43 protein-coding genes and 5 pseudogenes (1 of these 48 running past the window's edge) are annotated in these 57,671 nt (G+C 69.1%); 23 read left to right on the top strand and 25 right to left on the bottom strand.

Annotated elements, in window-relative coordinates; all coding sequences use genetic code 11:
• The 3 genes from ACZ4N5_RS21090 to ACZ4N5_RS21080 all read right to left on the bottom strand — a co-directional run.
• A protein-coding gene (locus ACZ4N5_RS21090) for a MupA/Atu3671 family FMN-dependent luciferase-like monooxygenase (protein WP_467758586.1) crosses the window boundary here: on the bottom strand, positions 1 to 1,486 show its 5' portion. The gene continues 2,963 nt to the left of window position 1, outside the view; 1,486 of the gene's 4,449 nt are visible here — the first part of the coding sequence; the start codon lies at positions 1,484 to 1,486; its stop codon lies beyond the left edge, outside the window.
• Positions 1,483 to 6,603 (bottom strand): amino acid adenylation domain-containing protein, encoded by a 5,121-nt coding sequence (locus ACZ4N5_RS21085; protein ID WP_467758585.1) that lies wholly within the window; start codon positions 6,601 to 6,603, stop codon positions 1,483 to 1,485. Before ACZ4N5_RS21085 ends, ACZ4N5_RS21090 begins: the two co-directional genes overlap by 4 nt.
• A 75-nt stretch (positions 6,604 to 6,678) precedes the next feature.
• A complete protein-coding gene (locus ACZ4N5_RS21080; RefSeq protein WP_467758584.1) occupies positions 6,679 to 7,491 on the bottom strand; it encodes a DUF5829 family protein in 813 nt (270 codons plus the stop codon).
• 380 nt (positions 7,492 to 7,871) lie between these two features.
• Here ACZ4N5_RS21080 and ACZ4N5_RS21075 point away from each other — a divergent pair, with 380 nt between their 5' ends.
• The 5 genes from ACZ4N5_RS21075 (at position 7,872) to ACZ4N5_RS21055 (ending at position 12,923) form a co-directional block, all read left to right on the top strand.
• Positions 7,872 to 8,675: an AfsR/SARP family transcriptional regulator gene (locus ACZ4N5_RS21075; protein WP_467758583.1), complete on the top strand. Its 804-nt coding sequence runs from the start codon at positions 7,872 to 7,874 to the stop codon at positions 8,673 to 8,675.
• Between the two features lie 49 nt (positions 8,676 to 8,724).
• Positions 8,725 to 9,726: a beta-ketoacyl-ACP synthase III gene (locus tag ACZ4N5_RS21070; protein ID WP_467758582.1), complete on the top strand. Its 1,002-nt coding sequence runs from the start codon at positions 8,725 to 8,727 to the stop codon at positions 9,724 to 9,726.
• A gap of 88 nt (positions 9,727 to 9,814) precedes the next feature.
• Positions 9,815 to 10,060 carry a phosphopantetheine-binding protein gene (locus ACZ4N5_RS21065; protein WP_401340578.1) on the top strand — a complete coding sequence of 82 codons (246 nt, stop codon included), beginning with the start codon at positions 9,815 to 9,817 and terminating at the stop codon, positions 10,058 to 10,060.
• On the top strand, positions 10,057 to 11,280 hold the full coding sequence (locus ACZ4N5_RS21060) for a beta-ketoacyl-[acyl-carrier-protein] synthase family protein (protein WP_467758581.1): 1,224 nt from the start codon (positions 10,057 to 10,059) through the stop codon (positions 11,278 to 11,280). Before ACZ4N5_RS21065 ends, ACZ4N5_RS21060 begins: the two co-directional genes overlap by 4 nt.
• Before the next feature lie 56 nt (positions 11,281 to 11,336).
• On the top strand, positions 11,337 to 12,923 hold the full coding sequence (locus ACZ4N5_RS21055; protein ID WP_467758580.1) for a GMC family oxidoreductase: 1,587 nt from the start codon (positions 11,337 to 11,339) through the stop codon (positions 12,921 to 12,923).
• Positions 12,924 to 12,951: 28 nt separating this feature from the next.
• Here the strand turns inward: ACZ4N5_RS21055 and ACZ4N5_RS21050 are convergent, their stop codons facing one another.
• Positions 12,952 to 13,839, bottom strand: coding sequence for an LLM class F420-dependent oxidoreductase (locus tag ACZ4N5_RS21050; RefSeq protein ID WP_467758579.1), 888 nt, complete (start codon positions 13,837 to 13,839; stop codon positions 12,952 to 12,954).
• 5 nt (positions 13,840 to 13,844) lie between these two features.
• On the bottom strand, positions 13,845 to 14,801 hold the full coding sequence (locus ACZ4N5_RS21045; RefSeq protein WP_467758578.1) for a proline iminopeptidase-family hydrolase: 957 nt from the start codon (positions 14,799 to 14,801) through the stop codon (positions 13,845 to 13,847).
• A 259-nt stretch (positions 14,802 to 15,060) separates the two neighbouring features.
• Here ACZ4N5_RS21045 and ACZ4N5_RS21040 point away from each other — a divergent pair, with 259 nt between their 5' ends.
• The 6 genes from ACZ4N5_RS21040 (at position 15,061) to ACZ4N5_RS21015 (ending at position 22,782) form a co-directional block, all read left to right on the top strand.
• Positions 15,061 to 16,092 (top strand): methyltransferase, encoded by a 1,032-nt coding sequence (locus ACZ4N5_RS21040; RefSeq protein ID WP_467758577.1) that lies wholly within the window; start codon positions 15,061 to 15,063, stop codon positions 16,090 to 16,092.
• A gap of 47 nt (positions 16,093 to 16,139) precedes the next feature.
• Positions 16,140 to 17,171 carry a methyltransferase gene (locus ACZ4N5_RS21035; protein WP_467758576.1) on the top strand — a complete coding sequence of 344 codons (1,032 nt, stop codon included), beginning with the start codon at positions 16,140 to 16,142 and terminating at the stop codon, positions 17,169 to 17,171.
• 88 nt (positions 17,172 to 17,259) lie between these two features.
• Positions 17,260 to 17,697 (top strand): acyl-CoA thioesterase, encoded by a 438-nt coding sequence (locus ACZ4N5_RS21030; RefSeq protein ID WP_467758575.1) that lies wholly within the window; start codon positions 17,260 to 17,262, stop codon positions 17,695 to 17,697.
• 253 nt (positions 17,698 to 17,950) lie between these two features.
• Positions 17,951 to 19,240, top strand: coding sequence for an MFS transporter (locus ACZ4N5_RS21025; RefSeq protein ID WP_467758574.1), 1,290 nt, complete (start codon positions 17,951 to 17,953; stop codon positions 19,238 to 19,240).
• A 225-nt stretch (positions 19,241 to 19,465) separates the two neighbouring features.
• The gene (locus ACZ4N5_RS21020) at positions 19,466 to 19,789 is read left to right on the top strand and encodes a CU044_2847 family protein (protein WP_467758573.1); all 324 of its coding nucleotides are present in this window, start codon (positions 19,466 to 19,468) and stop codon (positions 19,787 to 19,789) included.
• Entirely contained in the window at positions 19,786 to 22,782 is a 2,997-nt protein-coding gene (locus ACZ4N5_RS21015; RefSeq protein ID WP_467758572.1) for a trypsin-like peptidase domain-containing protein, read from the top strand. Before ACZ4N5_RS21020 ends, ACZ4N5_RS21015 begins: the two co-directional genes overlap by 4 nt.
• 16 nt (positions 22,783 to 22,798) lie before the next feature.
• Here the strand turns inward: ACZ4N5_RS21015 and ACZ4N5_RS21010 are convergent, their stop codons facing one another.
• Positions 22,799 to 22,990: a hypothetical protein gene (locus ACZ4N5_RS21010; protein WP_467758571.1), complete on the bottom strand. Its 192-nt coding sequence runs from the start codon at positions 22,988 to 22,990 to the stop codon at positions 22,799 to 22,801.
• A 1,980-nt stretch (positions 22,991 to 24,970) separates the two neighbouring features.
• On the opposite strand from ACZ4N5_RS21010, the gene ACZ4N5_RS21005 reads away from it, so the two are divergent.
• The 4 genes from ACZ4N5_RS21005 to ACZ4N5_RS20990 all read left to right on the top strand — a co-directional run bounded on the left by ACZ4N5_RS21005 (position 24,971) and on the right by ACZ4N5_RS20990 (position 26,554).
• A complete protein-coding gene (locus ACZ4N5_RS21005) occupies positions 24,971 to 25,435 on the top strand; it encodes a hypothetical protein (RefSeq protein ID WP_467758570.1) in 465 nt (154 codons plus the stop codon).
• Between the two features lie 85 nt (positions 25,436 to 25,520).
• Positions 25,521 to 25,793: a VOC family protein gene (locus tag ACZ4N5_RS21000; RefSeq protein WP_467758569.1), complete on the top strand. Its 273-nt coding sequence runs from the start codon at positions 25,521 to 25,523 to the stop codon at positions 25,791 to 25,793.
• A 387-nt stretch (positions 25,794 to 26,180) separates the two neighbouring features.
• Positions 26,181 to 26,438 carry a hypothetical protein gene (locus tag ACZ4N5_RS20995; RefSeq protein ID WP_467758568.1) on the top strand — a complete coding sequence of 86 codons (258 nt, stop codon included), beginning with the start codon at positions 26,181 to 26,183 and terminating at the stop codon, positions 26,436 to 26,438.
• Positions 26,432 to 26,554, top strand: a complete 123-nt coding sequence (locus ACZ4N5_RS20990; protein WP_467758567.1) for a hypothetical protein — start codon at positions 26,432 to 26,434, stop codon at positions 26,552 to 26,554. Before ACZ4N5_RS20995 ends, ACZ4N5_RS20990 begins: the two co-directional genes overlap by 7 nt.
• A 288-nt stretch (positions 26,555 to 26,842) precedes the next feature.
• On the opposite strand, the gene ACZ4N5_RS20985 is transcribed toward ACZ4N5_RS20990, so the two are convergent.
• Both ACZ4N5_RS20985 and ACZ4N5_RS20980 read right to left on the bottom strand, forming a co-directional pair.
• Positions 26,843 to 27,115, bottom strand: a complete 273-nt coding sequence (locus ACZ4N5_RS20985) for a hypothetical protein (protein ID WP_453282695.1) — start codon at positions 27,113 to 27,115, stop codon at positions 26,843 to 26,845.
• Positions 27,116 to 27,159: 44 nt separating this feature from the next.
• Entirely contained in the window at positions 27,160 to 27,651 is a 492-nt protein-coding gene (locus tag ACZ4N5_RS20980; RefSeq protein ID WP_467758566.1) for an ATP-binding protein, read from the bottom strand.
• A gap of 164 nt (positions 27,652 to 27,815) precedes the next feature.
• On the opposite strand from ACZ4N5_RS20980, the pseudogene ACZ4N5_RS20975 reads away from it, so the two are divergent.
• The 3 genes and pseudogenes from ACZ4N5_RS20975 to ACZ4N5_RS20965 form a co-directional block, all read left to right on the top strand.
• A pseudogene (locus ACZ4N5_RS20975) lies at positions 27,816 to 28,355 on the top strand (transcriptional regulator); the annotation flags it as partial.
• Positions 28,356 to 28,428: 73 nt separating this feature from the next.
• Positions 28,429 to 29,600 (top strand): annotated as a pseudogene (locus ACZ4N5_RS20970) (serine hydrolase domain-containing protein).
• A 319-nt stretch (positions 29,601 to 29,919) separates the two neighbouring features.
• Entirely contained in the window at positions 29,920 to 30,237 is a 318-nt protein-coding gene (locus tag ACZ4N5_RS20965; RefSeq protein WP_467758752.1) for an integrase core domain-containing protein, read from the top strand.
• A 227-nt stretch (positions 30,238 to 30,464) separates the two neighbouring features.
• Here ACZ4N5_RS20965 and ACZ4N5_RS20960 read toward each other — a convergent pair whose 3' ends face one another.
• The 10 genes from ACZ4N5_RS20960 to ACZ4N5_RS20915 all read right to left on the bottom strand — a co-directional run bounded on the left by ACZ4N5_RS20960 (position 30,465) and on the right by ACZ4N5_RS20915 (position 46,065).
• A complete protein-coding gene (locus ACZ4N5_RS20960) occupies positions 30,465 to 31,067 on the bottom strand; it encodes a sarcosine oxidase subunit gamma (protein WP_467758565.1) in 603 nt (200 codons plus the stop codon).
• Entirely contained in the window at positions 31,060 to 34,308 is a 3,249-nt protein-coding gene (locus tag ACZ4N5_RS20955) for a sarcosine oxidase subunit delta family protein (protein WP_467758564.1), read from the bottom strand. Before ACZ4N5_RS20955 ends, ACZ4N5_RS20960 begins: the two co-directional genes overlap by 8 nt.
• A 12-nt stretch (positions 34,309 to 34,320) precedes the next feature.
• Positions 34,321 to 35,553, bottom strand: coding sequence for a sarcosine oxidase subunit beta family protein (locus ACZ4N5_RS20950; RefSeq protein ID WP_099918837.1), 1,233 nt, complete (start codon positions 35,551 to 35,553; stop codon positions 34,321 to 34,323).
• Positions 35,550 to 36,914: a serine hydroxymethyltransferase gene (gene glyA, locus ACZ4N5_RS20945; RefSeq protein WP_467758563.1), complete on the bottom strand. Its 1,365-nt coding sequence runs from the start codon at positions 36,912 to 36,914 to the stop codon at positions 35,550 to 35,552. Before glyA ends, ACZ4N5_RS20950 begins: the two co-directional genes overlap by 4 nt.
• Positions 36,911 to 37,771: a bifunctional methylenetetrahydrofolate dehydrogenase/methenyltetrahydrofolate cyclohydrolase gene (locus ACZ4N5_RS20940; RefSeq protein ID WP_467758562.1), complete on the bottom strand. Its 861-nt coding sequence runs from the start codon at positions 37,769 to 37,771 to the stop codon at positions 36,911 to 36,913. The genes glyA and ACZ4N5_RS20940 overlap by 4 nt, the downstream gene beginning before the upstream one ends.
• Positions 37,772 to 37,808: 37 nt before the next feature.
• Positions 37,809 to 40,247, bottom strand: coding sequence for a GcvT family protein (locus ACZ4N5_RS20935; protein WP_467758561.1), 2,439 nt, complete (start codon positions 40,245 to 40,247; stop codon positions 37,809 to 37,811).
• 249 nt (positions 40,248 to 40,496) lie between these two features.
• A complete protein-coding gene (locus tag ACZ4N5_RS20930; protein ID WP_467758560.1) occupies positions 40,497 to 41,465 on the bottom strand; it encodes an ABC transporter substrate-binding protein in 969 nt (322 codons plus the stop codon).
• A 12-nt stretch (positions 41,466 to 41,477) separates the two neighbouring features.
• The gene (locus ACZ4N5_RS20925) at positions 41,478 to 43,487 is read right to left on the bottom strand and encodes an ABC transporter permease (RefSeq protein WP_467758559.1); all 2,010 of its coding nucleotides are present in this window, start codon (positions 43,485 to 43,487) and stop codon (positions 41,478 to 41,480) included.
• Positions 43,487 to 44,575 carry a quaternary amine ABC transporter ATP-binding protein gene (locus ACZ4N5_RS20920; protein WP_467758558.1) on the bottom strand — a complete coding sequence of 363 codons (1,089 nt, stop codon included), beginning with the start codon at positions 44,573 to 44,575 and terminating at the stop codon, positions 43,487 to 43,489. Before ACZ4N5_RS20920 ends, ACZ4N5_RS20925 begins: the two co-directional genes overlap by 1 nt.
• Positions 44,576 to 44,595: 20 nt before the next feature.
• Complete coding sequence (locus ACZ4N5_RS20915) at positions 44,596 to 46,065, bottom strand: aldehyde dehydrogenase family protein (protein ID WP_467758557.1); 1,470 nt, start codon at positions 46,063 to 46,065, stop codon at positions 44,596 to 44,598.
• Between the two features lie 219 nt (positions 46,066 to 46,284).
• Here ACZ4N5_RS20915 and purU point away from each other — a divergent pair, with 219 nt between their 5' ends.
• Positions 46,285 to 47,157, top strand: a complete 873-nt coding sequence (purU, locus tag ACZ4N5_RS20910; RefSeq protein ID WP_467758556.1) for a formyltetrahydrofolate deformylase — start codon at positions 46,285 to 46,287, stop codon at positions 47,155 to 47,157.
• Positions 47,158 to 47,369: 212 nt separating this feature from the next.
• On the opposite strand, the gene ACZ4N5_RS20905 is transcribed toward purU, so the two are convergent.
• The gene (locus tag ACZ4N5_RS20905; protein WP_467758555.1) at positions 47,370 to 48,206 is read right to left on the bottom strand and encodes a methylenetetrahydrofolate reductase; all 837 of its coding nucleotides are present in this window, start codon (positions 48,204 to 48,206) and stop codon (positions 47,370 to 47,372) included.
• A gap of 3 nt (positions 48,207 to 48,209) precedes the next feature.
• Positions 48,210 to 49,877, bottom strand: coding sequence for a choline dehydrogenase (gene betA, locus ACZ4N5_RS20900; protein WP_467758554.1), 1,668 nt, complete (start codon positions 49,875 to 49,877; stop codon positions 48,210 to 48,212).
• A 151-nt stretch (positions 49,878 to 50,028) separates the two neighbouring features.
• Between betA and ACZ4N5_RS20895 the strand changes: the two genes are divergently transcribed.
• The gene (locus ACZ4N5_RS20895) at positions 50,029 to 50,826 is read left to right on the top strand and encodes an IclR family transcriptional regulator (RefSeq protein WP_467758553.1); all 798 of its coding nucleotides are present in this window, start codon (positions 50,029 to 50,031) and stop codon (positions 50,824 to 50,826) included.
• Positions 50,827 to 50,889: 63 nt separating this feature from the next.
• Here ACZ4N5_RS20895 and ACZ4N5_RS20890 read toward each other — a convergent pair whose 3' ends face one another.
• From ACZ4N5_RS20890 to ACZ4N5_RS20880, 3 genes are all read right to left on the bottom strand, one after another.
• Entirely contained in the window at positions 50,890 to 52,020 is a 1,131-nt protein-coding gene (locus ACZ4N5_RS20890; RefSeq protein WP_467758552.1) for an aromatic ring-hydroxylating oxygenase subunit alpha, read from the bottom strand.
• 130 nt (positions 52,021 to 52,150) lie between these two features.
• Positions 52,151 to 53,314 (bottom strand): NAD(P)/FAD-dependent oxidoreductase, encoded by a 1,164-nt coding sequence (locus ACZ4N5_RS20885; protein WP_467758551.1) that lies wholly within the window; start codon positions 53,312 to 53,314, stop codon positions 52,151 to 52,153.
• Positions 53,311 to 53,673, bottom strand: coding sequence for a bifunctional 3-phenylpropionate/cinnamic acid dioxygenase ferredoxin subunit (locus ACZ4N5_RS20880; RefSeq protein WP_075025955.1), 363 nt, complete (start codon positions 53,671 to 53,673; stop codon positions 53,311 to 53,313). Before ACZ4N5_RS20880 ends, ACZ4N5_RS20885 begins: the two co-directional genes overlap by 4 nt.
• Positions 53,674 to 53,841: 168 nt before the next feature.
• On the opposite strand from ACZ4N5_RS20880, the pseudogene ACZ4N5_RS20875 reads away from it, so the two are divergent.
• Positions 53,842 to 54,971, top strand: a pseudogene (locus tag ACZ4N5_RS20875) (L-serine ammonia-lyase).
• A 66-nt stretch (positions 54,972 to 55,037) separates the two neighbouring features.
• Here ACZ4N5_RS20875 and ACZ4N5_RS20870 read toward each other — a convergent pair.
• Positions 55,038 to 55,670 carry an MBL fold metallo-hydrolase gene (locus ACZ4N5_RS20870; RefSeq protein ID WP_467758550.1) on the bottom strand — a complete coding sequence of 211 codons (633 nt, stop codon included), beginning with the start codon at positions 55,668 to 55,670 and terminating at the stop codon, positions 55,038 to 55,040.
• A gap of 8 nt (positions 55,671 to 55,678) precedes the next feature.
• Positions 55,679 to 56,764, bottom strand: a complete 1,086-nt coding sequence (locus tag ACZ4N5_RS20865) for an S-(hydroxymethyl)mycothiol dehydrogenase (protein WP_099918851.1) — start codon at positions 56,762 to 56,764, stop codon at positions 55,679 to 55,681.
• Between the two features lie 300 nt (positions 56,765 to 57,064).
• Between ACZ4N5_RS20865 and ACZ4N5_RS20860 the strand changes: the two are divergent.
• Positions 57,065 to 57,226 (top strand): annotated as a pseudogene (locus ACZ4N5_RS20860) (cytochrome P450); the annotation flags it as partial.
• A gap of 341 nt (positions 57,227 to 57,567) precedes the next feature.
• Positions 57,568 to 57,671, top strand: a pseudogene (locus tag ACZ4N5_RS20855) (DNA-directed RNA polymerase subunit alpha); the annotation flags it as partial.

Below are 57,671 nucleotides of genomic sequence, written 5' to 3'. Positions count from 1 at the left end.
CCTGCCGGGCGATCAGTTCGTGCACCAGCACGTCCGGCACGGGCTCCGCGGGCGGGTTCCAGTCCATGAAGACGTGGCTGGTCTCGTCGGGGGACAGCACGGGCAGATGCCGCAGTCGGGTGTCCGGGTCGGCCACGGCAGCGGCCAGGACGGCGCCGAACTGGTCACCGATCGAGCGGGCCGTGTCCTCCTCGAAGAGGTCGGTGCTGTATTCGAGGCGGGCCGACAGCCGGTCGCCGGCCCGGGTCAGGCTCAGGGTGAGGTCGAACTTCGCGGTCTCGGTGTCGCCCGGCACCAGCCGTACCTCACACCCCGGCAGGACCAGGCCGTCCCCGTCACCCTCGTGGTAGCTGAACATGAGCTGGAAGAGCGGATTGTGGGCCGGGTCGCGGCTGGGCTGAAGCTCCTCGACCAGCTTCTCGAAGGGCAGCTCCTGATGCGCGACCGCGGCCCGGCTCTCGTCCCGGGACCGAGCAACCAGCTGCCTGAAGGTCGGCTCGCCGGAGACGTCGACGCGCTGGACCACGGTGTTGGTGAAGAAGCCGATGAGCGGCTGCAGGGCGGTCCTGGTCCGTCCCGCCACGGGTGATCCGACGATCACCTCGTCGCCGCCGGCCCGCGAGTGCACCACCGCGGCGAAAGCGGCCAGCAGCACCGCGAACGGTGTGGCGCCGCTGGAGCGGGCCAACTCGCCCACCTTCCGAGTGACTTCGGGACCGATGGCGAAGTCCAGATGGGCGCCCAGGTGGCTCTGTGTGGGAGGCCTCGGACGATCCGCGGGCAGCGTCGCGAGGGCCGGGGTGCCGGCGAGCCGCTCCCGCCAGTACCCCAGCATCTCTTCCAGCGGCTCCCCCGTGAGCCGGGCCATCTGCTCCTCGGCGAAGGCCGTGTACTGCACCCGCACGGGTGCGAGCTCCGGCTGCCGACCGGACGTGAACGCCCCGTACAGTTCGGACAGTTCGCGGCCGAGGACGCCGAGCGACCATCCGTCACAGGCGATGTGGTGCAGGCTCAGGCAGAACCAGTGCTCGTCGGGCGCGAGCCTCAGCAGCAGTGGCCGTACGGGCAGGTCCGAGGCCAGATCGAACGGCCGGCCGGCCTCCGTCCGGCACTCCTGCTCCGCCTCGAGAGCCGGGTCGGGCCGGGCGGACAGATCGCGGACCGGGATGGTCACCGGCTCCGCCGGCCGGACGAACTGGCGCGGCATGCCGTCCACCGACCGGTAGACCGTACGCAGCACGTGATGCCGGCGGACCACCTGACCGAGCGCGTGCTCCATGGCCGCGACGTCCAGCGGGCCGCTGATCCGGTAGATGAGGGGGACGACGTAGACCGCGCTGCCCGGGTCGAGCTGGTCGAGGAACCACAGGCGCTGCTGGGGGTAGGAGAGGGGGTGATGGCGCTCCGAGATACGTCGCTTGAGCCGCTCGGCGAGCTGGGCCCGCCGGTCGTCGGCCGAGCCGCCGGGGAGAGTGCCGTCCGTCATCGTTCGACCTCGTTCTCAGCCATGTCACGCAAGAGTGCGTTCACCTCGTCGTCGGAGAGTTCGTCGATCCGGTCGAGCAGATCCTGGTCGGCATCGGCATCGGCTCCGTCGACGGTGCCGACCGCGCGCGGAGTGCGGTCACCGGCCGCGGACGCGAGCGCGGCGTCCACCGCGACGGCGAGGCGCTCCACGGTCGGGGCGCCGAGGAAGCCGCGCAACGGCACATCCACGACGAACAGTTCATTGACCCGGCTCATCAGGCGCATCGCCAGCAGAGAGTTCCCGCCGAGCATGAAGAAGTCGTCCGCCGCCCCGACCTGGGGGACGCCGAGCATCTCCGCGATGAGCTCGACCAGTGTCCGTTCGGTCGCGGTGCGCGCAGGTACATGGCCGTCGAGCGGTAGCCGGCTGTCGTCGAGCGCAGGCAGCGCGGCCCGGTCGACCTTGCCGCTGGGGGTGAGGGGCATCGACGCCACTTCGGCGTACGCCGCGGGCAGCAGATACGGGGGCAGCGTCCGGGCCAGAAAGTCCCGCAGTTCTGCCGGGGAGGGCGCGGACCGGCCCGGCGCGGGCGCCACATGGGCGACCAGCCGCCGGCCCGACGGGGCCTCCTCGACGACCACGGCGGCCTGGCCGACCCCGGGGTGGGCGCCGAGCGCCGTCTCGACCTCTCCCGGCTCGATCCGGAAACCGCGGATCTTGACCTGGTTGTCCGCCCTGCCGAGGAATTCCACCGTTCCGTTCCGGCGGTAGCGCGTCACATCGCCCGTGCGGTACATCCGCGTTCCGTCACCGGCGAAGGGGTCGGGCAGGAACCGCTCGGCGGTCAGCCGGGGGCGGTTCGCGTAGCCGCGGGCCACACCCGGTCCGCCGATGTACAGCTCGCCGGGCACGCCGACCGGTACGGGCCGCAGGTAGGGGTCGAGCACATACGCCGTGGTGTTGGCGATGGGCCTGCCGATGGGTACCGAGGGCGTACCGTCCGGCAGTTCCTCGATCAGGTGGCACAACGCGAACGTCGTGGTCTCGGTGGGCCCGTAGCCGTTGAGCAGCCGCAGCGGACGCTCGGCCGCGGGAGCGTCCAGCAGTTGCCGTACCCGGCTCGCATTCAGCACATCGCCGCCGACCAACAGATGGGTGAGCCCTCCGAAAGCCGCCGGGTTCTGGGTCATCACCTCCGTGAACAGCGCCGAGGTGAGGAACATGCTGGTGATGCGGTGCTCGCTCAGCGCCCTCGCCAGCCCGCCGGGAGTGAGCAGCCGATCCGCGTCGATCACGACCAGCGCGCCGCCGTGCAGCAGCGCGCCCCACAACTCGAAGGTGAGCGCGTCGAAGGAGGCGTCGGCGACCTGCGCGAATCGCTCGTCCGGACCGAAGGAGACGTAGTCGGTGCCGCACACCAGCCTGAGGACCGAGCGGTGTTCGACCATCACGCCCTTGGGCCTGCCGGTGGAGCCGGAGGTGAACAGGACGTACGCCAGGCTGTCGGGTGCGGCCTGCGGGGTCGGCGCGTGCGCCGGGGCGGCGGCCAGTTCCCCGGCCACCTCGTCCAGGACCAGCGTCCGGGCCGCCCCCGGGATCACCCGCCCCTTCAGGTCCGCGCGTGTCACCACGAGCGGCGCGGCGACGTCGTCGAGCATCGCGCTGAGCCGCTCCGCCGGATAGCCGGGGTCGAGGGGTACGTATCCCCCGCCCGCCTTGAGGACCGCCAGCAGCGCCATCACCATCTCGTCGCCACGTTCCAGCAGTACGCCCACGGGCACGTCCCTGCCGACGCCCCGCGCCCGCAACAGGTGGGCCAGGCGGTTGGCCCGCTCCTCCACCTCCGCGTAGGTGTGGGACTTCGCGCCGCCGACGAGCGCCGTCGCGTCCGGCCGGGCGGTCGCCCGCTCGGCGAAGAGTTCGGGGACGGTGCGGTCGTGGGGGAACGGTGTCGTCGCTCCCCGCGATCCCTGGAGAACGCCGGTGAACTCGTCGTCGGTGAGCAGGGGGAGCCGCTCGTAGGAGAGTTCGGGGGCGTCGAGTGCCGCGTCGAGGAAGGTCGTGTAGTACTGGACCATCCGGCGCATGGTCTCGGGGTCGAAGAGGGCGGAGGCGTACTCCCAGATCAGGGTGATGGCCGCGTCGTCGTCACCGACTCCGTGACCGGCGCGCTGCTCCGCGCGGGGGATGACCACCACGTTGATGTCGGTCTTCGCGGTGTCGTTGTGCAGCTCCAGCACGGAGCCGCGGACGCCCATGAAGTCCAGGTCCGGGATCTGCGAGTCGTGGAAGCTGAACATGACCTGGAACAAGGGGTTGCGGGCGGGGTCGCGGGGCAGCGCCAGGGCGTCGACGAGCCGGTCCAGCGGCATGTCCTGCCATTCGTGGGCCCGTCCGACGGTGTGGTGGACCCGCTGGACCAGCGCGTCGAAGCCCGGCTGCCCGGACAGATCGACGCGCAGCGGCACCGTGTTGACGACCATGCCCATCATCTGCTCGATCTCGGTCAGCCGCCGGTTGGCGACCCCGCTGCCGACGACCACGTCGTGCTGACGGCTGTAGCGCGACATCACCGCCGAGAAGCCGGCGAGCATCGTGGAATAGAGGGTGGTGCCACGGGAGCGGCTGTAGGAGCGCAGCTTGCGGCACAGTTCCGCGGGCAGGTCGATGCGCACCGAGGAGCCCTCGAAGCTTTGCACAACCGGTCGTGGACGGTCCGTGGGCAGCTCCAACGCGGCCGGTATGCCGTCGAGTTCCCTGGTCCAGTGCGCGAGATACGCCTCCAGGGCGTCACCGCGCAGCCACTCCCGCTGCCACAGCGCGAAGTCGGAGTAGCCGATGGGCGGCTCGGGCAGCGGCGACGGCTCGTTCCGGGCCAGACTCGGGTAGAGCTCCTGCAGTTCACGCAGGAAGAGCGCGTACGACCAGCCGTCGTGCACCAGATGGTGTTCGACGTGCACGAGCGTGTGGTCGGCCTCGCCGTGCCGGATCAGCGCCCAGCGGACCAGCGGCGGCGTGGTGAGGTCGAAGGGCGCCCGCACGGTCTCCCGCACGATGTCGGCGGCGCGTTCCGCCCGCTCGGCGTCGTGCAGACCGGTCAGGTCGTGCAGCGGCAGCAGAACCGGCACCGTCGGCTGCGGGCACTGCACGGGCCGGCCGTCGACCTCCCGGAACGAGGTACGGAACACCTCGTGGCGCCGCACGATCTCGATGAGCGTGGCGTGCAGTGCGTCGACGTCGAGCGGACCGTGCAGCCGGATCGTGGCCTGCGCGTTGTACGCGAGGTTGCCCGGCGCGAGCTTCTCCAGGAACCAGATGCGCTCCTGGGGGAAGGACAGCGGTACCGGTGTGTCACCGTTCCCGCGTGCGCCGGCCCGGATCGGTGGCACGGTCGGCCCGGTGGCCGCCGAGTCGATCAGGAGGGCCATCTTCGCCACGGTGCGTGCCTCGAACAGGCTCCGCAGGGGAAGCTCGCGGCCGAGCTCCGAGCGCACGCGGGCGGCCAGTCGCCCCGCGAGCAGTGAGTGGCCTCCGAGGGCGAAGAAGTCGTCGTCGGCGCCGACCGAGTCGAGGGACAGCAGGTCGGCCAGCATGGCGGCGAGCGCCCGTTCGGTGGGAGTGCTGGGCTCCGTACGGTCGGAGGGTGTGCGGGATCCGCTGGGAGGCGCGGGAAGCCGGTCCCGGTCGATCTTGCCGCTCGGTGTCAGGGGCATCCGCTCCAGGGGCACGACGACGGCCGGCACCATGTGTTCCGGGAGCCGCTCGGCGAGATGGGCCCGCAGCTCCGCGGCGTCCAGGCCGGCACCCGTCGCGTAGGCGACGAGCCGCGGCCCCGCGCCGTCGTCGCGCGGAATCACCACGGCGTCGGTGACCCGCGCGTGCTCCGCCAGTCGTCGGGCGATCTCGTCCGGTTCGATGCGGAAGCCACGGATCTTGACCTGATGGTCCAGGCGGCCGAGGAACTCCAGCGAGCCGTCCTCCCGTTCGACCACGCGGTCACCGGTGCGGTACAGCCGGGCCCCGGGCTCCGTCGGGCCGGGGTCGGGGACGAACCGTTCCGCCGTCAGGCCCGGCCGACCGAGGTAACCACGCGCCACGCCGGGCCCGCCGATGAGCAGCTCGCCGGCCGTGCCCGGGGGCACCGGTCGCAGCGACGCGTCGACGACCAGAGTGCGGGCGCCGCGGATGGCCGTGCCGATGGAGGGCTTGCCGCCGCCGGGGGTCAACTCGGCGACCGTGGCCCACACGGTGGTCTCCGTGGGCCCGTACGCGTTGAACATCCGGCGTCCGGGCAGCCACTGTTCGACGAGGTGTTCCGGCAGCGCCTCGCCGGCGCACACCAGCACCGCCAGATCTTCCAGCGTGGTCTCGGGCAGCGTGGCCAGCACCGAGGGCGGCAGCGTGAGATGGGTGATGCGGCGCTCGCGCAGGAAGTCCGCGAGGCCGGGGCCGGGCGCGATGTCGTCGCGCGGCGCGAGCACCAGGGTGGCGGACGCGTACAGCGCCATCGCCATTTCGAAGACCGAGGCGTCGAAACTGGTCGGCGCGAACTGCAGCACCCGGTCGTCCGGTCCGACGCCGAAGGTGTCGACCTGCGCGCGGGCCAGATTGGCCAGTCCGCGGTGGGTGAGTGCGACGCCTTTGGGACGACCGGTGGACCCCGAGGTGTAGATCACGTAGGCGAGTTGGTCGGGTGCCGGACGCGGCCACGGCTGCCCGGCGGCGGGCGTCCTCGGCGCGGCGGGACCCGCGTCCGGGCTGATGGTCTCCAGACCGTCGTACGCCGGGTCGCGCGCGGTGTCGGCATCGGCGACGAGCAGGCAGAGCCCGGAGTCGGCGATCATGTAGCGGAGCCGGTCGGCCGGGTAGGCGGGGTCGAGCGGGAGCCAGGCCGCACCGGCGCGCAGGATACCGAGCACCGCCGACGGCAGATGGAGCGAGGGACTCGCCGCGACCCCGACCACGGTGTCCCGGCCGGCACCCCTGCGGATGAGCTCCGCGGCCAGCCGGGCCGATCTGTCGTCCAATTCACGGTACGACAGCCGCTGATCACCGAACTCGACCGCTGTCGCTTCCGGTGTCGCCGCGACATTCCGGTCGAATATCTCACTGAACAGTGGAGTCGTCTCAGGCATTTTTCTTGGGCTCCCCTATTGCACTCGACCTGCCATGACCGAATTGACCTTCCTGGCCCGTCCGCAAAGGATCACTCAGTGCGGCTGAGTGAAGCTCCACCGCGCGGTCTCCGCCGATTCGATGACCAGTCGCGAGGTCTCGCCGAATCGGAATTCCCTGGGCATCGATGGGTCGTACGCCTCGGGGTCCAGGCCGATCTCGATTTCCTTTACGTGTTCCAGACCTTCGCCGGTCTCCAGTCGCACGGTGAGGCCCGGACCGCGTAGTTCACGTACTCCGGAAGTGGTTTCGGCGTCTACGTAGCCGAAGACCGCGAGTGCGTCGGCGAGGCGTCGGCCGCGCTCCGCGGCGACCGAAAGCGTCACCCCGGAGACGTCCCTCATCAGCCTGTTCCCGCCCGCGACGGCGCCGAGCGCCGCGTCCAGATAGTTCTTCCGGGGCAGCTTGCCGTCCGGCGTGGGGCGGGCACCGAGGGAGTGGAAGTACTCGGGCGTCACCTCGTTGAGGAAGAGCAGCAGCGGGCTGCCCTCACCCAGGTCGACGCTGATCAGGTGGTACCAGGGCTGCTGCTCGTCCATGCCCTCCACCGAGCGACGCACCAGATCGTGGTGGTACTTGACCTCACCCGAGGCATCCAGCAGGGCACGGGCACGCTCGGCGGATCCCGGCTCCTCGAACGAGAACACCAGGCCGCCCGTGAGCGGCGACGCGCTGGGCATGTCGCTGCCGAACAACTCGATCAAGGTGTTTTCGCCGGCCACTCCCAGGGTGGAGTACTGCCCGGCGACGGAGCTCTCCGCCTCCTTGCGCTTGATCCTTCCGAAGTCCCGCGCCAGGAATCCACTCGACGTCACGTCGCGATGCGCCGCACCGTCGAGCAGCACCATGACGTGGTCGAGGCAAGGAACCGGTCCCCCATTCGCTGCGGATCCACTGGTCACCGTATGCTCCGATCCCGCTCGAATTGATGGTCTGACGAACAGTCGACACGCATCGCATTAACGCGGTTGTCCTCTGCGGACTCCGGCGCCAGGAGTCTTGCATCAGCCGCCCCTGGTAAGGCACCAGGGGATTCCCTGGGCACCCTTGGAGAGTCCCTGGGGTACCCCCTGTACCGGCGATATCTCCCTTGACACTCCGTCCGCCGCACGACAACGATTGGCGTCCGGGCAATTTGATCTACACGAGATCGCGGTAGCCGACAATCGGACGCCATGGCGATGCCGCCGACAGGACGCCGGACGAGTCGAATTGACTTAGGAGTGTCGTGCACATCGAAATTCTTGGCACCGTCTCCGTCACGGCGGGCGGTCATGAACGTGAAATCCGCTCGAACAAGGTACGTGCCATGTTCGCGACCCTGGCGCTGGAACCCGGTCAGCCGATCTCCCATGTCGAACTCGCCGACGAGCTGTGGTCCGGCCAGCCTCTGGGCAATGTGCACAACGCGCTCCAGGCGCACGCCGCGCGCTTGCGGAAGATCCTTGAGAGCCCTTCCCGGGACCGCGCGGCCGGCACCGTGCTGCGCACCGTGTACAACGGCTACGTACTGGACATCCCTCGCGAGTCCGTCGACGGCAACCGATTCCTCGACCTCGCGGCGCGGGGCTCGGCCTCCTTGCGCCATGACCCCTACCGGGCGATCGAACTCCTGGAGTCGGGGCTGCGGTTGTGGCGCGGACCGGCTCTGCTGGACGCCGGTGACGGTCTGCGGTGCAAGGCGGCGGCCGCGCTGTTCGACGAGCGTCGGCTGACCATGTGGGAAGACCTCGTCAGCGCCAGACTGGCCATCGGCGACGTCCGTCAGGCGACCGCCGACCTGCGCCCCCTCGTCGCCCAGCACCCCCTGCACGAACATCTCTGCGCCCAGCTGATGATCGCTCTGTACCGCTCGGAACGACAGGGCGAGGCACTGACCCTGTACCACCGCACCCGTCGTCGGCTGGACGACGAGCTGGGTGTGCAGCCGGGCCTGCTCCTGCAGCAGCGCTACGCCGAGATCCTGGCCCAGGACCCCGCTCTCACGCTGAGCGGGATCACCGGGCCCTCGTCCATGGGCCGGATCGCGTGAACGGCGCGAGCGTGCCGGGCATGCCCGGCGTGCCGAAGGGCGGCATCCGGTGACCCCGGCCGCGATACTCGCCGGCATCGGCGGCTGCCTGCCGCCCCGCGCGGTGTCCAACGAGGAGATCGCCGCCGTGTCCGGTGTCTCCGACGAGTGGATACGCTCCCGGACCGGCATCCACCGGCGGTACTTCGCCGCGCCCGGAACGGCCACCTCCGACCTGGCGGTCGGGGCCGGCGAGCAGGCTCTCGAGCACTCGGGGGACCCCCGCGTGGACACCGTCCTCGTGGCGACGTCCACGCCCGACCGGATCTGTCCGGCGACCGCTCCCACGGTGGCGACACGGCTCAGGCTGTCGGGCGTGGCCGCGTTCGACATCTCCGCCGTGTGCACGGGATTCGTCTATGGCCTCGCCACCGCCGCCGGGCTGATCGCGTCCGGCGCGTCCACCCGCGTCCTGGTCATCGGGGCGGACACGTTCTCCAGCATTCTCGACCCGACGGACCGGACGACTTCGGCGATCTTCGGTGACGGCGCGGGCGCGGTCGTCCTGCGCGCGGGAGAGCCCGGCGAACCGGGCGCCATCGGCCCGTTCGACCTCGGCAGCGACGGAGCGGGCCGCGATCTCATCACGGTACGCGCCGACGGTTCGGAGCAGCGCCTGTCCGGGCTGCCCCCCGAGGCCGCGGACCGGTACTTCACGATGGCCGGCAAGGAGGTCTTCCGGCACGCGGTACAACGCATGGCCAAGTCCTCGACCACGGCGCTCGACCGGGCCGGCTGGCGCACCACCGACGTCGACTGGCTGATCGCCCACCAGGCCAACGCGAGGATCCTCATCCGGCTCGCGGACGAGCTCGACATCCCGAGGACGCGCGCCGTCAGTCATATCGCCGAAGTCGGCAACACCGCGGCCGCGTCCATCCCACTGGCCCTCCACCACGCGTACACCACCGGCTTGCTGCGCCCGGGTGACCGGATCCTGCTCACCGCCTTCGGCGGTGGCCTCACCTGGGGCTCGTCCGTACTGACGTGGCCGGGCGACAGCCTGGCGTGACCACTCGGCGCGGCGCCGGCCCCCGGCCCGTGCGCACCACCACAGGACAGCACCACCGGACAGCACCACCGGACGAAGGGAATCCACGATGACAGCCATGTACGACAAGATCGTCGACATTCTGGTCAATCGTTTCGAGGTCGAGCGCTCGGAGATCAAGCCCGACGTGACCTTCGAGGACCTGGAGATGGACTCGCTCTTCCTCGTAGAACTGCTGCTGGTGGTGGAGAAGGAACTGGGTGTCAAGGTCAGCGACGACGCCGCGTCGCCCCGCGACACCATCGGGCGGGCAGCCGAGGTGATCGAGGAGCAGGCGGCGGCGACCACGTCATGAGCGCCCGCTCCGTCGCCGTCACAGGGCTCGGTCTGGTCACCGCCGCGGGCATCGGCGCCGAGGCGAGCTGGCAAGGCGTGTGCGAGGCCCGGTCGACGGCCAAGCACGATCCCGCCCTCCAGGGCCTTCCGGTCGACATCTCCTGCACCGTCCCGGAGTTCAGCGCGACCAAGCTCGTCGGGCGGCGCAGCAACCTCATGCACGACAGGTTCGTCCAACTGGCCCTCGTCGCCGCGCGTGAGGCCGTCGCCGACTCGGGACTCGCCCCCGGGACGTGGGACGGCGCGCGCGTCGGCGTCGTCGTGGGCTGCGGGCTCGGTGGCGTCTCGACGTGGGAGCGGCAGCACCGGATCCTGCTCTCCGAAGGGCCGGACTCGGTCTCCGCATTGCTGATCCCCCTGCTGGTGCCGAACATGGTCGCGGGTCATCTCGCGATGGAGTTCGGTGCCCGCGGGCCCAATTTCGTCACCGCGACGGCCTGCGCCTCCGGCGCGACCGCGATCGGAGTCGCGACCCAGCTGCTCCACGACGACCAGTGCGACGTGGTGATCGCGGGCGGCAGCGAAGCCGGGGTGAGCCCGCTGATCGTCACCGGCTTCGCGCGGATGGGGGCTCTGTCCCGGCGGCTGGACGAACCGGCCACCGCGTCCCGCCCGTTCGACGTGGATCGTGACGGCTTCGTCATCGGCGAGGGAAGCGGCGTACTGGTCCTGGAGAGGGAGGCGGACGCGCGGGCCCGCGGAGCGCGCGTCCGCGCGAGGGTCGCGGGGTACGGGGCCTCCGCCGACGCCCACCACATGACGGCCCCGGATCCCTCGGGCGCCGGCGCCCGACGGGCCCTTCAGACCGCGCTGGCCTCGGCCGACGTGTCGCCGGGCGACGTCGACCACGTCAACGCGCACGGCACCTCGACCCCGCTGAACGACGCGGCCGAGTCCAAGGTCCTGCACCAACTGCTGGGCATCCGCGCCACCGTGACGTCCGCGAAGGGCGCGGTCGGTCATTCCCTCGGCGCGGCGGGCGCGATCGAGGCGGCGTTGACCGTTCTCACCCTGGAGAACCAGACCGTGCCGCCGACGGCGAACCTGGAGAACCTGGACCCGGAGATCGAGCTGGATGTCGTCACGAAGAGCCCCCGTGTCCAGCGCATCGACGTGGCGGTGAGCAACTCGTTCGGCTTCGGTGGTCAGAACGCGGTGCTGGTCCTCACCTCGGCGTAGCCACCCTCGTACATCCCCTCTCCCCTACCCGACGCCACGTCAACGGAGGTCGGCCCGTGGCCGAATCACTCAGCAACGGTCCCTTCGACATCATCGTCGTGGGCGCCGGTTCCGCCGGTTGTGTGGTGGCGCGCCGCCTGGTGGACCAGGGCGCGAACGTCCTGCTTCTGGAAGCCGGCGGCCAGGCCACCGACCCCGCCATCGACGACCCGCTGCGCTTCGGTGAACTGTGGTTCGGCGAACACGACTGGGCGTACCTCACCACTCCCCAGGAGCACGCGGCCGGCCGCAGGCTGCACTGGCCACGCGGTCGGGTGCTGGGCGGATCCAGTGCGCTCAACGCGCTGATCTACGCCCGGGGCGCGGCGCTCGACTACGACCACTGGGCCTACCTCGGCAACGACGGCTGGTCCTGGCGTGACGTGTTGCCCGTCTTCCGGACCATCGAGGACTACGACACGGGGGCGGACGAACTGCACGGCTCGGGCGGCCCCCTGCCGGTGCTCACCAAGTACCAGGCCGACCCGATCCACGACGCGCTGATCCAGGCGGCGCAGGAGACCGGCATCCCCTGCCAGCCGGACTACAACTCGGGCAGCCCCGAAGGGATTTCCAAGATCCACTTCACCGTCGCCGACGGCCGCCGGTGCAGCGCGGCCGCGGCCTATCTCGACCCGGTCGCCCACCTGCCCGGCCTCACCGTGGTCACCGGGGCCCGGGTGCGCCGCGTACTCGTCGAGGGCAGCCGGTGCACCGGTGTGGAGTGGCTGCGGGAGGGGGTCGTCGAGCAGGCCGACGCCGGTGCGGAGGTGGTGATCAGCGCGGGCGCGATCGAGTCGCCCCGGCTCCTGATGCTTTCCGGCATCGGCCCCACCGCCGGGCTGCGTTCCCTGGGCATCGACACTGTCGCCCATCTCCCGGGCGTCGGCCAGAACTTGCACGACCACGTCCTGGCGCCCGTCATCTTCGGCACGGAGCGCCCGGTGGGCCGGCCCTCACCGGGCCTCGGCCCCGCACAGACGCATCTGTTCTGGCGCAGTCGGCCGGGACTGCCGGTGCCGGACCTCCAGCCCCTGCACTTCCCGGTCCCCATGTACCAGCCGGGGATGACAGGGCCACCCAGCGGCTTCACCCTGCAGGCCGGAATCGTCCGGCCCACCGCACGGGGGTCGATCCGGCTGACCGGGGCTCGGCCGGAGGACGAGTTGCTCATCGACCCCGGCACGCTGCGTACGGGAGCGGACCTGGACAGCCTGGTGGCCGCCACGGCGTTGTGCAGGGACATCGGACGCTCCTCGGTCCTGCGTGAGGAGTGGGGGGCCCGCGAGCTGTACCCGGGCCCCGCCGTTGGCGACGCGGCCGGTGACCCGGAACTGCGCGCCTATCTGAGGCGTACGGTGACGACGTATCACCATCCGTCAGGCACCTGCAAGATGGGCGTGGACGCCGAGGCGGTCGTCGATCCGCGGCTGCGGGTGTACGGCATCGAGGGACTGCGGGTCGCCGACGCCTCCGTCTTCCCGGCGATCACCACGGGCAACACGCACGCCCCGGCGCTGCTGGTCGGGGAGCAGGTCTCCCGGTTCATCGCGTCCGACCACGGCACGGCCTGGGGCACCCGGGCCGCTCAAGACCTCTCCTGAATCGCCGGTCCCGGCGCCGGGACAGCCCTCACACAAGATCTTCAGAGGTCTCCCGCGCCGGGGCCGCTCCGAGTTCACGGGGCGCGTTCCTCTCCACGAACTCTTCGAGTTCCGGCACCGTCAGGTCCATGGGCGGTACGGCGACGAGCCGGTCGACGCCCGCTTCCGCGTAGGCCCTCACGGTGGCGGCGTCCAGGGGACGGGCCGGGGCCACGGAGATCTTGAGCGGTCTGTCCTGTCGTCCGGCGCGCTCGGAGAGCTCCTTGAGCGTGCGGACCTGTTCCGCCGCCGAGCGCAGGCCGACGAGATAGCCGAACCATTCGTCGCCATGGGCGACCGCGCGCCGATGCGCCGCGGCGCTGTGCCCGCCGATCACCAGCGGCACGCGGCGTTGCAGGGGCCGCGGGTGGGCTTCGACGCCCTCGAAGTCGGCGTAGGAGCCGTGGAATTCGGGCTTGTCCGCGTACCAGAGCGCGCTGATGGCCTGGAGGTATTCGTCCGCCCGTCTGCCCCGGCCGGCCATGGGGACGCCCACCGCGCTCATCTCGGGCTCCAGGTAGCCGACCCCGGCCCCGAAGATCAGGCGGCCTCCGCTGACCACGTCGAGGCTGGCCAGCTGCTTGGCCAGCACCACCGGGTTGCGCTGGGGAAGGACGACGCAGCCGGTACCGAGCCGGATCCGCTCCGTGTGGGACGCCAGGTGCGTCAGGGCCACCACGGGATCGAGCAGCGGGGTGTCCGGCTCCAGCGGGGACTCCTCGGGACGGGGACGGGGCAGGACGACATGGTCGGCCACCCACAGCGATTCGTAGCCGAGCTGTTCGGCCCGCCGCGCGATGCGGGCCGAGACCGTAGGATCCGCCGCGGCGTTCATGTTCATCCCGAACAGGCCGACGGTCGGAGCAATGGTTGCCATGACGGTCATGCTAGCCACGCCCGATGATCGCGGCTGTCAGCCGTCGGACCGCTCTGTCGTGCGAGGAACGTCTCGACCACGGTGCGGAAGCGAGCGGGTTCCTCGAGATGCGGCATGTGGCTCGACTCCTCGAAGAGGACCCACTCGGCCCCGGGTACACCGCTAAGGATCTCCTCGACGGCGCGGGGCGTCACTTCGTCGTACCGCCCGGAAACGAGCAGCACGGGGACCCGCACCCGGTCGAGCCGGTCGCGGATGTCCCAGCTCCGCAGTGTTCCGGTCATGGTGAACTCGCTGGGCCCCATCATGGCTTCGTACACCGTGGATTCGGCTCCCAAATACTGCAGGGTGCGCCGGAGTTCATCCGGCACGGGGCGGGCCCGGCACACATGACGTCCGTAGAAGTCCCGTACCGCCGCCTGATACTCCGGTGAGCCGGTGGTTCCCGCCGCCTCGTGGCGCTCGATCGGCTCCCGTACGTCCAGGGGCAGTTCACTCAGCAGCCGGGCGACCTCCTCACGATAGGTCAGCGAGGACGCGAATCCGTCGGCGACGACGATCGACCTCAGCCCCGTCGGCCGCCGGACGGCCAGTTCGAGCGCCAGCATCCCGCCCCACGAGTGTCCCAGCACGTGATAGTCGTCAGCGACGCCCAAATGATCCACAAGCAGCCGGAGTTCGTCCAGGAACAACTCGGGCGTCCAGAACTCGGCGGCGACTTCTCCGTGGTGCTCCGAGCGCCCGCTGCCGAGTTGGTCGTACAGCGCACAGGTCCACCCGCTGCTCGCCAGCTCGGTGACCGAGGTGAGGTAATCGTGGGTGAGACCCGGGCCGCCGTGGCAGATCACCAGCACGGGCCGGCCGGAGCCGCGGCCGGGCGGACCCACCACGCGGTACCACGTCCTGTGCCCCCGCCACTCCATCACGCCCTCGGTCGCGGTCACGCCGTCCAGTGCCGTCAAAGCCGCCTCCACGTCCTCGGATACTCCGGCCCCGCACCATCGGCGAGTGGGCACACATGGCGCATCGTCGCCGCGCCGGCTGACCGCCCGCTGACACCTCGCTGACCGCGCGGCCGAACCGGCGCACAGACAGGCCCGGGTCAGCGTCCCGTCAGGCGCCGGTCAGTACGTGAGGCCAGGCTGATCCGTGACTGATGGACAGGCAGCCCTCGCGCGCCAGGTCACGCGACCACAGTTCGATGCCGTAGGAGGCAGACCCTTGAGCGATGCGCAACCGCCCCAGGCCACGGAGATCGCAGCGGCAGTCAGGCAGGTCCTCGGCGACTCGCTCGGCTACCTCTACCCGGCCGCACTGCGCGTGGCCCTGCGCCACGACATCGCCGGCCTCCTCGCCGACGGACCCAAAACCAGCCAACAACTCGCCGAACTCACCGGCACACACGCCCCCTTCCTCCACCGCATCCTGCGCTTCCTCGCCACCCGAGGCATCTTCGAGGAAGACCAGAACGCCACCTTCCACCTCACCCCCGCCGCACACGTCCTGCGCACCGACGTCCCCTACTCCGTACGCTCAACAGCCCTGCTGCTGACGGACGAGATGTACTGGCAGTCGACCGGCCGCCTCGAAGACACCGTCCGCGACGGCAACACCGCCTTCAACGACATCTTCGGCGCCCCCCTCTTCGACTATCTCGACCAGAACGAGGAGAGCGCCCGGACCTTCCACACCGGCATCGCCGACCTGTCGACCATCGAGCAGGGCGGCATCGCGGAGAGCTACGACTTCCCCGAGTCCGGGAAGATCATCGACGTCGGCGGCGGCCCCGGCGGCTTCCTCCGCACGGTGCTCGCCAACAACCCCGGCCTGCATGGTGTGTTGTACGAACAGGACGCGGTGCTCCAGCAGCATCAGCTCGACGACGAGGCGATCAAGGGTCGTTGGGAGACGACCGAGGGGAACTTCTTCGACGTCGCGCCCACCGGTGGCGACATCTACGTCCTCAAGCGCGTTCTGCACGACTGGAGCGACGACGACAGCCTGCGGATTCTCCAGGCCGTCCGAAAGGCCATGTCCGACGAGGCACGCCTCCTGGTCATCGACGCCGTGGTGCCGCCCGGCAACGAGCCGCACGCGGCCAAGCTGTACGACGTGGCGATGATGACCATCTTCGACGGCAAGGAGCGCACCGAGCCGGAGTTCAAGGAACTCCTCACCGCCGCCGGTCTTCGACTGGTCCGGGTGATACCGACGCCGGGCACGGTGTCCATCATCGAAGCCATGACGGTCTGAGCCGCCGAAAGCCAACTGCTCGTGAACAGGACACCGGGAGCCGAACCTTGAGCGATGCGCAACCGACCCAGGCCACGGAGATCGTAGCGGCAGTCAGGCAGGTCCTCGGCGACTCGCTCGGCTACCTCTACCCGGCCGCACTGCGCGTGGCCCTGCGCCACGACATCGCCGGCCTCCTCGCCGACGGACCCAAAACCAGCCAACAACTCGCCGAACTCACCGGCACACACGCCCCCTTCCTCCACCGCATCCTGCGCTTCCTCGCCACCCGAGGCATCTTCGAGGAAGACCAGAACGCCACCTTCCACCTCACGCCCGCCGCACACGTCCTGCGCACCGACGTCCCCTACTCCGTACGCTCAACAGCCCTGCTGTTCACGGACGAGATGTACTGGCAGTCGGCCGGCCGCCTCGAAGACACCGTCCGCGACGGCAACAGCGCCTTCAACGACATCTTCGGCGCCCCCTTCTTCGACTACATCCAGGGCGACGGGGAGCGCGAACAGCTGTTCAGCGACGCCATGGACACCATGTCCAAGACCGAGCAGAACAGCATCGTCGCCGGCTACGAATTCCCGCCGACGGGAACCGTCGTCGATCTCGCCGGCGGTCTGGGCGGTTTCCTGCGCACCGTGCTCGTCAACAACCCCGGCCTGCACGGTGTCCTCTTCGAACGTGAATCCGTCCTCCAGCGGCACAAGTTGGACGAGCCCGCGATCGAGGGGCGTTGGGAGACCGCCGCGGGGGACTTCTACGAACTCGTGCCCTCCGGCGCGGACTTCTATGTCCTCAAGCGCATCATCCACGACAAGAGCGACGCAGACAGTCTGCGCATTCTGCGGACCGTACGCAGCGCCATGACCGAGCGGTCGCGTCTCCTGATCGTCGACCCGGTGCGCCCGCACACGGACGTCCCGCCGTCCGTGACCCTCTCCGACATCGTCATGCTGACGGTGTTCGAAGGACTGGAACGCACCGAGCAGGAACTCGAGGAACTGCTCGCCGCCGCGGAACTCAAGTCGCTCAGGGTCATCTCCACGCCGGGAGCGCTGTCCATCGTGGAGGTCGCTCCGGTCTGACGTGGGAGTGGCTGATTCTCCCGGCCGGGGACGATCTCCACTGTTAGCGTCCGGAGTCGGTTCGTCCCAGCACCCCTCGGAGGCAGGCATGACTCAAGGTGAGACAACTGCGGAGCGCGGCATCGTCGAACCCGGCTACACGCACTTCGACGAACTCGATTCGATGGGCTTCGTGCACAACTCCCGTTACATGGTTCTGGTGGAACGTGCGCTGACCACATTCTGGGCGCGCAAGGGATTCGCGTACACGGACGGGAAGTACACCCATCCTGACGTATTCCTGGCTGTGGCGGAGTTCTCGATCAGCTACCGGGCGCCCATTCGTGGTACCGGCGAGATCGGCGTCCACCTCTGGATAGACAAACTCTCCGACACCAGCGCGGTGTACGGATTCCGCGTACTGTCCGCGGACGGCGGCGTGGTGCATGCCGAAGGGCGGCGGGTGCACATCCGGCTCGACCCCAAGACGCTGCGCCCCACCTCCTGGAGCCCCGAGTTCCACGAGGTCGCGAAGGCCCTGCTCTGAGAGCGGCCACCAGGCGCCTCGGTGGGAGGGGCTGACCACGGCGGAGATGTCGCATTGCGGCCCCGGGCTTGCCGGCCCGGGGCCGCGATGATGTCCACGGCGTGTCAGCGGGCCGGTGTCAACGCCGTGTCAGAGTCCGGTCAGCCGTCCGGACCACACTGGCCGAGTTCACCGGCCCGAGACGCCCGGCCGGGTGGTGATCGGCCGTACCGGCACGTGAGACCGGGCACCCCACCCAGACCTAAGGGCCACGATGACCCCTGAGACCCGGTCCGCCACCGCCACGACCCCTGTGCCGGACACGCTCGCCGAACCGGTCACGCGGGTCGGACGAAGGTTCGTGGGCGGCATCGCGCTCGTCAGTCTGGGCATGTGGACCGCGTTGTACACCCCCGTGCAGGTATTGCTCGCCCAGCAACTGGAGACGATCGACCCGCACAACAAGGCGTCGGCACTCGGTCTGGTCACCGGGCTCGGCGCCGTGACGGCGCTGGTCGCCACCCCGCTCGCGGGCGCCCTGTCGGACCGCACCACCTCGCGTTTCGGCCGCCGAAGGCCCTGGCTGGTGGGCGGCGCGCTGGGCGCCGCGCTGGGTCTGGTGATCCTGGGCCCACAGACCACGGTGACCGGCGTCGCACTCGGCTGGTGTCTGGTACAGCTCTCACTCAGCGCGATGCTCGCAGGCCTGGTCGCCGAGGTGCCCGACCATGTCCCCGTCGCGCAGCGCGCCGTCGTGAGCGCGTGGGTGGGCGCCACTCAGCCCCTGGCCGTCGTGTTCGGTACGGCCCTGGCGACCGTCGTCGTGAGCGGACCGCACGGCGGTTACCCCTTGGTCGCCGCCGCCGTGGTCCTGCTCGCCGTGCCGTTCGTGTCCTCGGTCAAGGACGCGCGGCTGCCGCGCTCCGCGGTGCCCGCCGTGAGCTGGTCACGGTTCCTGGCCGGGTTCTGGATCAGCCCTCGTCGCCACCGGGACTTCGCCCTCGCGTGGCTGACGCGCCTGCTCGTACAGCTCGGCAACGCCACGGGAACGCTGTACCTGCTCTACTTCCTGCGCGACCGAGTGCGCTACGAACAACGGTTTCCCGGGCACAAGGCCGAACAGGGGCTGCTGACTCTCGTCGCCCTCTACTCCGTCGGCATCGTGCTCACCGCGTTCATCGGCGGTGTGGTGTCCGACCGGCTCGGCCGGCGCAAGTCACTGGTCACGGCGTCCGGTGTGGTGATCGCGCTCGGTTCGGGCCTGCTGGCGATCTGGCCGACGTGGCCGGTCGCGCTGACGGCAGCGAGCCTGATGGGCATCGGCTACGGCGTCTACGTCTCGGTGGACCAGGCGCTGATCACCCAAGTGCTGCCCAGGGCGGGCGACCGCGGGCGGGATCTGGGCGTCATCAACATCGCGAACTCCCTTCCGCACGTGCTGGCCCCGGCCATCGCCGCCGTACTGGTCACGCATCTCGGAGGCTACCGGGCGCTCTTCGCGTTCGCCTCAGTCCTCACCCTCCTCGGTGCTGTCCTGGTACAACGCATCCGAAGCGTGCCCTGACCGGCAGCAGACCTCCCTCGTCACGCCCATTCCCGTGATCGGCAGGAGACCGTCGCCGAGGTCGAACCGGGGATTCCGGGCCGGCTTCGGGCGGTGCACGTCTCCGAAACCGCCTCATCGTGGGCCGAGTACGAGGTCGCCGATAGGGGTTGACCGGCGGCCCGGCTACGGAAAAAATCATTGACTGACGATAAGTCACACACGCGGCAGGACAAGGACGTAGACGTGAGTGAGACGCCTCAGGAGTTCGATCAAGATGCCCCCATTCTGATCGAGTTCAACCAGCGCGGTGGGGTGCGCCAGGTGGCCCTGAGCGCTCCCGAGACGGTCGCGCGGTCGGCCGAGGCTGTGAGCCAGGCGATGGGCACGATCCGCGGTATGGCGGAGCGCGTCCGCGGCACCGTCACGCAGATGGCGGTGCGGCCCGACTCCGTCGAGGTCGAGTTCGGGATCAAGTTCGACGCAGAGGCCGGCGCCGTCATTGCAAAGACCGGGGTCGAGGCCGCCGTGACCGTCAAGCTCGCCTGGGGACCAGGGACGCAGGGATGAGCCACGCAGATGTCCCCAGAGCCCCACGTGTCATCCTCCAGGACGTCAGGAACTTCACCGTCCAGATCCGCCACCCTGCCGACGACCGGGTGCTCGGTACCGGCGTCGTCATCTCCCCTAACGGCCTGGTGGCCACTTGCGCCCACGTCATCCGCGCCGGTGGTGTGGAGCCGCGGGCCAGACGCGAGGCCCAGGTGCGGGTCTACTTCCCGTCGTCGAGCCGGGACGCCGCTCCGGCGGAGATCCGCACGGCCTGGGTCGCGGCCTCCTTCTCCGATAGCGACGACGACCTCGTCTGCCTCCAGGTGGACGGGGCTCTGCCGCTGCCCGCGCACCGGGTGGCCGTGCTCGGCGCGGCCAGGGAATCCCAGGACCATGCCTTCCGCAGCTACGGGTACCGCCAACTGGAGGGCTACCTTGGGGCGTGGGCCCGCGGCCTGATCCTGGGCGAGGTCGATCCACCGGACGGACACAGGCTGCTATTCGACCCCATCCAGCTTGAGTCGAGCCACATCGACGCGGGGATGAGCGGCGCACCCGTCCTTGACCTCAACCGGAACCTCGTGATCGGCGTCGTGTCGGAGACCTGGGTCGCTGAGCTGGCGGGCAAGGACAGGGACACCGCGTGGGCTGTGAACGCCGCCCTGCTCGACCACTCGCCACTCCGTGTCGACCTGCGGTCGGAGCCGCTTCCGCTGATCACCGCCGAGCAGCCGCGGATCCAGCCGGCCCTGGCGGACATCGCCGCCCCGCGGCCAGGTGCCCGCCGGATGGACGACGCGCCCCTCCCGCTGCCGGAGTGGGTCGGCCGTGAAGCGCTGATGGAGGAGCTCAATCGGTGCGGCGCCGACGAGGAGATCCTTGTCGTGGGTCTGGTCGGCTTCGGTGGCGAGGGCAAGAGCAGCCTAGCGCGCCGGTGGATCGACCAGGTCGTTGCCGCCGTCGGACCCGAGGCGGTAAGGATCTTCTGGTGGAGCTTTACCGAACGGGCCAGCGCTGACGACTTCCTGGCGGCTGCCCTGGAGTTCACCAGCGGGGGCACGATCTCCTCGGAGGAGCTTCCGGACGGGCGCGCCCGGGCAGAGTGTGTCGCGGGCCTGCTGGCCCTGGGCCGATTCCTGTTCGTGCTCGACGGCCTGGAGGTGATACAGCACCAGGAAGGCGACCACTACGGCGCTCTGGCTAGCAGCGACCTTCACGACTTCCTCACCTTCTTCGCCACCCCCGGCCACCGCTCCTTCTGTCTGATCACCACCCGGGCCCCTGTCTTCGATCTTGTCCCGTTCGTGACGTACCAGCAGATCGACGTCGATCCGCTCCAGCCGGTGCCGGGACGGGAGCTGCTGCGCAAGCTCGGCGTCCACGGCCCCGACGCCTCGCTGGATCAGATCGTGAGGGACTGGGGAGGGCACGCGCTCACACTCAGCCTCATGGCCGCCTACCTGGCCAAGCGGTATGGCGGCGACGCCCGCCGGGTCGCCTCGCTGCCTGCCCCCGATGAGGGGCAGCCGCGGGACGCCATGGTCCGCCGCATCCTGCACGAGTACGATGCCTGCCTGACCGACGAGGAGCGCTCCTTCCTCACCCGGTACAGCGTGTTCCGCACCCCGGTCCTCGACGAGGCGCTGCGCATCGTGTTGCCCGACACGCCGTGGGCTGAAATCGCCGCCGATCCTCGACAGACGCTGTCAGTCATGTTTGACCATCTGACCGCCTCGCGGATCATCCGTCGCGACGTCGGGGACCGCACGAACATGCACCCGCTGGTCAGGGATTTCTTCGCCAGTCGGGCCGAGCAGGGAGAGCAGCGACGGGCCCTGCACCGGCGCGCGATGGACTACTATCTGGCGCTGGCCCCGAGTGACCAGCACCCGCAGACCCTCGACGAGCTCGGGCCGCTCGTGGAGTCCGTGCACCACGCCTGCCAGTCCGGCGCGTACGACGAGGCATGCGATCTAGTGAGCGCCCGACTCTACTGCGGCGAGGACGGGCTGATCACCCGACAACTCGGTGCGTACGAGACAACGCTGTCGGTCTTCGCCGACTTTCACCCGCAAAGCAACCTGATGCGCCAGCCACTGGTCCGCGGCAGCGAGGCCCGAGGCTGGATCCAGCACGAGGTCGCGACCTGTCTCCAGATGCTCGGCCGACTGCGCGACGCGGGCCACGCGACCCGGCGGGCGCTACAGGCATTCAAGGCTGTGGGCGCCTGGCACGACGCCGCGGTCAGCTGCCAGAACCTGGCTGAGCTCTATCTCAGCCTCGGCGCCCTTCCGATCTGCGGGCCCGTGATCCAGGATGCCTTCGCTCTGGCCCGCCGGGCGCAGGATCAGGATGACCTGCTCGTTGCCGAGACCGTGAGCGGGACGCTCGCGCACCTGCAGGGGCGCTCGGCCGACGCGGAGCGCGCCTTCGCCGAGGCGCTGCGGATCGCTGGCGACTTTACACCCATTCCCGCGCTCTACAGCAGCAGCGGGATCCGCTACGCGGAGCACCTGAGGCTGAATGGAAGGGCCCAGGAGGCCCTCCAGGTCCACGAGACAAATCTGGAGATCTGCCGGGCCGCCGGATGGCGGGGCGACGAGGCCGGCTGCCTCGCCGGACTCGGAGATCTCGCGCTCGACGCAGGAGACCCCGACCTCGCTCGGCGTCACTACGCCGAGGCGATGTACATCGCGCGCGGGATCACCCGGCGGGATGTGCTCATTAGCGCCATGCTGGGGCAGGTCCGGTGGGCGCTCCACATTGGCGAGCCGCTGCCGTCTGTCCAGACCGATCTCAAGCACGCGCTCGCCATGGCGACCGTCGGCGGCTACCGGATCGCCGAGATCGAGGCGCGGCTGCTTCTCGCCCGGACCCAGCACGCACAAGGCGATGACGAGGCGGCCTGGGCAGAGTTGGCCCAGGCTGACCAGATGAGTGCTGAGACGGGCTATCACTGGGGACAGTCGGCCGCGCAGACCCTGATCGAGGAGTGGGAGGCCGTGGCCTGAGGATCGGCGCCGGCCTCTACTCGTCCGCGTCGGCTGCCTCGGCCTGGGTCTCGCCCTCCTCCGCCGACTTCTTGTCCGCGTTCAGCGTGACGGCCAGACGGGCCAGCAGCTCCGAGGGCAGCCGGCCGTCGATCGCGGACGGGTATTTCTGGGGCCGCCCGTTCGAGACCTGCTCCTCGCCTGGGCTTTGATCCTGATTTGCCGTCATCTCAATCGGCCTCCGATTTCAAGCGCGGTGCCCTTCTCCCGGACATCCCATGGTAGTTGGCCGTTGAGAGGCGTTGGTGTGGCTCTACTAGCCCCATTCCCGCTGACCACCCTGCCCTGCAGCCCCCGGAACGCAAGCATTCGCCAACGATCACCGCGCACCACGCCCCGTCTCACGCCGACGCCGAATCGATCAACCGGGTGCAGCAGCCTCGAGTTACCGCCCGACGGCATGGTCGCGGGGCCCAGCCAGGGGACGGCGGCACGGCGCGGCGGCCCCACCGACACGCAACCGGCTGAGTACGCGCTGTGATCCGCGGCAGCGTCCGCGCCGCCCATCCCGCCCTCCCTCTCCTCAACTCCAACCAGGGCATGGGCAAAGCGGCCGCAAAGGGGATGTCAGAGGCCCGACCGCGTCCGCACGGTGGGGTGACCTGCACGGATTCCGCGATGTGGGCGAGGCTCGCGCAAGAGAAGTCGCAAGAGATCTCGCAGGAGATGCGGCAAGAGTTGGTGCAAGGTGTCGCGAGGCGTACCCGCGGCGCGGTTCGAACGGCAGTTCCGTCGGGCCGTGGCATCCGTGTACGCCTCTGATCGACGCCCAGGACGAACGCAGCCAGGTCCGCGCGGATCTGTGGACGCTCTTCCAGCGGGTGCCGTGGCCGACCGAACCGCCGGATGCAGGGGAGATGCGCGAGAACGCCTGGCGGCAGTCATACCGCTCCTCCTCCCCGGGTCGGGATCCCGAGGATTCGGCGGATCTCGCCTGGCTGCGGCTGAGGCAGCGCCCCCGGTGCGCTGATCGTCGCCCGCACGTACTGGAGCGGCCGCGCTCAGGGCGGTGTCCTCAGTCCACGGTCGCGACTCAATCTCACAAGTGCAAGACGGTCAACGCCACCAGCCGGACTCCGCCGGATTCCCATGCCCACCGCGCGCTATCAGGTTCAGGACCCGATCAACGGCGGCCAAGTCGCGGTCGGGGGAGTCGGCAGGTGCGCCAGCTCCATCCTCGCCGACCAGAGCACCGCACTCCTCGGATGGCACAGGCAGTAGGCCACAGATCCCTTGTTGCGTAGTCCCACCGCTGCGCCGATCTCCGCCACGGTCAGCCCCTCGACGGACAAGCGGATGACGCGCAGGATCTGTTCCTCCCGCACTGTCAGGCCCGCGCTGCCGCTTCGCCTCTGCGCTTCCACGCCGGCGCGGGCCCGACTGCGCAACTCTGCCTGCACAGCCCCCCGGCCGAACGGATGCCACCACCACACGTCGACAGCATCAGAAACGACGACGCAACTTTCCCTTCCTGCTGCGCACTGCGCCGGGAGACTGCGCAAATGCACTGCACAACCAGAAGGGAGCTGCGCAATGAGCCTCCGCCAACTTGAAGTCGCAGGTCAAAGGACTGGTGTGACCGGTACTCAGGGTGCTCACGCTGGTCGTGGGCGGGAGTCTGTCGAGTAGATCGTCTGTCAGCGGTTGACTTCGAGGTTCGCCGTTCTCCGCCAGAGGCGCGCCACCGGCGCGCAGCCGAGCCTGCATCGTCGGGCGGCAACTGGGCCCCGGCTGCTTTCCTCAGACGCTGTTGGATTCGGGGCCTGCTTCGCCCCGCTGATCATTGGTCGAGTGGGGGCGCAGGCAGTGCGCGGTACTGAACCGTCCGGACACTGTGGAGCGGACGGTCGAGGCGTTCACCAACGGCCAGAATAAGTCGGCGCTCGAGCAGGCGTAGGAGCTGAACGAGATGATCCGCACGTGCATTCGTGATTACTAAATCGCACAGGCAGCCCCTGTCAGCCTCTGGGCCGGCGGGGGCTTCGTCGTTTTCTACCGGCCCGCTGCCATCGGCGGGGGGAACGGTCAATTCCACGACCGGGAACCGGACAAACAACGGGAAGTTCGCGCCACGGATCTTGTGTGGCGCCTGTGAACCCATGAGGGTGGTCGGGGGTGAGACACGCATTCGATTTTTCTTGGGGGGAAAATGAAGGCACGTTTTATCTTCCCGCTTCTCGCGACGGGGGTCCTGCTGGTGCCGGCTGCTGCGGCGTCGGCTGCTCCGAGCGGCAATACGGGAAGGGCCGTTGCGAAGATTGCCGCCTTTCCCGTGTGGTGCAAGTTCCAGGGTGAGAAACCGTTCCAGGTCACCCGTGGCGGCCCGCTGTATGCCCAGGGCCATTACTCGGGTTGCTCGACTCCGGCACCCGACCAGTGCCGGGCCCAGGTCGATCTTCAGGAGTACGTGCGCGACGGGTACTGGCGCGCGGTGAAGCACGAGGACAGCCAGTGGACGAGGTGCAGCGGGCGCTACACCACTCCGCCGCTCAGGTGCGTGCATGATGGAGAGAAGGAGACGTACAACACTCAGGTGACCTTGCAGGTCGAATACCACGGACGCTTGAGCGAGGCCGGAATCGCAGACACGGGCAACACCGTGATCGACTGCTGAAGTCCGTTCACCCGTAACGGCCTGCCGGATTGATTCGGTAGGCCGTTTTCGGCTTCGGTCGCACAGATGAAAGTGAGACAGCAGCATGCACGTTCATTTTGAAGCATTAGACCCAGAGAAAATGATCAGGTTCTGGGGCAGCATCCCGGGTAGGGGTGGGTACAGCGTCGGCAAAGCGGAATCTCCGGCTGTGCTACCGGTCGTCACCGTCCTTGTCGGAACGATCGCCGAACAGGTTCAGACACTGATCGCCAAGGGCGCCTCTCTGGTAGAACCTCACGATTGTATGCACGCCCTGATGACGGATCCGGAGGGCAACAGGTTTATGGTGGTGCTCGACCCCGATCACGAAGAATGACGTTCTCCAGCGTGGATGCGGCCCGGCGTACGGCACTCGCCCTTCAAGGGCGCCGGGTGGACGATCCGGTGTGGGGCGCCTTCGCCGTCGCTCCGACGTCGAGGCCGACGGAACCTGCTGGCCAATCCAGGTCGCTTCCTCGCGGCCGGATGACGTTGGGAGACGGCCTGCACCGCTACGTGAATCGACGGCGACGCGAGGAGGCCGACAGCCAGCGCGGGTGAGGGACGCACGGGAGGCCGCCGAGTAGGAGCGGGCAGCTCTGCGGTTCCCGCTCGCTGAGGCCGGGTGGCCTTCTACGATCCAGTGCATGGATCCCGAGCTGCTGGAACGGATCACCGCGCGGCGAGCGGAACTGGACGAACTCGAAGAACAGTTGGCCAGCAGTTGGCGGAGGTGCGGGCCGAGCGGGACGAACTTGCCGTCGCCGAGCGGGTCCTGGAGCGGGTGAGCGAACAACTCGCCGACGAGCGCGCCTCAGCCGCACCAATGCCCGGGCAGGTGGGTGGACGGTCGGTGATGCTGATTCCGCACCGCGAGCCGGACCTGGAGGAGACCATGCTCCCGCCGGACTACCAGCGCATCTCGCCGCTGGGCGGCAGGCTGCCGGACCCATCATGGCCCGCCAGGTCGGCGAGATGCTGAGAGTCGACGTCAGCGTGCGGGCCAAGCTGGAACCGCTGGGCTGGAGGCTGGTCAGACTCGTTGATCGCGGCTGGCTGCGCAAACTGCCCGACGGCCGGTTCACCACCCGCTTGTGACCGGGGACACTGTCGCCCGGAGCAGTCCGGCGCGAGCGTAACCGCGGTGCCTCCGAAGGCCGTTGGAATTGTGTGACGAAAACCAAAGGACGCGCCGTCGGACGCGCGCCAGTCGAACACGGCTTCGCACACCTCAAGAACTGACGGACCCTCACCAAGCTCCGCATCGACCCCGCCCGCGCCACCCGCCTCCTGCGAGCCTTGCTTGTTCTGACGAACCTCGAAGTCAACCGCTGACAGACGATCCATTGGGCGCGCGATGAGCCGCGGTCCGGCGCCGGGATCAGGTCAGCGGTGAATCGGCAGGACGCCTGTGCCCTCGCGCATGTTGATCTCCAGAACGCGCTGGTCCAGTTCGTACAGACACGCACGGCAGGCGTAGAGGGCCGCGTGCATACCGCTCGACCGGACGGGCCCGATCCACGTGACCTCGACGTCGTCACGGCCGCACCACAGCCAGCACTCACCGCGTGCCTGCCATTGGTGGCGATCCCATAGCGCGTAGTCAGTGGTTTCCCCCGTGACGGGGTCGATGTCGCGGCGGGTGGGCCGGAAGACCACATCGGGATCAGGAAGTGGGTTCGCTCGTAATGCGTACCGTCCCATCACGCGACCGCCAGAGTGAGCGACTCGGGCTCGACTACGGCCCCGCGCTTCGGCCGACGCGCGAACAACCTGCCCAGGACGGCGGCTCGGAGGGCAGGCGCCGCCTTGGGGAGCTCGATCTCCGCCCATACGCGCTTGCCGCAGCCGGAGGGCTCCCAGGCAGACCGCGAAGCGAGAAGACCGACCAGCGCGAGACCGCGCCCTCTCTCATCGTCGTCGTGGGCACAACTCATCTGCGGAGCCAAAGAATTGCCGTCAACGACGTCGATCACCAAACTGCCGGGGCGGTGGTACAGCGCGACGGTGACGGGCCCCTCCCCATGGACCACGGCGTTGGTGATGAGTTCGGAAGCGACAAGGCGGATGGCGTCAGCTGTCTCGTCGTCCACCGGCACACCCCAGGTACGCACCTTGTCGACGACCTGGTGCCGGGCAAGGGGCACTTCCCTTTCCGTACCCGCAAGGACGAACCGATGGACGAGCGTGGGCATGGCGGACGCCTCCGAAGAGTTGGAGAGCGGCTTCGTCCCCGACGGGGACACGGGGACGAAGCCGCCGATCTGAGGAACCGTTCCTGAAGCGGACGCCCCGCGCGCGCTCCGTTGGACGGCTGACACTCAGTCAATGGCCCCAGCGGGCAAGGCGGAACGTTTCTAGGGGGTTCCTCATCTCGACCGCCATCGACAACGCGCCTCGAACTCTGTCGCCGTACACCCATTCCTTCCTCTACCTGCACAAGGCCGAGGCGCTGTCACGCGACGGCGACCACCGGAACGCCGGAACGGCGTTCAACCGAGCCACGTCCCTCTGGGAGCACGGCTCGGCGGAGGAGAAGCCGGACTGGCTCAACTGGTTCGGCGAGGCACAGCTGAAGTCGACCGAGGGCAAGGTCCTGTTGCGTTCCGGGCAGGTGGAACGCGCGACGAGTTCCCTGGAGACCTCCGTGGAGACCGCGGCTCCTCGGGACAAGGCCGTACGGTCCAGCCGCCTCGCGGAGGCACGGCTCGCCGGCGGCGACCTGGAGGGGGCTCTGGACGCCGCGAACTACGGCGCCGGGCTCTTGGAGAGCAGTGTCAGCTCCGTACGGGCTCTGGACCGCATGAAGGAGTTCGACGCTCGACTCGATCCGCGCAAGTCCGTCTCCGCCGTCCGCGAGTTCCGCGAGCGTCTTCAGGCGCTTTCCATCGCGGCCTGACAGCCGCCGTCTCGCACTTCGAGCGCCAGGCCGCCCCGCCGGAATAGTCGATCCAGATGCCAGGATGGGCGGCATGACGACGATCGACGGCGAGGTCGAGGCTGGATTCGAACCGGTGCGTGAGGCGTTCGAGGCGAACTTCTCCCAGCATGGGGACATCGGCGCGGCGGTATGCCTGTACCAGCACGGCCGGCCGGTGGTGGACCTGTGGGGTGGCATCGCCGATCCGGAATCCGGTCGTCCGTGGACACGAGACACTCTGCAACTGGTCTACTCGGCCACAAAGGGGGCGACCGCGACAGCGGCGCACACGCTGGCCCAGCGCGGCACGTTGGACCTGGACGCGCCGGTGGCGAAGTACTGGCCGGAGTTCGCGGCGAACGGCAAGGCGGACATCCCGGTGCGCTGGCTCCTGTCCCACCAGGCCGGGTTGATCGCGCTGGACCAACCGGTCCCGCTGGACGAGGCGTTGGCCTGGCACCCGATGGCGGCCGCCCTGGCCGCGCAGCGTCCCCAGTGGACGCCCGGCACTGCGCACGGGTACCACGGTCGAACGTGGGGTTGGCTGGTCGGCGAGGTGATCCGCCGAGTGTCCGGCCGAACGCCGGGCCGCTTCTTCGCCGACGAGATCGCCGCTCCCCTTGGGCTGGACTTCTTCATCGGATTGCCGGCGGATGAACGCGACCGGGTCAGCCGCATGGTGTACCAGCGACCAGCCGTGGACCTCACCACCGTGCCCGCCGAGTCGGTTCCCGAGGAACTCCGCGAAAAGGTTGCCGCCTGGCGGGATCCGGAGTCATTCAGCAACAGGGCGTACGCGGTCACCGACCCCGCCGCGATCAACTTCAACTCGCCCAAGGTGCAGGCCGCGGAGCTCCCGGCCTCCAATGGCATTGGCACCGCACGTGGGCTGGCGCGCATGTATGCCGCGCTGATCGGCGAGGTGGACGGTGTGCGCCTGCTTACGCCGGAAACCCTGGAGGCGGCGACCAAGGAGCAAGCTGGCGGGAAGGACCAAGTGATGCTGATCCCGAGCCGATTCAGCTCGGGGTACATGCTGCCCGCTGAGACCAACCCCATGACAGGCCCGAGGGCTTTCGGCCACACTGGGCGAGGAGGCTCACTCGGCTTCGCCGATCCTGAGCACGGCATTGCCTTCGGCTACGCGATGAACCAGATCACCGCGGACCCGACGACGTGCGTGCGACGTTGTTGGTCGAGGCAGTTCGAAGGTCTCTGGCATAGAGGGAAGTTACGCGAGGAGCACGTTTCCCGGTCTAGCTGTATCCCGCCTTGTGCCATCCAGTGAAGTGCCATCGTCAGTCGTCGCGGTGGCATTACTTATGGCACCGTCCAGGCCGCCGAAACCCATGGCGGCACCCCACCAACTTAATCCGTCAGTCGGCGGAGCCTGGCAAGGAAGCCGTCGTTTCACACAGCGATCACGAACCGGGCTGAGGTTCCCCCGAGATGCGGGCAGAGGTGACAGCAGGTCAGATGGGGCTTACGAGAGGAGCTCTGACGATGCCTGCCCCGAGGAAGTACCCGCTGGAGTTGCGTGAGCATGCGGTGCGGATGGGCGGATTCAACTGGCCGTCGCAACACCTCGACCGAGCCGGCATCGCCGCGTCGATCGGAACTGTCGGCGACGCCTACGACAACTCCCTTGATGGAGTCCACGATCGGACTCTTCAAAACCGAGCTGATCAAGCCTCGCCGCCCATGGAAGACACTGTCCGAGGTCGAGCTGGCAACCGCCGAGTGGGTCGACTGGTACCGCCACCGCCGACTCCACGGTGAGATCGGGCACACCCCGCCCGTCGAATACGAGACCAACTACTACCGAGAGACCAGAAAAACCCAGGTCACAGTCAAGATCTAGAGTCTCGATCAAACCCGGAACGGTTCATGTTCTGCGCTTTGTCTGTCTCCGCGTTCCGCGCACACACGCGGACACGCGGACACGCGGACACGCAGACAGGATCGCCCGTACCGACACACGCTGCGCAGGGGCGCCGCAGCGGGCACAGCGACGGATCCTGACAACATCGGCCTGTCGGTCGCGGACGCGTCCCATCTCCTGTGGATATCACGCCCTGTTGAGCTCGTTCAGACGTATTCCGCCGCCGCGTCCAGCAGCCAGTCCGTCAGGTAGTCGGCAAAGGACGAACGGACCAGTACCCAGAACCCGGCCTTGGGTTCGTCCCTGGCGACCAGCACGATCTGTGTGCGGGCCAGGGTGGTCTGGGCGCAGCACCCGGCCCCGAAGATACGCGGGTGCAGATCCAGGGGGCAGCCATGTGCCAGCAGGTCACGGGCGCGTGGACCCGTGATGAGGAGGGTGGTGCGCTGGGCGGAGACGTCGGTGACAGCCACGGGCTCGTCGCCGCTCGCCGCCCTGATCCGGCTCTCCAAATCCCGCTGACCGCCGGTCGGGCCCACCACCAGCCATTCGTCGGGGCCCAGCCACACAGCGGTCAGCTCGCCGGCGCGCACGACGGTGTTGGGTTCGAGGGGCAGCTGGAGGCCCAGCGCGAGCCCGACGGCGTCCGCTGCCGCTCCCTTGGCGTCGAGCCGGACGTTGACCTGGGCCAGGAAGGGGAGTTCGGCCAGCCGGACCGCGCCCCCGGAGGTGCGTGTCGCGGCGGCCAGGCGGTCGGCGGCATGCGACAGGGGACTGCGGCGCGGGATGGTAAGGGCGGTGTCAGCCATCGCGGCGGGCTCCCTCGGGGTCGTAGAGGACGGGGCTTGCGACGGTCACCGGAACCAGCCGGTCGCCCACGGGGGCGTAGAGCCGCTCGCCGATGCGGTCCCGGCCGCCCTTGACCAGGGCGAGGGCGAAGGTCCGGCCGAGCGCCGCGCTGCGGTAACTGGAGGTGACGTGGCCGAGCATCGGGACGGGCGGGGCGGGCAGCACGCTGTCAGCAACCAGCTGCGTGCCTTCGGGGAGGAAGGCGCCCGGATCCTCCGGGAGCAGGCCGACCAGGTGCTTGCGGTCGGGTCGGACGGCGTCGGCGCGGGCGTAGGAGCGCTTGCCGATGAAGTCGGGCTTCTTCTTCGACACCGCCCAGCTCATGCCGAGGTCGTGCGGAGTGACGGTGCCGTCGGTGTCCTGGCCGATGATCGGGTAGCCCTTCTCCGCGCGCAGGACGTGCATGGTCTCGGTGCCGTACGGGGTGATGCCGAACGGGGCACCGGCCTCGTACAGCGCCTCCCACAGGGCGAGCGCCTCCCACGGTGACACATTGATCTCATAAGCCAGTTCGCCGGAGAAGCTGATCCGGCACACCCGGGCCTCGACGCCCGCGACGGTCGTGTCCCGCCACGCCATGAACGGGAAGCTGTCGTTGTCCACCGCCAGCGCCGGCGCGAGCGTCCCCAGCACCTCGCGGGAACGGGGGCCGACCAGGGCGACGGTGGCCCACTGTTCCGTGACGGAGGTGCAGTGGACGCGCAGCCCGGGCCATTCGGTCTGCAGCCATTCCTCCATCCAGTCCAGTACGGCGGCCGCATTGCCCGTCGTCGTGGTGACCAGGAAGCGGTCCTGGGCAAGGCGGATGACGGTGCCGTCGTCGAAGATCATGCCGTCCAGGTGGCACATGACGCCGTAGCGGATCATGCCGACCTTCAGGGTGCTCATCATGTTGGTGTAGAGGCGGTCCAGGAAGACGGCGGCGTCCGGGCCCTGTACGTCGATCTTGCCGAGGGTGGAGGCGTCCATGAAGGCGACGCCGTCGCGGGCGGCGGCGCACTCGCGCAGCACGGCGGTCTCCATGTCCTCGCCATCCCGCGGGTAGTACCGGGGCCGCTTCCACTGACCGACGTTCTCGAACAGGGCGCCGTGCATGACGTGCCAGTCATGCAGAGCGGTCGTACGGATCGGGTCGTGCAGTGCGCCGCGGTCGCGGCCCGCGAGCGTGGCGAAGGAGACCGGCGTGTAGGGCGGGCGGAACGTCGTCGTACCGAGGGCCGAGACGTCCACGCCGAGCAGTTCGGCGACGACGCCGCCGGCCAGGACCCCGGAGGTCTTGCCCTGGTCGTTGGCGGTGCCGGCCGTGGTGTAGCGCTTGGTGTGCTCGACCGAACGCAGGCCGGCGCCGGTCGCGCGGGTCAGGTCGTCGACGGTGACATCGCGCTGGAGGTCGACGAAACGGGGTGCGTCGGCGGGGCCGGGGACGAGGAAGACCTGCATGGCGGGCGAGTGCGGTTCGGCGGTCACCTCGGGGAGGCGGGGCGCCTCGGAGGCGTAGCCCTCGGCCTCGATCGCGCGGGCACCGGCGGCCGCGCCCTGCGCGAGGGCCCGGGCCAGGTCGAGGACGCCGTTCGCGCTGCCCGCGACCTCGACGGCCTGGCGGCAGGTGCCGGGGACGAAGGAGCCGAGTGTGTCGTCGTAGCGCAGCTTTCCGCCCGCCTGGCTGAACAGGTGCGCTACGGGGTTCCAGCCGCCGGAGACCAGCAGCAGGTCGGCGGCGAACTCCCGGGTCCCTGCCGACTCCCCGTACGGAGCGGCCGTCACGGCGGTGAGCCGCGGGGCGCCTTCGGTGCCGACCACGGCGTGTCCGCTCAGCACCTCGATCCCGGACTCCCGGGCACGGCGCGCCCATTCCCCCGGCTCGGGCCGGGTGTCGACGATCGCCGCGACGTCCACGCCCGCCGCCGCGAGATCCAGCGCGGCGGCGTAGGCGCTGTCGTTGGTGGTGAAGACGACGGCGTGGCGGCCGGGAAGGACGCCGTGGCGGTTGACGTAGGCGCGGGCCGAGGCGGCCAGCATCACACCGGGGCGGTCGTTGTCCGCGAAGGCCAGCGAACGCTCGTGGGCGCCGGTGGCGAGCACGACGCGACGGGCGCGGATGCGCCAGACACGCTCGCGGGAGACATGCTCCGGGGCCTCGGCGCCGAGGTGACTGGTGCGGCGCTCGACGGCGAGGAGGTGGTTGTCGTCGTAGTGGCCGAAGACCGTGGTGCGACGCAGCACGCGCACCTCGGGCGCGGCTTCGAGGAGCGCGCCGATCTCTTCCGCCCAGTCGAGGAGTTCGCCCGATCCCAGCAGACTGCCGCCCAGCTCCGGACGGTCGTCGGCGAGGATGACGCGCGCTCCGCTGCGCGCGGCGGCTGCCGCGGCGGCGAGTCCGGCCGGTCCGGCGCCGACCACGAGCAGGTCGCAGTGCGCGTGGACGGCGTCGTAGCGGGCGGGGTCCGGTTCGGTGGCGAGGCGTCCCTGACCGGGCAGGCTGCTCGCCACCAGACCGTCGTACAGTTCGACGGTCGTCGCGGGCAGCATCGGCTCGGGGAAGGGTGCCTCGATCTGGATGACGGCGTTGGGCTCCTCGACACCGGCCGAGAAGATGCCGCGCGGGCGGCCGAGCTTGATGCTCGTGCCGGCCTCGATGACGCCGTTGGCGAGGAGGGCGGAGGCGAGGGTGTCGCCGCGGAAGCCCTCGTACTGCGTACCGTCGAAGGTGAAGCGGAGGCGCTCACCGCGGTGGACTCGGCCGCCGGTGGGCAGCCGGAACGGTTGGGTGGCGACGGGAGTGGTTTCTTCCCCGAGCCCGCCCCTTCCCGAAACCGGGGCTGCCGCCCCGGACCCCGCGGGGTCCGTCGACGACTGCGGGGCCGTGGGTGGGTTGTGCCCACCTGATCGGCCCTGCAGAACGCCTGCCCACAACCCGGGCAGGGTGGAATCGTCCGGCCTCGGCTCGCCCGAGCGGTACACGGAGAGAATCTCGTTCGTCGCCGTGTCGCGCACCGCGTTGAACCAGCGGCGGCATCCGGCCGCGTGGCTCCAGCGTTCGGCGAACGGGCCCTTGGGGTTGTCGCGGAAGAAGAGGTAGCGCGCCCACTCCTCGTCGGTCAGGGCGGCGGAGTCCTCGGGATAGGGCACGTGTGCCTGGCCGCCGTAGTGGAACTCGGCCTCGTCACGGGGCCCGCACCAGGGGCATGGGATGAGCAGCATGGGTTCGGCTCCCTAGTGGGCCACCGCGGCCGCGCCGTGCTCGTCGACGAGCGCGCCGGTGGTGAAACGGTCGAGCGAGAAGGGGGCGTTGAGGTGGTGAGGGGTGTCGTGGGCGATGGTGTGGGCGTAGACCCAGCCGACGCCCGGGGTGGCCTTGAATCCGCCGGTACCCCAGCCGCAGTTCAGGTAGAGGTTGTCGACCGGGGTGAGTCCGACGATGGGTGAGGCGTCGGGGCTGACGTCGACGATGCCGCCCCAGGTGCGCAGCACATGGGCGCGGGCGAAGACCGGGAAGAGTTCCAGGGCGGCGGACATCTGCTCTTCGATGATGTGGAAGGCGCCGCGCTGGGTGTAGGAGTTGTACGAGTCGATGCCCGCGCCCATCACCAGCTCGCCCTTGTGTGCCTGGCTGACGTACACATGGACCGCGTTGGACATGACGACCGTCGGGTGCACCGGTTCGAGGAGCTCGGAGACGAGCGCCTGCAACGGGTGGCTCTGCAGCGGCAGTTCGATGCCGGCCATGGCGGCGAGCACCGAGGTGTGGCCGGCCGAGCAGAGCGCCACCTTCCCCGCCGCGATCGGGCCGAGCGTCGTCTGCACTCCTACGACCCGGCCGCCGACGATGTCGAGGCCCGTGACCTCGCAGTTCTGGATGATGTCGATGCCGGCCGCGTCGGCGGAGCGGGCCAGGCCCCAGGCGACATGGTCGTGTTTGGCGATGCCGGCGCGCGGCTGGTAGGTGCCGCCCATGACCGGATAGCGCACGTCGGGCGAGATGTTGACGATCGGGCAGACGTCCTTGACCTGCCGCTCGTCGAGCCATTCGGCATCCACGCCGTTGAGCCGGTTCGCCTCGACGCGGCGCACGCTGTCGCGGACGTCCTGGAGGCTGTGGGCGAGGTTGAGCACACCGCGCTGGGAGAAGAGGATCGGGTAGTCGAGCTCCTCCTCCAGTCCCTCCCACAGCTTGAGCGCGTGCTCGTAGATCCCGGCGCTCTCGTCCCACAGGTAGTTGGAACGGATGATCGTGGTGTTGCGGGCCATGTTGCCGCCCGCCAGCCAACCCTTCTCCAGCACGGCGACGTTGGTGATGCCGTGGTTCTTCGCCAGATAGTGGGCGGTGGCGAGACCGTGGCCGCCGCCGCCGACGATCACCACGTCGTACGACCGCTTGGGCTCCGGCGTGCGCCACAGCCAGTCGGGGTGCTCGGGGAGCTCGGCGCCGGGGGTGCGGGGGCTCATCGGACTTCTCCGGCTTCTTGTGCTTCTGCTTCTGGTTCTGGTTCTGCTTCTGCTTCTGCTTCTGCTTCTGCTTCTGCTTCTGCTTCTGCTTCTGCTTCTGAAAGGTGCGGGTAGAGCGGGTGCTTGGCGGCCAGCGCCTCGCTGCGGGCGCGCAGGGCGGCGATGTCGGGCTCGGGCTGGAGGGCCAGGGCGATCACATCGGAGACCTCTTCGAAGTCGTCATCCGTGAAGCCTCGGGTGGCCAGCGCCGGGGTGCCGATACGCAGTCCCGAGGTGACCATGGGCGGGCGCGGGTCGAAGGGCACGGCGTTGCGGTTGACGGTGATGCCGATCTCGTGGAGCAGGTCTTCGGCCTGCCTGCCGTCGAGCTGGGAGTCCCGCAGGTCGACCAGGACGAGGTGGACGTCCGTGCCGCCGGTGAGGACCTTCACCCCGGCGGCCGCCGCGTCGGCCCGGGTGAGGCGTTCGGCGAGGATGCGGGAGCCGGCGAGCGTACGGGCCTGGCGCTCGGCGAACCCGGGTGACGCGGCGACCTTGAACGACACCGCCTTCGCGGCGATGACGTGCTCCAGAGGGCCGCCCTGCATGCCGGGGAACACCGCCGAGTTGATCTTCTTCGCGAGGTCGGCCTCATTGGTGAGGATGACGCCGCCGCGGGGACCCCCGAGCGTCTTGTGCGTCGTCGTGGTGGTGACGTGGGCGTGCGGTACGGGGTTGGGGTGCAGCCCGGCGGCGACAAGACCGGCGAAGTGCGCCATGTCGACCACGAGGAGGGCGCCCACCTCGTCGGCGATCCGCCGGAAGGCCGCGAAGTCCAGCTGCCGCGGGTACGCCGACCAACCCGCGATGATCATCTTGGGGCGGTGTTCCTTGGCGAGGCGTTCCACCTCGTCCATGTCGACGAGGTTGTCCGCCTCGGCGACGTGGTACGGCACGACGTTGAACATCTTGCCGCTGTAGTTGATGCGCATGCCGTGCGTGAGGTGCCCGCCGTGCGCGAGATCGAGGCCGAGGATGGTGTCGCCGGGCTGCAGCAGGGCGAAGAAGACGGCGGTGTTCGCCTGGGCGCCCGAGTGCGGCTGGACGTTGGCGAACCCGGCACCGAAGAGGGACTTGATCCGCTCGATGGCGAGGCGCTCGGTGACGTCGACGTGTTCGCAGCCGCCGTAGTAGCGGCGGCCGGGATAGCCCTCGGCGTACTTGTTGGTGAGGACCGAGCCCTGGGCCTCCAGCACGGCGGAGGGCGCGAAGTTCTCGGAGGCGATCATTTCGAGGGTCGACTGCTGGCGGTGCAGCTCGGCGCGGAGTGCGGCGTGGACCTCGGGGTCCAGCTCCGCCAGGGGGGTGTTCAGCGCGTTCATACGGCGTTCGCGTTCCTCTCGGCGGCCTCGACGACATTGGCGAGCAGCATCGCCCGCGTCATGGGTCCTACGCCCCCGGGCATCGGTGCGAGCCATCCGGCGACCTGGGTGGCGTCCGGGTGCACATCGCCGACCAGCCCGTGGTCGGTGCGGGTGATGCCGACGTCCAGGACCGCCGCGCCGGGGCGCAGCATGTCCTTGGTGATCAGCCCGGGCGAGCCGGCGGCCGCGATGACGATGTCCGCCTCGCGTACGTGCCAGGCCAGGCCCTTGGTGCCGGTGTGGCACAGGGTCACGGTGGCGTTCTCGGACTTGCGGGTGAGCAGCAGCCCGATGGGCCGTCCGACCGTGATGCCCCGTCCGATCACGCACACCCGCGCTCCGGCGAGCGGCACGTCGTGACGGCGGAGCAGTTCGACGATACCGCGCGGGGTGCACGGCATCGGGGCCTCGACGCCGAGGACGAGCCGGCCGAGGCTGACAGGGTGCAGGCCGTCGGCGTCCTTGGCCGGGTCCATGCGTTCCAGGACGGCGTTCGCGTCCAGGTGGCGCGGGAGCGGGAGCTGGACGATGTAGCCGGTGCAGGCCGGATCGGCGTTGAGCTCGTCGATCACGTCCTCGACCTGGCGCTGCGTGGCATCGGCGGGCAGTTCGCGGCGGATGGAGGCGACACCGATCTGCGCGCAGTCACGGTGCTTGCCGCCGACGTAGGCATGGCTGCCGGGGTCGTCGCCGACCAGGACCGTGCCGAGCCCGGGCGGGTGACCGTCGGTGGCCGTCAACTTGGCCACGCGTTCGGCGAGTTCGCGACGGATCGCGGCGGCGGTCGCCTTGCCGTCGAGCAGCTGTGCGGTCACTGGCAGTACTCCTTCCCTCGAAGCCGACGATGTCGTGCTAGCCACGGAGGCGGGACATGGTCGGGTCGAACAGGGGCTCCTCGGCGACGACCGCCTCGACGCGCTGGTCGAAGTAGCCGATGTGCACGGTGGTGCCGGGGGTGGCGAGTTCCGCCGGGAGCCACGCGTAGGCGATGCCCTTGCCGATCGTGTAGCCGTAGGCGGCGCTGGTGACATGGCCGACGGGGCGGTCGCCGTCGTACACCGGCTCCTTGCCCAGGACGACGGCCCCCGGGTCGTCGACGGTGAGGCAGGTGAGCTTGCGCCGCACGTCGGCCTTGCGCCGCTCCAGCGCGGCCTTGCCGATGAAGTCGTCCTTGTCGAGCTTGACGGCGAAGCCGACCCCGGCCTCGTAGGGGTCGTGTTCGTAGGTCATGTCGGTGCCGAAGGAGCGGTAGCCCTTCTCCAGACGCAGGCTGTTGAAGGCGCCGCGGCCGGCGATGACGCCGCCGAGCGGCTCGGCCGCCTGCCACAGGGTGTCCCAGAGTTTCAGGCCCTGGTCGGCGGTGGTGTAGAGCTCCCAGCCGAGCTCACCGACGTACGACAACCGCATGGCGGTGACGGGCACCGAGCCGATGTAGGCGCGCTTGGCGCGGAAGTACTTCAGGCCGTCGTTCGAGAAGTCCGCGTCGGTGAGGGGCCCCAGGACCTTGCGGGCGAGCGGTCCCCACAGGCCGATGCAGCAGGTGCCCGGGGTGATGTCACGGACCTGGACCGTGCCGTCGGCGGGGAGGTGGCGGGTGAACCAGTCGAGGTCCAGGTTGCCGTTGGCGCCGACCTGGAAGAGGTCGCGGGCCAGGCGGGCGACGGTGATGTCGCTGCGGATGCCGCCGTCGTGGTCGAGGAGCAGGGTGTACGTCACCGAGCCGACCGACTTGGCGACCTTGCCGGTGCACAGGCGCTCCAGGAAGTCGGCGGCACCGGGGCCGCTGACCTCCAGGCGTTTGAGGGCCGTCATGTCGTACATCGCGACGGTCTCACGGGTGGCCTGTGCCTCGGCGCCGACGATGGGCGACCAGTAGCGCGCGGCCCAGTCGTTGGGCGTGGGGATGGAACGGCCCTCGACCAGGCCCGCGTTGGCCTCGTACCACTGGGGGCGCTCCCAGCCGTTCGCCTCCAGGAAGAAGGCACCCAGTTCCCGCTGGCGGGCGTAGAAGGGGCTCGTGCGGATCGGGCGCGGGTCCCCCGACGGCTGGAGGGGGTGCAGGATGTCGTAGACCTCGACGAAGTTCTGGCAGTCGCGGGCCAGGACGTACTCCGGGGCGAGCTGGTGCGGCTCGAAGCGGTTGACGTCGCACTCGTGCAGGTCGAAGGACGAGCAGTAGCCGTCGACCAGCCATTCGGCCATGGCCCGGCCGACGCCCGCGGAGTGGGTGACCCAGACGGCCTCGGCGACCCAGAAGCCCTTGACGTCAGGGGATTCACCGAGGAGCGGCTGGCCGTCGGTGGTGAAGGAGAACAGGCCGTTGATGCCCTCCTCGACCTTGGCCTCCCGCGTCGCGGGGAGCAGGGACTGGGTCTCGGTCCAGGCGTCCTCGAAGTCGTCCTCGGTGAACTTCAGGACCGACGGCATCGCGTCGGCCTCGTCCACGGACAGGATCTCGTCGACGGAGACCGGCATCGGACGGTGGCCGTAGTAGCCGATGCCCAGGGTGTCGAAGCGGTCGCAGTAGTAGAGATCGGCGTCCTGGTGGCGCAGGATCGGGCGCACCGCCTCCTCGGTCTGGCCCGCCAGCGCCGGTACCGGCCCGGTCCAGGCCAGTTGGTGGCCGAGGGGGGTGAGCGGGAGGTTCATGCCGACCATGCGGGCGATCTTCGGGCCCCAGATGCCGGCGCAGCACACGACGATGTCGGCGGGGATCTCGCCCTGGTCGGTGAGGACGCCGATGACGCGGCCCTCGCTCTGCCGCACGTCGAGGACTTCGTGGCGGGCGAGGAAGCGCACACCGCGCTCGGTGGCCCGGCGGATCTGCGCCTCGACGGCGAGGACGGCCTTCGCGAGGCCGTCGGTCGGTACCAGGAGGCCGCCGAGGACCTTGTCCGGGTTCACGAGCGGGTGCTGCTCGACGCACTCTTCGGGGCTCAGCAGCCGGGCCTCGATGCCCCAGGCGGTGATCCAGCCGTGGCGGCGGTGCAGCTCCGCGACGCGCTCGGGGGTGGTCGCCACTTCGAGGCCGCCGACCTGCAGGAAGCAGGGCCGGCCGTCGACGTCGAGGGAACAGAACTTCTCGACCGTGTAGCGGGCCAACTCGGTCATGGTCTTGGAGGAGTTCGTCTGGAAGACCAGGCCCGGGGCGTGCGACGACGATCCCCCGGTGGCAGGGAGCGGGCCCTGGTCGACCACGGTCACTTCGGTCCAGCCTCGCGCGGAAATCTCGTCGGCGAGCGCCGCTCCCACGACGCCCGCTCCGATGATGACCACTCGGGGTCCCGCCATCGCCGCACCTCCGACTTGAAAGCAATCAAGTTGCTGTCTGCGCAACATGCTTCAGGTTGCGCAACTCAATGTGCCTGTCACGAGGAGTGGGTGTCAAGGGGTCCGTGACGTCGGAAAACAGCCCGAAACGCGACGAGGCCCGGCAGGCTGCCAGCGCAGCCTGCCGGGCCCGTCCGGCGGGTTTCCGGGTCGCTCGTGCGTCAACGGTCCAGCTCCGGAGGGGTGCCGGAGACGGAGCCGCGTCGCGCCCTACTTGATCCAGGCGTCGACCTTGTCGCGGTTGGCGTCGACCCACTTCTTCGCCGCCGCCTCGGCCGACATCTTGTCCACGGCGATGTACTTGGCCACGACGTTCTGATCGTCGTTCGTCCAGTTGAACTTCTTCACCAGGTCAAAGGCCGGACTGCCCGACTTGGCGAACTTGGCGCTGACGATCTTGTCGAGGTCGTACACGGGATAGTCGCAGGCGACCTTCGCCGCATCGGCGTCACAGCCCGTCTTGTACGTGGGCAGATTGACCTTGACCAGCGGCACCTCGGACAGGAACCACTGCGGCTCGTAGAAGTAGCCGATCACCCATTCCTTGTTCTTCTCGGCCTTCCGGTAGGCCTGGATGAGCGCGGTCTCGCTTCCCGCGTACACCACCTTGAAGTCCAGCTTCAGGTTCTTCACCAGCGCCTCGTCGTTGGTGACGTACGACGGGTCGCCGTCGAGCAGCTGGCCCTTGCCGCCCGACTCCGAGGTCTTGAACTGGGATGCGTACTTGTCCAGGTTCTTCCAGTCGGTGATGTCCGGGTGCGCCTTCGCCAGCCACGGCGGCACGTACCAGCCGATGATGCCTTTGTTGCCGGTCTGACCCGCCTCGACGGCGGTCTTCTGCCCGGTGATGTACTTCTTCTTCAGATCGTCGTGACCCCAGTTCTCCAGAACGGCGTCGACCTCGCCCGTCCCGAACCCCTGCCAGGCGATCTCTTCCTTCAGGTCCTTCTTGGTTACCTTGCAGCCGAGCTTGTGCTCCGCGACATAGGCGACGACCGCCGCATCGGCCTCGTACCCCACCCACGGGTTGACCGCGAGGTTGAAGGTGCCGCACTTGCCCGAGCTGTCCGAGCCGGCGGAGCTGTCACCGACCTTCGCACCGCCGCAGGCGGTGAGGGTGAGGCCGAGGACCGCTATGCCGGCCGCGCCGACTCTCCACTGTCGTGCTTGCCTTGCCATGGTCAGTGCTCCTTATGCGCTCGCGCGTCGCGCCGCTGCCTGAGTGATCCGGTCGAACATGACACCGAGCAGTACGATGGCGAGCCCCGCCGCCAGCCCCTTGCCGTACAGCTCTCCCTGCGAGAATCCGGCCACGACGTCGTAGCCGAGGGCGCCCGCTCCTACCAGGCCGCCCACAACAACCATCGACAGCACGTAGATCAGTCCCTGGTTGGTCGCGAGCGTCAGGGCACTGCGTGACATCGGCAGTTGAACCTTGGTGATGATCTGCCAGGTGTTGCACCCGGCAGCCGTGGCCGCCTCGAGGGTGGTCTCGGGCACGGCCCGCACTCCGTCCGCGATGATCTTTATGGCGACCGGAACCGCGTAGACGACGGCAGCGACGATCGCCGTGAAGCGTGTCGCGCCGAACAGCGCGAGGAACGGCACGAGATAGACGAACGGCGGCATGACCTGCGCAGCGTCCAGGGTGGGCCGCAGCAGCCGGTCCACAAGCAGGCTGCGCCCCATCCACACCCCGAAGGTGACACCCAACACCATCACCAGAACCGTCGCCACCACGGTCGACGCCAGCGTCGTCATGCTGTCCGACCACACGCCCGTGCCGACCAGCAGTCCCACGCACACGGCTGTGGTGACCCCGGCGCGCCATCCGCCGAGCACCGCGCCGAGCGCCACCAGGGCCGCGCCGACCAGCCACCACGGGGAGTCGGTCAGCAGCGTCTGGAACGGATTGAGAAGGCCGTTGGTGATGGCATCGCGGAAGGCGTTCGTGATGCCCGACAGATTGTCCTGCGCCCAGGTGGTCACATCGTCCGCCGCGCTCGCGATGGTGCTGCCGGTGCTGCCCTCGCCGGGGAACTCGGCCGCCCACACGTACGTGTGCGACAGATACACCAGCACCGCCGCCGCCACTCCTCCTCCCACCAGCAGCGGTCGCCGCCACTTGAGGAAGCGGTTCCCCGAGCGCCGGGCCGCCTCCGCCCGTCCGCTCGCCGCGGTCGTGACCCGGTCAAGGACGATGGCCATGACGACAATGGCCAGGCCCGCGTTGAACGCCGTGCCGACGTCCAGCGACTGCAGGGCCTGGACGACGGTCTTTCCGAGGCCGGGTGCGTCGATCAGCGCCGCGATGGTCACCATGGCCAGGGCGGCCATGATGGTCTGATTGACGCCCATCACCACGGTCCGCTTGGACATCGGCAGCAGGACCTTCAGCAGCGTCTGCCGCCGCGTCGAGCCCAGCGAGTCGGCCGCTTCGACGGTGGTCTCCGGTACGGAGCGGATGGCGTGCGCGGTGATGCGGATCGCCGGCGGTGCCGCGTAGATCAGTGTGGCGATCGTGGCGGAGGCGGGACCGATGAGGAAGAACAGCGTCAGGGGAGCCAGATAGACGAAGGTCGGCATCGTCTGCATGAAGTCCAGAAAGGGCGTCATGATCCGGTTGAACCGGTCGGACAGCCCCGCCCACACACCCAGCGGGATCGCGAACAGCAGCGCCACGAAGACCGCGGAGAGGGTCAGCGCCAGGGTGTCCATGCTCTCCTGCCACAGGCCCTGCAGCCCGAAAAAGGTGAAGCCGGCCACGGCCAGCAGGGCGACCCGCCAGTTGCCCACGGCCCAGGAGATGTAGCCGGCGATGCCGACGACGCCGAGCCAGCCGATCTGCGGCAGCGGTCGGCCGTCGGAAGGCTGGGAGATCAGCGACTGGATGAAGGTCACCAGGTTGTCGATGACCAGACGGATCTCGTTGAAGAAGTACAGGAAGAGCGGATTGGAGTTGCGGTCGGCGCCGATCGTGTCGTTGACGTCGTTGAACCAGCGGTGCAGATCGGTGAGGTCCGCCGCCGCCAGTGTGAGGGTCTGCTTTCCGCGCAGCAGGGCGAAGAGCACCAGCCAGGTCACCAGGATCGCGGCCACCACCATGCGGCGGCTGACCTTGCGCACACCCGCGACGGGCGCGGTCTTCTCCGCTTGCTCCGCCGTGTCAGCGTTATCCGGCTTCTCCAGGGCGACGGTCATCACATGTCGCCTTCCTGCCCGGCGACCACCGCGAGGATCTCCTCGTCACCGACGATGCCGAGCAGCTTGCCGTTCTCGACGACCTTGACCGGCTTGTCCGCCGCCAGTACGGCCCGGGTGGCTTCCCGCACCACGACGTCCGGGCCCAACTCGGGACCGTCCAGGGCGTCGCCGTCCACCACCGGACGCATGATCCACCGCAGAGTCAGTACGTCGCCGCGCGGCACGTCCTTGACGAAGTCGCGTACGTAGTCGTCGGCCGGGGCACCGACCAGTTCGTCGCCGGTACCGCACTGGACCATCTTGCCGTCACGCATGATGAGGATGCGGTCGCCCAGCTTGAGCGCCTCGGAGAGGTCGTGGGTGATGAACACCATCGTCTTGCCGACCTCGTGGTGCAGACGGATGACCTCGTTCTGCATGTCACGGCGGATCAGCGGGTCGAGCGCCGAGAACGGTTCGTCGAAGAGCAGCACGTCCGGATCACCGGCCAGCGCCCGGGCGAGACCGACGCGCTGCTGCATACCGCCGGAGAGCTGGTCGGGGTAGGAGTTCTCATAGCCGGAGAGGCCGACCAGTTCGACGACCTCCAGCGCCCGCTTGGTGCGCTCGGCCTTGCTCATGCCGCGGATCTCCAGACCGAAGGACACGTTGTCGACGACCCGGCGGTGGGGCAGCAGCCCGAAGTGCTGGAAGACCATGGAGAACTTGCGGCGCCGCAGTTCACGCAGACGCTTGTCGTCCGCGTCGCGGATGTCCTCGCCCTCGAAGACGATCTCCCCGGCGGTGGGTTCGATCAGCCGGGTCAGACATCGCACCAGGGTGGACTTGCCGGAGCCGGACAGACCCATGACGACGAAGACCTCGCCGGTCGAGACCTCGAAGTTCACGTCGCGCACGGCGGCGGTGCATCCGGTGCGGTCCATCAGCTCGCGGCGGGTGAGCCCGCACAGCTCCTCGGAGTCCGGTACCTGGTCTGCCTTCGGCCCGAACACCTTCCACAGCTTGCGCACGGATATGACCGGGGTGGGGGCCGAGTCCTGTGGCGTGCCGCGCCGCTGCGGCACCTCGGTCTGTGCTGGGGTCACGATCGACCTCTTTTCGGCGTTCAGCCGCGGAACCAGTGCTGCGGCCGGGGTTGGATGTTCTGCCAGATGTGCTTGGGCTCTCGGTACTCGTCCAGGCCGGTCGGTCCCAGCTCCCGGCCCACGCCCGAGTGCCCGAAGCCACCCCATTCCGCTTGCGGCACGTAGGGGTGGTAGTCGTTGATCCACACCGTGCCGTGGCGCAGCCGCCGGGCGACCCGCTGGGCCTTTCCGGCGTCCTGCGTCCAGACGGCGCCGGCGAGTCCGTACTCGGTGTCGTTGGCGATGCGTACGGCGTCGTCCTCGCCGTGGAAGCGCTCCACGGTGAGCACGGGGCCGAAGGACTCCTCGTGCACGACACGCATGTCCTGCCGGCACTCGTCGAGCACGGTGGGCGGATAGTAGTGGCCGTTCGCCAGTGCGGGGTCGCCGGGGCGTTCGCCGCCGCAGCGCAGTACGGCGCCTTCGGCGAGGCCCGCCGCGACATACGCCTCGACCTTCTCCCGGTGATGCGCGGAGATCAGGGCCCCGGTCTCGGCCTCGGGGTCGAAGGGTCCGCCGAGGCGGATCTGCCGGGCGCGGCGGACGACCTCGTCGACGAAGGCGTCGTGGAGGGAGTCCTCGACGATCAGACGGGCGCCTGCCGAGCAGACCTGGCCCGAGTGCAGAAAGACGGCCGTGAGGGCGAAGTCCACGGCCGTCTCGAAATCGGCGTCGGCGAAGATGACGTTGGGGTTCTTGCCGCCGAGCTCCAGCGCCACCTTTTTCACCGTCGAGGCGGCGGTGGCCATGATGCGCTTGCCGGTCTCCAGGCCTCCCGTGAAGGACACCATGTCGACGGCCGGTTCCTCGGAGAGCGGTGCGCCCACCTCGGGGCCCGTGCCCAGGACGAGATTGGCGGCGCCGCCCGGGAGCCCGGCCTCCTCAAGGGCCCGCATCAGCAGGATCGAGGTGGAGGGGGTGAGCTCGCTGGGCTTGAGGACGATCGTGTTGCCCGCGAGCAGGGCGGGCGCGACCTTCCACGACGCCTGGAGCAGCGGGTAGTTCCAGGGGGTGATGAGCCCGCACACGCCGACCGGTTCGTAGACGACGCGGCTGACGGCGTCGTCGCGGCCGGTGTCGATCACCCGGCCGGCATCGGTGCCCCCGATCCCGCCGTAGTAGCGGAAGCAGGAGACGACGTCGGCGATGTCGTACTCGCTCTCCACCAGCCGCTTGCCGGTGTCCAGCGATTCGGCGCGGGCGAATTCCTTGGCGTCGCGCTCGATGAGGTCGGCGGTGCGCAGCAGCAGCGCACCGCGTTCCCGCTCGGGGGTGTGCGGCCAGGGTCCTTCGTCGAAGGCCCGGCGGGCCGCGGCGATCGCGGCCTCGGTGTCGGGACGCGTCCCCTCGGACACGGTCGCCGCGAGCGTGCCGTCAGCGGGACAGCGGATTTCCCGGTGCCCTCCGGCCACCGCGTCGCGCCATTCTCCATCCACATACAGGTCTGCCACGTGTGGAGCCCTTCGAGCGAATTCCGTTGCGCATCGTGCACCGTATTGCTTGTGGTGGAACACCCTGGCGAATGTGCGGACATACGTCAAGGGGTTGGCGGATGACGATTTCGCCATGCGGGCAGTTGCGCGGCCGCTCTTGACCGCAAGCGGCGCCAAGCCCAACCATGTTGCGTATCGCTCACCATGTTGTGCATTGCGCACCGACGGAGGCTGCACATGTCCCCTCGACCGCATCCTGGCCGTGAGTACGTCCTCACTCTCTCGTGTCCGGACAGCGCCGGACTGGTCCACGCCGTGAGCGGCTTTCTCGTCAGGAACTCCGGCAACATCCTGGAGAGCCAGCAGTTCGATGATCGACTCCAGGGCCGTTTCTTCATGAGGGTCCATTTCGACGTTTCCGATCCAAACGCCGATTTGAAAAATCTGCGTTACCGATTCGGTCCGGTCGCCGAGGCCTACCGGATTTCCTGGACCCTCTGGGACGCCTCGACACCGACCCGGACGCTCATCATGGTGTCCAAGTTCGGACACTGCCTCAACGATCTGCTCTTCCGGCAGCGCACCGGCGCTCTCAACATCGAGATCCCCGCGATCGTCTCCAATCACCGGGAGTTCGAGGGACTGGCGGAGACCTACGGCGTCCCCTTCCACCACATCCCGGTGACCAAGGACACCAAGGCCGACGCCGAGGCGCGCCTGCTGGAGCTCGTGCGCGAGCTGGACATCGACCTGGTGGTGCTGGCCCGCTACATGCAGGTCCTCTCCGACGACCTGTGCAAACAGCTGGAGGGCCGCGCCATCAACATCCACCACTCCTTCCTCCCCAGCTTCAAGGGCGCGCGCCCCTACCAGCAGGCGTACGCGCGCGGGGTGAAGCTTGTCGGCGCGACGGCGCACTATGTGACACCGGACCTGGACGAGGGACAGATCATCGATCAGGACGTGGTCCGGGTGGACCACTCCCTCGATCCGGACGAGCTGGTCACGGTCGGGCGGGATGTGGAGGCGCAGGTGCTCGCACACGCGGTGAAATGGCACAGCGAAAGCCGCGTCATGGTGGACGGCAACCGCACGGTTGTCTTCCGCTGAGCCGAGCACGAGCGATGGGCGGGCCGGAATCCGGCCCGCCCATCGCTGTATACGGCACTCTGACGCCGGCTCTTGGGGCGCAGGCCGACACAAACAGCCCGTCCGGCGTTTGAGGACGAGGCGTTGAGGCGACAGGGCGGTCTGGGGGCGCAGCCCCCAGCGAGGCCCGCTGCGCCCCGGGCGCCAGTGAGGCTCCCCCAGGGCGCCCCTGGCTAGCCTCCCAACCGGTCAAGCACAGCGCAGCGCCACCGCTCGGTCTCGGCGATCTGGTTGAAGGTGAAGAGGTGCAGGCCGGCGACCCCCGCCGAGGGAGAAGAGAGCGCGCCCACGGAACGGGCGAGCAGCCGCTCCGGCGAGTAACCGCCGGGTGTCGCGAAGCGCAGGAACCACGAGGCGTGCCTGGTCAGAAAGCGCGTCGACTCCCCCACCCCGATCTTCGCCGCCATGGACAGCAGCTTCGCCCGCTGCACCGGCCCCGCGACGCCCACGTGGACGGGCAGGGTGATATCGCGGCGGCGTATCCGGCCGACCCAGTCACCCAGCACGCGCGGGTCGAAGCAGAGGTTGCTCACGATGTACGTGGCGTACGCGCGCTTGTCCCACATCGCCTGGATGGTGACGTCGTCGTGGATGAGCGGATGGCTCTCGGGGTAACCGGTGATGCCGACATGAGCGAAGGGGCTGCCCAGCTCGCTCAGCCTGCGCAGCACCGGTAGTGCCCCGTCGTAGGCCCCGGCCGGCGGATCGGCGTCGCCGGCCGGGACGAAGACGTCGTCGACGCCCGCCTCCCGGAGCCGGTCGACGACATCCTTCAGGTGCGCGTCGTCCCGCAGCAGCCGCGCGGGCACGTGCGGGACGACGCGACAGCCGTGCGCCGTGAGCCGGGTGGCGAGGTCGAGCGTCGGTTCCAGGCCCTTGACCGGCGACGCCGTCACGGTGACGACGACGTCGCGCGGGACATGGGCGAGGACCTTGTCCTCGGTCGCCTTCGCGGGCAGCACCTCGTAGCGGACGCTGTGCAGCAGCGCCCGGAAGTGTTCGACGTCCAAGGTCTAACCGGCCTGCTTCTGGGCGTCGCGGTAGCGGTAGTACGCGGCCTTGGAAGGGGCCAACGGGTCCTTGTCCAGGATGAGGTCGGCCGCCTTCTCCGCGATCATCATCACCGGCGCGTAGATGTTGCCGTTGGTGACATAGGGCATCACCGACGCGTCGACGACGCGCAGTCCCTCCACACCGTGCACGCGCATGCTGGTGGGGTCGACGACGGACATCTCGTCGGTGCCCATCTTGCAGGTGCACGAGGGGTGCAGGGCGGTCTCACCCTCCGTCGCGACCCAGGCGAGGATCTCCTCGTCGCTCTCCACGGACGGGCCGGGTGAGATCTCCCCGTCGTTGTACGGGGCCAGCGCGGGCTGGTTGAGGAGCTTGCGGGCGACGCGGATCGACTCGACCCACTCGCGGCGGTCCTGTTCCGTGGACAGGTAGTTGAAGCGCAGCGCCGGGTGCTCGTTCGGGTCCTTGCTCTTGATCTTCACCGAGCCGATGGCGTCGGAGTACATGGGACCGACGTGCACCTGGTAGCCGTGCCCGCCGGCGGGCGAGGAGCCGTCGTAGCGGACCGCGATCGGCAGGAAGTGGAACATCAGGTTGGGGTAGTCCACGTCCTCGTTGCTGCGGGCGAAGCCGCCGGCCTCGAAGTGGTTGGTCGAGGCGGGGCCCTTGCGGAAGAGCCATTGCAGGCCGATGAAGGGGGCGCGCCACTTCGCCATGTACGGCTGCACGGAGACGGGCTGCTTGCAGGCGTACTGGATGTACACCTCCAGGTGGTCCTGCATGTTCTCGCCGACGCCCGGGAGGTCGTGGACGACGTCGATGCCGATCGCGCTCAGTTCCTCGGCGTTGCCGACGCCGGAGAGCTGCAGCAGCTGAGGGGAGTTGATCGCGCCGCCGCAGAGGATGACCTCGCGGGCTCGCACCTGCTGGACCTTGCCGCGCCGCCGGTACTCGACACCGACAGCACGCTTGCCCTCGAAGAGGACGCGGGTGACCAGGGCGCGGGTGGTGACGGTGAGGTTGGGCCGCTTCTTCGCGGGCTTGAGGTACGCCTTCGAGGCCGACAGACGGCGTCCCCTGTGGACGTTGCGGTCGAAGGGGGCGAAACCCTCCTGCTGATAGCCGTTGACATCGTCGGTGCGGGGATAGCCCGCCTCCTGGACGGCCTTGAGGAAGGCGGTGAACAGCGGGTTGGAGGCGGGGCCGCGTTCGAGGACGAGGGGGCCGTCGTGGCCGCGGAACTCGTCGTCGGGGTCGGCCGCGAGACAGTTCTCCATCCGCTTGAAGTACGGCAGACAGTGCGCGTAGTCCCAGGACTCCATTCCGGCATCGGCGGCCCAGCGCTCGTAGTCCATGGGGTTGCCACGCTGGAAGATCATGCCGTTGATGCTGCTGGAACCGCCCAGCACCTTGCCGCGCGCGTGGTAGATGCGCCGGTCGCCCATGTGAGGCTCGGGTTCGGACTCGTACTTCCAGTCGTAGAACCGGCTGCCGATCGGATAGGTCAGCGCCGCGGGCATGTGGATGAAGACATCCCACGGATAGTCGGGCCGGCCGGCCTCCAGGACCAGCACCTGGTTGCCCGGGTCGGCGGAGAGTCGGTTCGCCAGTGCGCTGCCGGCGGATCCACCGCCGACGATGACGAAGTCGTATTGCAGGGGAGCCATGGTGCCTCGTCTCGCTCGCGCCGTAGATACGCGTGGCATGCTAGTACGGGTATCGCTATACGCACTAGGTTGCGAGCAACGCAACTTGCAAGGTCTACGTTTCGACGCTGTTACTTGCCATGCTGTTGTTTACTGCGCGTATAGTTTCGCTATGAGCAACTATGGTCCAGATACCGAAACGACGGGTTCGCAGTCCGGCGGGGTACAGTCCGTCGACCGCGCCATCAGCGTGCTGGAAATCCTGGCCCAGCGCGGCGAGGCCGGCGTCAGCGAGGTGGCCGCCGAGATCGATGTTCACAAGTCGACCGCGTTCCGGCTGCTCGGCGCCCTGGAGGCGCGCGGTCTGGTGGAGCAGGCGGGCGAGCGCGGCAAATACCGCCTCGGCTTCGGCATCGTACGCCTGGCCGGCGGGGTCACGGGACGCATCGACATCACCCAGCAGGGCCGCCCGGTCTGCGAGCGCCTCGCCGAGGAGATCGGCGAGACCGTCAACATCGCCGTGATGCAGGAGCACTACGCGATCAACCTGTACCAGGTGCGCGGCCCGGGGGCCGTCACCGCGCACAACTGGGTCGGCCAGCTGACCCCGTTGCACGCCACGTCCAGCGGCAAGATCCTGCTGGCCCACATGCCCGCCAAGCAGCGCGCCGCGCTACTGTCCGAGGCCGGCCTGAAGAAGGTGACCCCGCACACCCTGACCTCGAAGACGAAGCTCGAGAAGAATCTCGCCGAGGCTCGGGAGCGTGGCTACGCCTGGACCCTGGAAGAGCTGGAGATCGGGCTCCACGCCATGGCCGCGCCGGTCCGCGACCGGGACGGAGAGGTCATCGCGGCACTCAGCGCCTCCGGCCCCGCATACCGGTTCACCGAGGAGCGCATGCACGAGCTCGCTCCGGTGCTGGTCAAGGGCGCGGAGGAGATCAGCCATCGGATGGGCTACCTGGGCTGAACGCCCAGGTGCCGCCGCCGACGGCACCTTCAGCCGCCGCCGTCGACCTGCCGAGAACCGCTGCTACTGCGACTGTCCTGTCCCGAGACGCTCCTGGACCCAGTCGTGGAACTCGCCGATGTGGTGCTCGCTGGGCACCAGTACGCCGCCCTTGGCGTACAGCCGGGAGTTCATCGCGGGCTGACAGCGCTCGCACGCGTCGAAGTCCTGCCGGTTGACGCGGTCGAAGAGCTCCACCGACCGGCTGACATCCTTGCCGCTTTCGACGACGTGCTTGAGGTAGAGCCAGTCGCACTCGACGATCGTGCGGTCCGCGGCAACCGGGTACATCCGGTGGAAGATCACATGGTCGGGGACGAGGTTGATGAACACCTGCGGCCTGACGGTGATCGCGTAGTAGCGGCGGTCCTGCTCCTCGGAGACCCCCGGAATGCGGTCCAGTCCCTCGGAGCCGTCAATGGTGAAGCCCTTGACCTCGGCGCCGAACTCCGCGCCGTGACCCACGTAGTACTGAGCGGCGTACCCGTCGGCGAACTCCGGGAGTACCTCGGTGAGTTCGGGGTGGATCGTGGCGCAGTGGTAGCACTCCATGAAGTTCTCGACGATCAGCTTCCAGTTCGCCTTGACGTCATAGACGATCCGCTTGCCGACCTCGAGGTTCTCCATGTCGTAGTGCTCGATCGACTCGGTGTCGCCGAGGCGTGCGACGACGTCCTGCACGACCTCCTCGAAGGGAGGCGGGTTCTCCGCGAGGCACACCCACACATAGCCGAGCCATTCATGGGTCGCCACGCCGGCCAGGCCGTACTCCGTGCGGCTGACGTCGGGCATCTTGGTGAGGTTGGGCGCGGCGACGAGTTTGCCCGTCAGGTCGTACGTCCAGGCGTGGTAGGGGCACTGGAAGGCACGCTTGACCTCGCCGGCCTCCTCGGTGCAGAGCTTGGCTCCGCGGTGGCGGCAGACGTTGAAGAAGGCGCGTATGGAGTTGTCCCGTGCGCGCGTGATCAGGATGCTCTCGCGGCCCACCTCGACGGTCCGGAAGGCGCCGGGCTTGGCCAGATCCGAGGAGCGTACGGCGCAGAACCACATCGTTTCGAAGATGCGCTCCTGCTCCTGGGCGAAGGTCCCCGGATCCGTGTAGGAGGAGCCGGGCAGGGTGGCGATCAGGCTGTCCGGCAGGCTGGTCGAGGTCACAGTGCACTCCTCGGAGAACGTCGTGGATCGGTCATTCACGCGCCGGGATGAGCGACTCCGGACGGCGTTTTGCATGGAGCAACGCTGCGTTCTATACGCAACAGGAGCATGAAATGCCGCATCGATGATGTCAAGATGTCGCGGCGGTGAGCTGCTTGCGCCAACGCATGAAAAGCCGCGGCTGGTTCATCGCGAGCACGGCGACCGGATGCCCGGCACGACGGTAGACGGCCAGAAAACTGCGGTCGCCCGGGACGCCTTCCTCGACCGTCACACTGTCGGCACCGGCTGAATGACCGGCGAACTGGATCTTCACGCCGTACTGGTCCGACCAGAAGTACGGCGGCCGGAGCACACCCGGCTCCGCCGCACCCCACGACAGCAGCGTGGCCACGGCCGCGTCGGGCCGCTCGCGCGCACCGGTCCAGTGCTCGACGCGGCGGTGGATCCCCGCGTGGGGGTCGTACCAGGAGGCGCAGTCACCGACGGCGACCACACCGGCGAGGCTGGTGCGGCCGTCCGCGCCGCACTTGACGCCGTTGTCGAGCGCGACGCCGGATCCTTCCAGCCACTCGACGCACGGACGCGCGCCGACACCGACGACGACGGTGTCGGCGGGGATACTGCGGCCGTCCTCGAGCAGGACGGCGTCGACCCGGCTCCCCCCGCTCAGCCCCTTGACCCCCACGCCGCACAACAGCCGTACGCCGTGGTCCGCATGGAGGGCGGAGACGATGCCGCCCATGGTCTCGCCGAGCGGTCCGGCGAGCGGCGTCGGCGCCGCCTCGACCACCGTCACGTCGAGTCCGAGAGCGTAGGCGGTGGAGGCGACCTCGGCGCCGATGAACCCGCCGCCGATCACGACCAGCCGCCCGCCCAGGGCCAGTTCGTCCCGCAGGGCGCGGGCGTCGTCCAGGGTGCGCAGGGTGTGCACCCCGGCCAGGCCGTCGGTGCCGGGCAGCGTCCGCGCGGCCGCGCCGGTCGCGATGACGAAGCCGTCGGCCCGGACCTCGCGGCCGTCGGCGAGCCGCACGGCGCGATCCGCGCTGTCGAGTCCGGCGGCGCGGGCGCCGAGCAGCCACTCGGCCTGCAGGTCCTCGTCGTCCGACTCCAGCGCGAGATCGGCTTCGCCGATGTCACCGGCCAGGAACTCCTTGGACAGCGGCGGCCTGTCGTACGGGCGGTGCGGTTCGTCGCCGATGATGACCAGCCGCCCGTCGTACCCCCGTCTCCGCAACGAGCGCGCCGCCGACAGACCGGCCAGCGAGGCACCCACCACGGCCACTGTCCTCACGCGGGACCTCCGGCGAGCCGGGACGCAACACAGGGCGGCAGGTTGGGTGCCTCCGTGGACGGCCGGACGTAGATCATGCCGTCCTCGATGAGGACCTCATGGGTACGGACCGGACGCTTGGCCGGCGGAGCGTCGACGGCTCCGGTCCGGAGGTCGAACTTCGAAGCATGCAGCGGGCATTCCACCTCGCAGCCCTCCAACCAGCCGTCGGCGAGCGACGCGTCCTGGTGGGTGCAGGTGTCATCGATGGCGAAGACCTCGCCGTCATCGGTGTGGAACACCGAAACCGGCGGATCGATGTCTAGCCGGTAGGCCTCGCCTCGCGGCAGATCCACGAGAAGGCACGCGGGAATCATCATGACACCTCGGTGCGTATAGCGAAACGGATTGCGGTAAGCGCAACGCCAGTTTGAGGGCGGTCCCAAACCCTTGTCAAGGCATTCAGAGGACAGGCCGACCCCTTGTTCAACGTTGCTTTTTACGCAACGCTTTGCGCCATAGACAACACACCGCATGAAGGAGTCGGCGTGGCGATCAGCGTCTTCGACCTGTTCAAGGTGGGCATCGGACCGTCGAGCTCCCACACCGTCGGGCCCATGAAGGCCGCCCGCCTCTTCGTCACCGGGCTGCACGAAGACGGCCTGCTCCCCCGCACCGCCTCGGTCCGGGCAGAACTCTTCGGATCGCTCGGCGCCACCGGTCACGGCCACGGCAGCGGCAAGGCGGTACTCCTCGGCCTCGAAGGCGAGGATCCGGAAACCGTCGACACCGACACCGTGGACGACAGGGCGCACCGGATCCCTTCGGCTCGGCATCCGAACTGCTGCTGCGCGCCTACGAGACCAGCCTGCCGATCAGCAGGGTGATGCTCACCAACGAGCTGTCCCGGCGGAGCGAGAGCGAGGTGCGCGCCGGCCTGCTGCGGATCTGGAGGGTGATGCAGGAGTGCGTGGAGCGCGGCTGTTCACGGACCGAGACCACCCTGCCCGGGCGGCTGCAGGTGCCCCGCCGTGCCCCGCAGCTGCTGCGCAGCCTCGCCGAGGACTCCCAGGATGTGGATCCGCTGCACATCATGGACTGGGTCAACCTCTTCGCGCTGGCCGTCAACGAGGAGAACGCCTCGGGCGGTCGCGTGGTCACCGCGCCCACCAACGGTGCGGCCGGGATCGTGCCCGCGGTGCTGCACTACTACACGCGCTTCGTTCCCGGGGCCGACGAGGACGGGGTCGTCCGCTTTCTGCTCGCCGCCGGCGCGGTGGGGGCGCTGTTCAAGGAGAACGCGTCGATCTCCGGGGCCGAGGTGGGCTGCCAGGGCGAGGTCGGGTCCGCCTGCTCCATGGCCGCCGCCGGTCTCGCCGAGGCGCTCGGCGGCACGCCGGAGCAGGTCGAGAACGCCGCGGAGATCGGCATGGAGCACAATCTCGGGCTGACCTGCGACCCGGTCGGAGGCCTGGTCCAGATCCCCTGCATCGAGCGGAACGCCCTCGCATCCGTCAAGGCGATCAATGCGGCACGAATGGCGCTGCGCGGCGACGGCACCCATGTGGTCTCACTCGACAAGGTCATCAAGACGATGCGCGAGACCGGTGCCGACATGAAGGTGAAGTACAAGGAGACCTCGCGCGGCGGCCTCGCGGTCAACGTCATCGAGTGCTGAGACGTCAACAAGTGCCGAGCGTCTTCGAATATCGAGACGAGGCTGCCGCCGCGCGGTCGGCAGGGGTCAGAATCCGCGGTCGATCCATTCCTGGAGATGCGGGGCCTCGGCGGCGATGGTGGTCGTCTCCCCGTGACCGGTGTGCACGACCGTGTCGCCCGGCAGGGTCAGCAGCCGGTCCCGGATCGAGTCGACGATCGTGCCGAAATGGCTGTACGACCTTCCCGTCGCCCCCGGTCCGCCCGCGAAGAGCGTGTCACCGCTGAAGAGTGCCTTCAGGCCGGGCGCGTACAGGCACACCGCGCCGGGGGCATGGCCGGGAGTGTGCAGCACGGTCAGCTCGACACCCGCCACCGTGACGACCTGCCCGTCGGCCAGTTCGCCGTCGGGTGACCGCTCCGGGTGGGTCTGCTTCCACAGCGGCAGGTCGTCGCCGTGGAGCAGGATCGGAGCACCGGTACGGTCGGCGAGTTCGGGGGCTGCGTCGATGTGGTCGTTGTGGGCGTGAGTGCACACGATGGCCCGCAGCGTGCGTCCGCCGAGGGCTTCGGCAATCGCCTCGGCGTCGTGCGCAGCGTCGATGACGACGGCCTCGGTGTCGTCACCGATGATCCAGACATAGTTGTCGACGTCCCAGGTGCCACCGTCCAGGGAGAACGTCCCCGAGGTGACGAGGTGTTCGATGCGCGCACCCGCCATGCCGGCCATCAGAAGACCACCACCGAGCGCAGTACGTCGCCGCCGTGCATCCGCTCGAAGGCCTTCTCGACCTCGTCCAGTGCGATGGTCTCCGTGACGAAGGCGTCCAGATCCAGTCGGCCCTGCAGGTAGAGATCGATGAGCATCGGGAAGTCACGGGAGGGCAGGCAGTCGCCGTACCAGGAGGACTTCAGCGCGCCGCCCCGGCCGAAGACGTCCAGCAGCGGCAGTTCGAGTTTCATCTCCGGGGTCGGTACGCCGACGAGGACAACAGTGCCGGCCAGGTCTCGGGCGTAGAAGGCCTGCTTGTACGTCTCCGGGCGGCCGACCGCCTCGATGACGACGTCCGCGCCGAAGCCGCCGGTCAGCTCGCGGATGGCCTCCACCGGATCGCCCTGCTTGGAGTTGACGGTGTGGGTCGCGCCGATCTTCTTCGCAGTCTCGAGTTTCCGGTCATCGATGTCGACCGCGATGACGGTGGCCGCTCCGGCGAGCCGGGCGCCGGCGATCGCCGCGTCCCCCACGCCACCGCAGCCGATGACCGCCACGCTGTCACCGCGTCCGACGTTGCCGGTGTTGATGGCCGCGCCGATGCCCGCCATCACTCCGCAGCCCAGCAGTCCGGCGGCGGCCGCCGATGCCGCCCGGTCGACCTTGGTGCACTGCCCCACCGCCACCAGCGTCTTCTCCGCGAACGCGCCGATGCCCAGGGCCGGGGACAGCTCGGTGCCGTCGGTCAAGGTCATCTTCTGCTTCGCGTTGTGGGTGTTGAAGCAGTACTGCGGCCGTCCACGCAGACAGGCCCGGCACTGCCCGCACACGGCACGCCAGTTGAGGATGACGAAGTCACCCGGAGCGACGTCGGTGACGCCCTCCCCCACCGACTCCACGACACCCGCGGCCTCGTGGCCCAGCAGGAACGGGAAGTCGTCGTTGATGCCACCCTCGCGATAGTGCAGATCGGTGTGACAGACCCCGCAGGCCTCGATCTTCACCAGCGCCTCGCCCGGGCCGGGGTCGGGCACGATGATCGTTTCCAGGCTGACGGGGGCGCCTTTCCCCCGCGCAACGACAGCACGGACCTGGTGAGTCATGGCCACTCCTCAGCTGGTACGAGACCTGATTCAAATGTTGCTTATTACGGCACGTATCTCACGTGTCGCAACACAGCATTATGGAGGGCCGGGCAGGGGTCAAGGATCCGAACACACAGAACGCCGACTGGACAGGGGCGCCCCTGCCCCTCATCGGCACCCGTTCGCCCCGCAGGATCGCGACCTGTTCGCGCGGCCGGAGCTCACGTCCAGGTGGCGGATCACGCCCATGCCGGGGTCGCCGGTCGGGACACGGCGGATCTCCTCGCCCTCCGGCCGCGTGCCCACGTGTGGTCCGTCGGCGAGCAGGTCGACCTCGTCGCCGGCCTGGCGGTGCCCCCGGTCATCGTGATCTGCGAACTGCTGGGAGTCCCAGAGATCGACCGGCCCGAGGTCCAGCGCTGGTCCGCCGAGTTGTTCGCCGCCGGGAAGCCCGACCTCATCGACGCGGCCTCGCACGCCGATCGCCGTCCTGTGCGCCACCGCGCTCGTCGGCCTGGGATGGGTGCTGTGGAAGGCACACCTGCGGGAGCTGTTTCCTCGCGAACGTCGGCGAGGCAGTGTCCGGCCGACTGCGGCCCGGCGACTCCGGAGCCAACACCGCTGCCGATCACATTGCGGTACTGGACGATGCCCTCGCGCAGATCCCGGACGCTCACCGGCACGGCACCGAGATACTCCAACGACCCGTCGGCCGCGGCTCAGCTACGCCATGGCGTACTCTGCGGCGGCCGTATCGCACGTACCCTTCGTGGTGTCTACGGCGTCCATAGCGGGCGCCAAACCACTGGAGGCAACACCACGTGCTGATTGCTCAGCGTCCCTCGTTGACCGAAGAGGTCGTCGACGAATTCCGCTCCCGGTTCGTGATCGAGCCGCTGGAGCCGGGCTTCGGCTACACCCTCGG

Source organism: Streptomyces sp. NPDC026500 (assembly GCF_055567635.1).
Note: the sequence above shows the minus strand (reverse complement) of the source record. Positions and strands in the feature narration are given on the sequence as shown.

Bases quoted from the DNA above. Each gene is read 5' to 3' on its own strand.
- betA (WP_467758554.1), bottom strand. From the start codon at position 49,877: ATGGCTCCCCTGCAATACGACTTCGTCATCGTCGGCGGTGGATCCGCC.
- ACZ4N5_RS21050 (WP_467758579.1), bottom strand. From the start codon at position 13,839: ATGGCAACCATTGCTCCGACCGTCGGCCTGTTCGGGATGAACATGAAC.
- ACZ4N5_RS21065 (WP_401340578.1), top strand. From the start codon at position 9,815: ATGACAGCCATGTACGACAAGATCGTCGACATTCTGGTCAATCGTTTC.
- ACZ4N5_RS20880 (WP_075025955.1), bottom strand. From the start codon at position 53,673: ATGATGATTCCCGCGTGCCTTCTCGTGGATCTGCCGCGAGGCGAGGCC.
- ACZ4N5_RS20925 (WP_467758559.1), bottom strand. From the start codon at position 43,487: ATGACCGTCGCCCTGGAGAAGCCGGATAACGCTGACACGGCGGAGCAA.
- glyA (WP_467758563.1), bottom strand. From the start codon at position 36,914: ATGAACGCGCTGAACACCCCCCTGGCGGAGCTGGACCCCGAGGTCCAC.
- ACZ4N5_RS21030 (WP_467758575.1), top strand. From the start codon at position 17,260: ATGACTCAAGGTGAGACAACTGCGGAGCGCGGCATCGTCGAACCCGGC.
- ACZ4N5_RS20930 (WP_467758560.1), bottom strand. From the start codon at position 41,465: ATGGCAAGGCAAGCACGACAGTGGAGAGTCGGCGCGGCCGGCATAGCG.
- ACZ4N5_RS21005 (WP_467758570.1), top strand. From the start codon at position 24,971: ATGAAGGCACGTTTTATCTTCCCGCTTCTCGCGACGGGGGTCCTGCTG.
- ACZ4N5_RS20965 (WP_467758752.1), top strand. From the start codon at position 29,920: ATGCGGTGCGGATGGGCGGATTCAACTGGCCGTCGCAACACCTCGACC.
- ACZ4N5_RS21080 (WP_467758584.1), bottom strand. From the start codon at position 7,491: ATGGTGCTGCTCGACGGTGCGGCGCATCGCGACGTGACGTCGAGTGGA.
- ACZ4N5_RS21060 (WP_467758581.1), top strand. From the start codon at position 10,057: ATGAGCGCCCGCTCCGTCGCCGTCACAGGGCTCGGTCTGGTCACCGCC.
- ACZ4N5_RS21010 (WP_467758571.1), bottom strand. From the start codon at position 22,990: ATGACGGCAAATCAGGATCAAAGCCCAGGCGAGGAGCAGGTCTCGAAC.
- ACZ4N5_RS20955 (WP_467758564.1), bottom strand. From the start codon at position 34,308: ATGCTGCTCATCCCATGCCCCTGGTGCGGGCCCCGTGACGAGGCCGAG.
- ACZ4N5_RS20950 (WP_099918837.1), bottom strand. From the start codon at position 35,553: ATGAGCCCCCGCACCCCCGGCGCCGAGCTCCCCGAGCACCCCGACTGG.
- ACZ4N5_RS20870 (WP_467758550.1), bottom strand. From the start codon at position 55,670: ATGGCGGGTGCGCGCATCGAACACCTCGTCACCTCGGGGACGTTCTCC.
- ACZ4N5_RS21000 (WP_467758569.1), top strand. From the start codon at position 25,521: ATGCACGTTCATTTTGAAGCATTAGACCCAGAGAAAATGATCAGGTTC.
- ACZ4N5_RS21085 (WP_467758585.1), bottom strand. From the start codon at position 6,603: ATGCCTGAGACGACTCCACTGTTCAGTGAGATATTCGACCGGAATGTC.
- ACZ4N5_RS21025 (WP_467758574.1), top strand. From the start codon at position 17,951: ATGACCCCTGAGACCCGGTCCGCCACCGCCACGACCCCTGTGCCGGAC.
- ACZ4N5_RS20990 (WP_467758567.1), top strand. From the start codon at position 26,432: ATGCTGAGAGTCGACGTCAGCGTGCGGGCCAAGCTGGAACCGCTGGGC.
- ACZ4N5_RS20960 (WP_467758565.1), bottom strand. From the start codon at position 31,067: ATGGCTGACACCGCCCTTACCATCCCGCGCCGCAGTCCCCTGTCGCAT.
- ACZ4N5_RS20935 (WP_467758561.1), bottom strand. From the start codon at position 40,247: ATGGCGGGACCCCGAGTGGTCATCATCGGAGCGGGCGTCGTGGGAGCG.
- purU (WP_467758556.1), top strand. From the start codon at position 46,285: ATGTCCCCTCGACCGCATCCTGGCCGTGAGTACGTCCTCACTCTCTCG.
- ACZ4N5_RS20895 (WP_467758553.1), top strand. From the start codon at position 50,029: ATGAGCAACTATGGTCCAGATACCGAAACGACGGGTTCGCAGTCCGGC.
- ACZ4N5_RS20865 (WP_099918851.1), bottom strand. From the start codon at position 56,764: ATGACTCACCAGGTCCGTGCTGTCGTTGCGCGGGGGAAAGGCGCCCCC.
- ACZ4N5_RS20980 (WP_467758566.1), bottom strand. From the start codon at position 27,651: ATGCCCACGCTCGTCCATCGGTTCGTCCTTGCGGGTACGGAAAGGGAA.
- ACZ4N5_RS21015 (WP_467758572.1), top strand. From the start codon at position 19,786: ATGAGCCACGCAGATGTCCCCAGAGCCCCACGTGTCATCCTCCAGGAC.